The following is a 52662-nucleotide window of genomic DNA, read 5'->3' on the forward strand; positions in this document are numbered from 1 at the left end:
AGGTACCGGGATGCCTTGCGGAGGGCCATGTTGTTGCACGGGCCGACGGGGCCCGCCGACTCAGGGGCCATGGTCTCCTCCAGTGCTCACCCGTCCAGAATAGGAGCACATACTCTCATATGTGGAGCGCCTCTGTCCACGGGCAGCAGGCAGCGGACCTGCGGCTTCCGCCCGCGGGACCCGCCCCGCCCCACGGGCGGGAGCACGCACTCCCGACCGGTGAGGACGTCCTCAGCGCCGCCGGCCGGGACGGCGGCGGGCACTCACCCGTGGTCCGCAGGGCCGGAGGTCGCGACATGCCGGAGCGCGGCCGTGAGCCGGGTGAGGTCCTGGCCCCGGAAGTGGTCGACGAGGTGCCGCCGCACGTTGGAAAGGTGCACCGGCCACGCCTGCTCCAGGCGGGCGAGGCCGGCGCCGGTCAGCACGGCGTTCCATCCGCGCCCGTCCCGGGCGCACTCGGCGCGCTGGACCGACCCCTGCTTCTCGAGCCGGATGACGACGCGGGTCATGCCGCTGAGGGAGGGAGTGCAGGCGGCAGCAAGCTCATTCGAGGACTTCAGCACCTTCCAGCCCGCCGACGCGCACCGCGGCGCCCTCACCACCACCCTGGACCAAGCCGTCACCTGGGCGAACGCCCTCACCCCCCTGCGTACCGGCTGACACCGCACGAACCGCACGCGAACCGTGCGGCGGGGCGGTCCCGGGGCACCTCCCTCAGGACCGCCCCGTCGAGGGCGGCCGGCGCCACGGGCCTCGGGCCGGGGCAGCGGGCGACGCGACGAAGGCGTGGCGGGGCGGCGGAACGTCGTGAAGGTCTCCCGGTACGGCATGCGGCGGACAGGCGGCGGGCCTGCCCGGTCCGCGGAAGGCGGGATCCCGGGACCTGTGCCCCGGCCGGCTGCGGGGGCCGGCGGGCAGGCCACCCGGGCAACCGCGCCGCTCCCGAGGTGGAGGCCGAGAAGCGCGATGCGGTGGCCCCCGTGACGCGGTGGCACACCTGGTACGGGGCCGCGGGGACGGGCCTGTCGCAGCCGTCCGCCTTCCGGCGCCGCCGCGCTGCGACCTGCGGTCCCGGCGCGGCGAGCCCGTCGAGGCCCCTGCGGCTCGCCCTTCGCCGACGGCGTCCACGACACGGCCGGCCTCTCCCCGGATCACCCCCGGGCCGCCCGCCGCCGGTGCCCGGACACGGGCGGCCGTCGGCGTCGATCCGCGGCACCCGGCCGTCCGGGGCCGGTGAGGCCCGACCGGCGCGCCCCGGCGCACGTCATGCGTCCGTCACCCTCCGGTTCCGCGGCGACGGGGTCCGCCGTCCTCCTCCAGCCACTCGGAGTGGTGGCGCACGGCCCACGCGGAGTCGACGCGTCCGGTGCGCATCCCCAGCCTCGCCTCGGGATCCTCGTAGGCCTTCCGCATGTGCCCGATCAGGACGAGGGCGACCGCCCAGGCGAGGCAGTCGTGGATGAAGATCGCGCTGGTCCGGGAGATGAGCGGCAGCAGTCCCGTGAACCACATCAGCAGTCCGGTGAACATCATCACCAGCACGGCGCCGGCGATCCAGCCCGCATAGATCTTCTGGCCGGCGTTGAACTTGCCGGCGGGACGCGCGTCCGGCGTCGCCACACGCCTGCGGGCCGCGCGCAGCCACTGCCTGTCGTAGCCCGCGAAGCGGTTCAGCCGGCGGAGGTCCGCACGGAAGGCGGGTGAGAGCAGGCCGAGGAGGGAGGGGAGCGGCAGAAGCACGCCCGACCACTCGTGGACGGTGGCCACCAGATGGCGCCGGCCCACGAGCTGGGCGAGCGGCCCGAGGTACAGGCAGGCGGCGGTCAGCAGGCACAGCAGCATCAGCCACCCGGTGGCACGGTGCACCAGCCGCTCGGCACGGCCGAACCGGAGGATCCTGCCGGGCCGCTCAGGCCCCCGCGTCGCCGCGCCTGTCGGCTCCCTCGAGCCAGCCGTCGACGTCATATCCGCGCTCCTCCCAGTATCCGGGTACGACCCTGTCGGTGACCGAGATGCCGGACAGCCACTTGGCCGACTTGTAGAAGTACATCGGGGCCACGTAGAGGCGGACCGGCCCGCCGTGCTCGTGGGTGATCGGCCTGTCCTGCATGTTCAGAGCCACCAGGACGTCGGAGCGGCGTGCCTGTTCCATCGTGAGGCTCTCGGTGTAGGCGCCGTCGAAGCAGGTGAAGCGGACCGCTCTGCCCTCCGACCGCACTCCGGCGGCGTCGAGGAGGTGCGCCAGCCTCACCCCTTCGAAGGGCGTGTCCGGCACGCGCCAGCCGTCGGTGCACAGGACGTCGCGGACGACCCGCGTCTGCGGCAGCGCGCGCAGGTCGGCGAGGGTGTAGGCCCTGGGCCGGTCGACCAGGCCGTCGATCCGCAGCTCGTAGTTCGTCGCGTCCTTGCGGGGTACCGAACCGACGATGCTGTAGTAACGAAAACCGCTCGGATTGGGCAGCAGGCCGGTGAGTCCGGTCGAGTCGGCCTGGGACGCGGAGGCCAGGACCTTCTCCCATCCGTGCTGCAGGTAGGGCGCGGCGGCGAGCCCGGCGGCCCCCGCGGCGAGCATGCCCAGCATCGTCCGCCGCGCGACCGGCGCGCCGTCGGGCCTTCCCTTCGGCTGGTCTGCCATGGTCACCACTCCTTCTGGGACGGTGTTGCGCCTGGTGGCGCAGGGGTGTCGATGAGGTCGGGGGCGGGCCGGGGAGCTCGCGGACGTGTCCGGGCCTCTGCTCGCAGCGGCGGCGCGGGCGGAGGCGGCCGCCCGGCCGCCTCCGCCCCGTCCGCTCCGTCCGTCCCGCCGTGCCCTTCGGGCGGCTAGGGCGGTGCGGGCGGTCAGAAGACCTGGGCGAAGCAGCCCACGGCGATGGCGGCGGAGAGCACGGCCAGGGTCAGGGCCATGAGGGGCTTGGGGATCTGCATGGTGTTCCTCCGGGGGTGGGGGGTGCGGCTCACAGGCAGGAGCGGACGAGCCACTCGTCGGCGTTGTAGGTGTCCCGGGCCGGGTCGGGCGGCGCGGCCGCCCGCTCCTCGACCGTGTCCTCGATGCGGATGCGCTCCGGCAGCCTGCCGAAGCGGGCCCGCCGGGCCGCTTCGGCGGGGTCGGGGCTCTTCTGTGCGGATCGCATCGGATGCCTCCTGGGGGCGGTGGGGGGGGAGGGTTCGGGCTGCCGGCGGGCCGGTCCCGGCGGGGCCGGTCCCGGGCGCCTGCCGTCCTTCGGGCGTTGCTGCGGCGGAGGACGCCGGGGCCGGGTGCGGGGGTCAGGTGGTGGTCGGGGTGGGCCGCCGCCTCGGGCGGGAGCGCAGGGCGAGGAGGGCCGCCGCGAGGGTTGCCCAGGCGGCGAGTGTGATCACGGGGCCTGCCGCGTGGGCGCCGTTGAAGTAGCTCAGGTCGGTGATGGCGCGGACGGCGGCGCCGGGCGGGAGGACCGCGGAGACGGCCCGGGCGGCGGCGGGCAGCAGGTCGGCGCCGATGGTGGCGCCGCTGGTGGCGTTGCCGACGGTGAGGAGGACGAGGGTGGCGACGGGTATCCCGAGCGGGCCGAGGTAGGTCCCGAGGAGCTTGGTGGCGAAGGCGGCCGCGGCCGCCAGGAGGGTGAGGGTGAGGATCAGCGGGACGACCGGGGCGGGCACCGCCTTCAGGACGGGGCCGGCGATGACCGCCGCCACGGCGCCGACGGCCACGGAGGTGCCGGCCAGGAGCCGGAACCGGTGGCGCAGGTGCAGGAGGTTGGCCAGGCCCAGGGCGTTGGAGCCCAGGACGAAGCCGGCCAGTGTCACGCCGAAGGCCATGTAGAAGCCGGCCAGTCCCCGCGCGTCGTAGCGGGCGAGGGGGACGACGTCCTCGGTGGTGACCCCCCGGCCCGCCCCGTGGGCGTAGGCCCCGACGAGGGTCTTGACCGCCGTGGTGGTGGACGCGCCGACCGCGCCCGCGGCCTGCAGGTGCAGCCCGCCCCGGCCGTCGGTGCTGAGCGCGGCCGCGACGTCGTGGTGCTCGAGGGCGCTGCGGGCGGCTTCGGCGTCGGCGGCCGGGTGGACGGAGACGGCTCCGCCGAGGGCCTGGCGGATCTCGCCCGGCAGGTACGGTCCGGCGACGGCGAGGGGGATCCGGTGGGGCCGGGGGTCGCGCTGCAGGCCGACGTAGCAGCTGATGAAGGCCGCCACGACGACCAGGGCGATCAGCGCCGGCTGGAGCCAGGCCCTCACCGGCGGCCGGACGGCGCCTCGCGCGGGCTCGGACTGCCGGGGCGCCGCGAGGGGCGCCTGCTCCCGCTGGGGTGCGGTTCCGACGGGGGTTTCCATGACGGGACTTCCTGACGGGGTGGGAGTGGGGCTCGGGGAGGCCGGTCGGGGACGGCCGTGCCACCGCTTCAATTAGGAGCATATGCTCCCAATCCCGGGATGGCAAGGGTGAGGGGTCCCCGGTCCTCCGGGCGGGCCCGCCGCACCCAGGAGCACACGCTCCTGCCGAGGGCGCGCAGGGGCCGGGGCGCCGGCGGCCCCCGGGCCGACGGGCCCCCTGCCCGCACGGCGGACCGGCCCCGCGCGAGGCACCCGGCAGCCCGGCGCGACGTACGGCGAGCCGGCGACCCGGCCGACGGGCGACTCGGAGGCGCGTGCGCGCGTCACCGGGTCCCCGGCCCGAGCAGTGGTCGGGACGCAGACCCCGGACGGTGCGCCGGAAGCCCGCACGGCGGGCCTTCGGCACCGCCGTCGGCGGCCGCCCCCACCTCGGCCGCCGACGGCCCCGGCCACCCGGGCCGCACCGCCGGGTGCAGCCCGGGTGGCCGGGGCCGGGCGGTCAGTACCGGGCGCCGACGGGGGCGGGGATGGCGTCGAGCTCGGCGAGGTCGGCCTCGGACAGCCGGACGCCCGCGCCTCCCGCGTTGTCGGCGAGGTACTTCGGGGTCTTCGTGCCGGGGATGGGCACGACGCGCTCGCCCTGGGCGACGAGCCAGGCCAGGGCGACCTGCGCCGGAGTGGCGCCGATGCGGTCGGCGACCGCGCGGACCTTGACCGCGATGTCCAGGTTGGCGCGGAGGTCCTCCTGCTGGAAGCGGGGCAGACGCCGCCGCACGCCCGGACTGCGCCGCGAGGAGCTGGCCACCCTCGCCGGGGTCAGCATCGACTACTACACCCGTCTGGAACGCGGCAGGGAGACGCGGCCCAGCCCCGCCGTCGTCGACTCCCTCGCCCGCGCGCTGCTCCTGCACGAGGAGGAGCACGAGCATCTGCGCCGGCTGGCCGCGCGGGCCGCCCGCACCGCCCCCGAGCCGCCTGCCGCACCCAGCCGCACGGTGCGGCCCGGCATCAGGATCCTGCTGGAGCACCTGAGGCCCGGCCCCGCCCACGTCCTCAGCCGCACCCTGGACGTGCTCACCGCCAATCCCGGCGGGCTGCACCTGTACGCCGGCATCGAGGGCTGGCCGGCCAGGCAGCGCAACCTGGCCCGCTACTCCTTCCTGCACCCGGGCGCCCGCGACCTGTTCCCCGAGTGGGAGACGCACGTCCGCGGCTGTGTCGCGCGCCTGAGGGCCCTGGCCGGCACCGATCCGGACGCCCCCGACCTCGCCCGGCTCGTCGGCGAGCTTCTGCTGAAGAGCCCCGAGTTCGCCCGCCTGTGGGAGCGCTACGACGTCCGCGGGCACCGTCCCGGCACCAAGCGCTTCCGCCACCCCGGGGTCGGGGACCTCACCCTCGGCTACCAGTCCATGCAGCTCGAGGGCACCCCCGGACAGCGTCTCGTCGTCTACTGCACCGACGCCGGGGGCCCCGACCACGGCGCCATGGTCCTGCTCGACAGGCAGGGCCTCGACGCGGACGCGTTCGACGTCCCTGCCGGACCGGCAGGAGGCCGGGCCCTTCCGGCTCCCGGTCCCGGGCACGGGGCCGGGGCCCGGCAGGCGGACGGGCGCGGGCACCGGCCCGGACTTCCGACGGACAGGTGAAGTCGATCCCCCTTCCGAGCACCGCCCTCCGCGCACCGCCCTCCGCGTACAGCCCTCCACGCACCGCTCGGATCGCCGGGGGCCGGCGCCGGGCAGGGAGGCCACCCGCACGGAGGGGGACTCCGGGGGGGGCGGCAGGACCGGCGGCCGGGGAGCCCGCCGCCCGGGTGACGTGCCCGGGCTCTGCGCAGGCGGCGCCGGCGGGCCGGCCGCACCGGGCGGGGCCCGACCGTCCCGGGAGGGGGCGCACCGGCCCGCCGGGGCGGGCCCTGGTCCTGCGGGGAGATCCCGGCCTCCCCCGGGTGGGCGCGTCCGCGCCACGCGCCTGACTCCGCGCCACGCTCCTCGACGGCGGGCCCGAGCCGCTCCGTGCCGCCCCCGGACCGCCGGCCGACGGTCCCCGCGGGCGCGGGCACGAGACCGTCCACGCCCCCACCTGCGGTGGGAGCCCCTCCCTCCCGGATGGGAGGAAGCACGTCGTGGCAAGGCCCCCGTGAGCGGCGCAGGGTGAGGTCACCGGTACGGTACCGCCCGCCTCCCCGGGGCCGCGGAGCCCGCCGGCAGCGAGCGTACGGGGCACGGCGGCCGCGCCGGTGCTCCCGGGAAGGAGATCCCTGACGGCTTCACCGCTCACCGGCCTCGGGGGGGAGGCGCCGGTTCTGGCGGCACCGATGGCGGGCGGTCCGACCACGCCCGGACTGGTCGTCGCGGCGGCCGGCGCCGGCGGCCTCGGCTTCCTCGCCGGCGGGTACAGGACGGCGGAGGTCCTGGGCGAGCAGACCGCCCGCGTCCGCTCGGCGGGCGCAGGCTTCGGGGTGAACCTGTTCGTGCCGAACCGCGTGCCGGTGGATCCCGGCGCCTTCCGTGCCTTCGCCCGCGCGATCGCGCCGGAGTTCCGGGCCTACGGCCTCGACACCGCGGAAACCCGGGTCGTGGAGGACGACGACCACTGGGCGGACAAGCTCGGTCTTCTGCTCTCCTCCCCCGTGCCCGTCGTCAGCCTCACCTTCGGCCTCCCCCGGCCGTCCGTCGTCGCGGCGTTCCGGAGGGCCGGGACCCTCGTGGTCCAGACGGTCAGACCCGCCGAACGCACCCCGGACCCGTTCGGGCCGCCCGGTGACCGGCGGCCGACGGCAGGACAGGAGAGGACGACTGCGCACATGAGGACCTTCCGTGGGATCGCCCACATCGCCGTCGTGGTTCGCGACATGGCCGCCAGCACCGACTGGTACCGGCGCGTACTCGGATTCGAGCCCGTCGGCGGGGCCACGCCCGGACCGGTCGGCGCGGGGCATCCCCGGCAGATCATGCGCCACGCCGACAGCAGGCTCGTCCTGGCCGTCCACGAGCCCCTGCGGCGCAGCGGCGACATGTTCGACGCCTCCCGTACCGGGCTCGACCTCTTCTCGCTCGCCGTGGCCGACCGGGACGCCCTGGAGGGCTGGGCCCGGCACCTGGACGGTCTCGGTGTGCCCCGTTCGCCCGTGCGGGACGCGGGCTACGCGGAATTCGTCTCCGTGGCGGATCCGGACGGCATCGCCTGGGAGCTGTGGGCCGTCAAACCGGGGGACCGAGCAGGCGCCACGGCTCCGCCCGTGCTCACGTGAGGAGCTCGAGAAGCCGGTCTGCCGGCACACCTGCCGAACGGGGGTTCTGGCCGGTGACGAGGTTGCAGTCCTCCACCGTGCACGGCTCCCACATCGGCCCCCGGCTGAAGTCGATGCCGGCCTTCTCCTTCGGCTCGGTCTCCAGCAGTCACGGCGCCCTGGAAGCCAGTCCGACGGCCTCTTCCTCCTCATTGGTGAAACACGTGACCCTGCACCCCTTGAACGGCGACTCGCCGTGGATCCTGGTGGCCAGGACCGCGGCGGGGGCATGGCACACGATCGCCGGCGGCCTGCCCGAGGCGAGCTGCGCCGTCAGCAGCCGTCAGGCGTCCGCGTCGAACGCCAGGTCCGACATCGGGCCGTGGCCGCGGGGCAGGTACACCGCGTCGTGGTCCTCGAGGCGGATGTCCGACAGCTTCAGGGGCCGCCGCATGGTCTCCGCGGAACGGATGACGGCCTCCAGTTCCAGGGCCCCCTCCTCGCCGCCGGCCATCGACGGGCGCAGGCTCATCATGTCGACGTTCGGCGTCACACCGCCGGGTGTCCCCACCACGACCTCGTGACCGGCCTCCGTGACCTTCCTGGACGGCACAGCGAATTCCTCGGCCCAGTACCCGGTCGCGTACCTCGTGCCGTCCTTGAGCACCCCGTAGGTCGCCCCGCTGACGACGAAGAGCACCTTCGCCACCGCGCTCCGCCTCCTCGCCCCGTTCGAATCTTTGAGCGATCGGTCGTGCCAGCCTAAGGCTTGTCCCGTAACTGCCGGTCGCGGGGCCGCAGCGTCGTAGAAGAAGCCCTCCGGGGGGCGTCGTGCCGGGCCCGGTGCCACCCGTCTTGCCCGGCGTGGCTCCTTCGTCCGAGCCGGTCGGCGACGAACGCGGCGAGCGTCTCTTGGGACGGGTGCCCCCAGCCGATGCAGAACGGGTGTCCGGCCGGGTCGGCGTACACCTGATGGCCTTCGTCGCCGTCCAGGTCAGGAGCCGGCTGGAGCAGGCGGGCGCCGAGGGAGATTGCCTCTTCGTGCGCGGCTCGGGGGTCATCGACGTGGAGGTCGAGATGCACTTGTTGAGGGACGCCGTGCGGCCACTCGGGAGGAACGTGGTCCGGTGCCAGCTGTACGCCCATCCGCCACCCCCCATCGGCATCGACAACGCTGTGCCATGCCTCATCCTCAAGGACGTAGCCGCCGAAGATCCCGGCCCAGAACGAGCTTTCGGCAGTCAGGTCGGCTGCGTCGAACACGATCACGTTACGCACCAGCTTCATGACGTTGAGACTACGAAATGCCGCCGACCGCGTGCCCGGACATCGACCAATTCCGTGCGGCAGCCGCTGTTCACGGATGAGATGATCTTGGTGTGGCTGGTGTGATCACGGCGCCGGAACCGTCTTGGACAGCGCCGTCCACCGGGCCGGGCGCGCGCGCCTTCACGAAGCCGGTGACGCGGCTGCGGCGTGAGGGTGTCGACGCCCCGGGCAAAGGGCGACCGTGGAAGCCCGCCCTCGAAGACCGGGCGTTGCTGGTTGCTGCGTACTGGCGAACGAACCTCACGCTGCGCCGACTCGCCCCGCTGTTCGGGGTGTCGAAGTCGGCGGCCGACCGCGTTGTCGACGACCTCGGCCCGAAGCTCGCCCTCCTGCCGCGCAAGCGGTTCGCGAAGGACGCGGTGCTGATCGTGGATGGCACCCTGGTGCCCACCCGCGACCACAACGTGGCCGAGCAGTCCAAAAACTACCGGTACTCCACCAACCACCAGGTGGTCGGGCCCTGACCCCGGATGCGGCACGGTCGGCAGCGCCGCACGGCGGTCGTGCGTGCCGGGCCGCGGGTGCGCGTGACGCCGACCGCGACGTGCAGGGATGGCGCGGGGCCGGACGGCCGAAGAATAATTGCTTGTCGCCCGAACACGGCATGCACGGAAAAACCCCCCTCTCCCGACACCCACCTCTCCGCGCAGGAGGGAGTCGTCTCGTGACCAGCACCGGACCCGTGACAGGCCGGCATCACAGCGGTGGCCCTGTGATCAGCGGTGCGGATCTCGCGGGGGTGCTCCACAGCGCCGTCCGGGAGGCCATGCACCGGCTGAGGGCCGTCACGGCGGCGGTCTACCTGCTCGACGAGCGCCACGGCGAACTCCGGCTGGCCATGGCCAGCGGAAGTCCGCCGTCGCTGTTCACCTTCGCCGGACGCATGGGGCTGGACGCGCCCCGCGCCACGGCACGCGCCGTCGCATCGGGCACCACGGCCGTCCTCGTCGACCCGGACCCCGCCGACCCGGCCCAGGAGCACGTCCGGCCCTACCCGTACACGGCGCTGTCGGCGCCGGTGACCAGCGGGAACCGGCGGTTCGGCGCCCTGACCGTGCTGCGCGTGGAGGACCGCGGCTCCTTCTCGGCCGCGGAGCGGGACGGACTCGGGGAGGTCGGCGACGAGCTGGCCCGGGTGCTCGCCGGGCTCGTCGAGGACGGCGTCACGGTGGCAGCGGGCCCGATGCCGATGCTGATCCCCCCGGAAGCCGACATCGACACGAGCGTGTACACGCCCGGCTGGGGGGTCCCGGGCGTGCCGGGCTCCGCGGGGACGAGCATGATGTACCCCCTGCGGCGCCTGGCCGACCTGCTCAACCGGGCGAGGGCCATGGAGGACGTCGTCGCGGCGGGGCGGTACTGCGTCATGGCCCCGCTGGGCGCCCGGGCCCTGGTTCTCGCCTCCGCGACCGAGGGGCGTCTGTGGGTGCTGGGCCACTGCGGGGCCTCCTCGGACATCGTCCGCGGCCTCCACGGCGTCCGGATGAGCGACCGCACACCGGCGACCGAGGCGTTCCGGGGGCGCCCGCTGTTCGTGCCCCGGGACCCCTCGCCGCTCGACGACGGCCGCTCCGGCGGGCAGCCGCACACCGAGGTGTACCTCCCGCTGACGGGCGACGGACAGCTGATCGAGCTGCCCGTCGTCGGCCGGCAGCACGTCGTCGGCGTCTGCTGCCTGGCCTTCGACGGCCCTCGCGACTTCCCGCCCGAGGAGAGGGTCCTGCTCGGCATGATGGCGGGACTGCTGGGGGCAGCGGTGGACCGCGTCGAGCTGGGCGCGCGGCAGCGTGCCGCCGCCGAGTACCTCCAGAGGAGCCTGCTGCCGCCCGCGCTCCCCGACCTGCCGCGCCTGGCCACCACGGCCCGCTACCGGCCGGCCACGGTCACCTCCGGGGTCGGGGGCGACTGGTACGACGTGATCAGGCTGGCGGACGACCACGCGGTGCTGGTCGTCGGTGACGTCGAAGGCCACTCCATGGAGAGCGCCGCCGTGATGGGGCAGGTCCGCACGGCGACGGCTTCCTACGCCACCGAGGGGCACCGTCCCGCCGCGGTGATCGAGCGGACCGGCAGGCTCCTCGCGAGACTGCGCACGGATCTGACGGTGACCTGCTGCGTCGTCTCGCTGGACACCGTGGACGGCACTGCGGAGGTCGCCCTGGCCGGCCACCCTCCGCCCCTGGTGCGCGGGCCCGACGGGAGGGTCGGCGTCCTGGACGCCCCCGCCAACCTTCCCCTGGGCGTGTGCCCGGCGGGCGTCTACCGGGGACGCGAGCACCTCCTGGAGTCCGGTGCCCTCCTGATGCTGTACACCAACGGCCTCGTCGACTGGGACACGGCCGACGCCGACGCCTGCGGCCGGGCACTGCTCGGCCCGGGGGACCAGGGATCCGCCCCCGACCTCGAGCGGCTGGCGGACCTGGTCGTCTCGGAGGTGTCCGCCCCGTGGCAGCGGCGCGACGACGCCGTCCTGCTCCTGGCCCTGTACGAAGGGGCGGGGGACAGGGACGAGCCCCGGGCGGGAAGCCTGCACCTCTGTCGCCACGACCTGCGCGGGGTCAGGACGGCACGCACCTTCGTGCACGACCGACTGAGCTCATGGGGGCTGGAGGACATGTCGGACGCGCTGGAGCTGGTCGTCTCGGAGACCGTGACCAATGCGCTCGTCCACGCCGGCAGCGACGTGGACGTGCGCCTCCGGGCGTTCGCGGACCACATCCGGCTCGAGGTGCGCGACTCGGACACCAACCCGCCGGTTCCCTCACCCCTGTCACTGGCGGAGGAGGAGAACGCGGAGGCGGAGCACGGCCGTGGCCTGCTCATCGTCGAGGCTCTGGCCGGGATGTGGAACAGCTCCCCCAACGGCCTGGGCAAGACGGTGTCGCTGACCATGCCCATCGCCCCGGCCTGACCCGGGCGGGAGGGCGCACCGGACAGCGCGTACGCCCCCCGCCTGCCGGTGCCGCCGTCGCCGCGGTCGGCGGCGGCACCGGACAGCCGCCGGACGGGCCGGCATGGCGGCATGGCGGCATGGCGGCATGGCGGCATGGCGGCATGGCGGCATGGCGGCATGGCGGCATGGCGGCATGGCGGCATGGCGGCACCGGGAGGACGGATGCGGCGCGGCCGAGGTGGCCCGTCCCGGGCCGGGGTCGCCCGACGGCTTCTCCCGGCGAGGCGTCGGCGTGGGTCGCCCGCAGCGCTCGCGGCCGGCACGGCGCGGTGCCCCGCCCCTCCCCGGGTGCGCACCGGGCGGGACACCGGGGGGACCACAGGTCACTCGGCCGCCCGGGCCTCGCCGGTGCCCAGCGGGCCGGGACGGTGTCCGGGAACGGGTTCCCGGTGCGTCCCCCGGTGCCCCGGGACGGGCAGGTGGTGCGGGAACCCGATGCGGAGGACGAAGGCGGCGAGGGCTGCGGCCAGGACGGCGGCGGCGGCCAGGACGAGGGCCTGGTGGTAGCTGTGGTACAGCAGGGGGGCGACGACGAGGGGGCCCAGGATCTGGCCGCCCGAGTATGCGGCGGTCAGGAGCGCCACGGCGCGGGGGAACCGCAGGTGCGCACCCGTTCCGAGGGCCAGCGTGCTGACGCCGATGAAGGTCGCGCCGAAGAGGGCCGCGGAGATCAGTGCGGCGGCGACCCCGCCGACCAGCGCGGGCAGGGCGATGCCCACGGCCTGCACGGCCGGCAGCAGGTCCGGACGGGACCAGCGGCGCCCCAGCGCCGCCCAGAGCGCGGAGGAGGGGACGGCCGCCAGGCCCACCAGCACCCACGCGCCGCTGCCGATCCAGCCGGGTGAGGTCTGTTCGACGGCCGCGACCAGGAAGGTGCCGGCGACGATGTAGCCGACACCCTCCAGCGTGTAGGAGGCGAACAGGGCGCCGAACCAGCGGCGGGTGCGCGGAGCGGCCGCCCGGGCGACGTGGACCCACGGCGAGCGCGGCAGCCCGCCCGCGGCGTGCGGGTGGCCCTGCGACGGTGGTGCGGTCATGCGGTCTTCCTCAGCGGTGCTCGGGACGTCGGTGACGGGGCATGGGGGTGCGGCCGGTGGACCGGCGCGGCTCCGAGGCGTCGCGGGGACCGTCCGGTGCGACAGGGCCGCGGGGCGGCGCGGCGCTCCTGCACCGGTGGTCACGGCGGCCCGGTACCGGAGGGCCGCACCCCCGTCGGCGGTCCCGGGGACGGCGGGCTCGGGGACGGCGGGCTCGGGGACGGCGGGCTCGGGGACGGCGGGCTCGGGGACGGCGGGCTCGGGGACGGCGGTGCGCCTGATCACCATGTCCACAGCGTGCGCCCGCGCCCCCGGACCTTCCACGACCGGCTTTCTTCCTGCTGGGAGGACCGGCCTCCTACCGGACAGGGTCGCCGAGAGGACGAACGGAGGGCCGCCCCCTGTACGGTATAGTCGATCGGTCGTATACTGCAGGCATGGGCAGGACAAGTGACGCGAAGGAAAAGATCCTCACCGCTGCGCACGCACTGATCGAGCAGCGCGGCTACTCGGGCCTGGGCGTGGCCGAGATCTGCAAGGCGGCGGGCGTGCCGAAGGGCAGTTTCTACTACTTCTTCGAGTCGAAGGAAGCCCTCGCCCTCGCGGTGATCGAGGAGCACTGGGCCGCGGAGCAGCGCGAGTGGAGCGGCATCCTGGGCGGCGACGCCGCGCCGCTCGAGCGGCTGCGACAGCTGTTCGAGGCCATGCAGGCCAGTCAGCAGGCCGGCCAGGAGAGCTGCGGGGTGATCTCGGGCTGCCTGTTCGGCAATCTCTCCCTGGAGATGAGCAACCAGACCGAGGCCGTGCGCGAACGGCTCCAGAAGATCTTCGAAGCCCAGGCGGAAATGGTCGGCAGGGTCATCGCCGAGGCCCAGGCGCGCGGCGAGGCGACCGTGGCGGACAGGCACGCAGCCGCCCAGTCGGTCGTCGCCCAGCTCGAGGGCCAGGTGCTGTTCGCCAAGCTCTACAACAGCACCTCACCGCTCGGCAGCCTGTGGGACAACTGCCTGGCCCTGCTGGGCGCGCGGATGCCGGCCCAGGTCTGAGGGCCGCCGCCGATGCGGCCCGCCGCCGTCCGGGCGCGCCGCCCCGCGAGCCGGGACGGCCGCCACACGGGCGGGGCGGCGCTGCAGGCACGCCCGCGCGGGGGCGGCGGCCCCGGCGACACGCTCCACGGCCGGACCGGCGACGCGTCGCCCGTGCCCCGAGGGTCCGTGCGGCCGCCCTACCGGCTCGACCGCACCGGGGACGCCGCCCGCGCTTCGGTCCGCTTGCGCGCACGGTAGGCGGCCGCCTTGATCCTGTTGCCGCACGGGTCCATGGCGCACCACTCCCGGCGGCCCCCGTGCGACCGGTCGAGATAGACCTGCGTGCACTCGTCCCTGCTGCACTCCTTCAGCAGCGCCGCCTCCGGCCCGCCGAGCAGCTGCACGGCCTGCCGGGCGATCGACGACAACGCCTGCTGCGGCGTCGCCTCGGTCCGGCGGCGCCCCCGCCGGGCGAGCTGCGGAACGGCGGACGGCGTCCGCGCCGTGTCGTTGACCAGCGCCAGGGCGTCGGCGTCGTAGCCGTCACCCGCCAGCGTGGCCGCGACGAGCAGGTAGACCGCCTCACGAAGAGCAGTCGCCTGCTCCAGGTCGGACGGTCCGCACGGCGTGTCCCCGTCCACGAGGCCCGACTCACGGAACCAGGCCTCGAGGCTCTCCGGGGAGACGAGCATCTCGGTCGGCACCGGGTTGCGCCGCGCGCGCAGGGTGCCCAGGAAGTCCAGCACCGGGGCACCGCACTTGAAGGAGTGCATCATGTCACCATTTTGGCAGGTGACGAACAGTGCGGCAATCGGCGTCACAGCCGTCCGGGGCCCGCGGAGCGCGGAGCGCCGAACGCACCGAGGCGGTCGTGGGGCCCGGCGGCCGGGTCCTCGCGCAGGTTCCCCGGCCGGGGCTGCGGGCGCGGGGGGCCGCCAGGTCCCGCTACCAGGTCTGCTCGCCGGCGCGCACGAGGATTTCGTTGACGGCGACCCGGCGGCCCCGGGTCACGATGCAGGAGACGGCGTCGGCGACGTCCTCGGGCCTCAGCAGTTCCACGTTCCCGATCTGCCGCTCGACGGCCTGGCGCACGCCGTGGCGCAGGTGCGTGCTCAGCTCGGTGTCCACGATGCCGGGCTCGACCACGCTCACCCGCACGCGCCGGTGGCCGACCTCCTGCCGCAGCGCCTCGGTGAAGCCGTTGACGCCGAACTTCGCCAGGTTGTAGACGGCCGTGCCGGGGCGGGCGACCCGGCCCCCGGTGGAGCTGATGTTGACCAGGTCCGCCACGCCCCGCGGCGAGTCCTGCGCGGCGCGCAGGAGGTGCGGCAGTGCGGCGTGGGTGACGTGCAGCAGGCCCCGGACGTTGACCTCGAGCATCCGGTCCCACTCCTCCCGCGGTGAGTCCACGGCCTGTCCGACACCCATGACGCCGGCGTTGTTGACGACGGTGTCCAGGCGGCCGAACTCGGCCGCCACGCTCTCCACCGCGGCCGCGGCCTGCTGCCGGTCGGTGATGTCGGCCGCCACCACGAAGGCCGTGCCGCCGTCGGCCCGGACCCGGTCCGCGAGCGCTTCCAGCCGCCCGTGCCGCCGGCCGAGAACGGCGACGGCGGCGCCCTGGGCGGCGAGGCCGCGCGCGGTCGCCTCCCCGATGCCGCTGCTCGCGCCGGTCACCAGCGCCACGGTGTTCTTCAGACGTGCGGCCATGGGGAGCGCGCCGGGGAGCTTTCGTCCAGGGCTTCGGCCAGGGCTTCGGCGCCGCCGGAGGGCCACTGGCGGACGGGGGGCGCGCAGCCGCACGCGGAGCAGCCGCAGGCACGACGCGCTTCAACCGGAACCGGTTCCGGTTGCAAGTGCGGCAGGAGGGGGGCGGGAGCCGGCCGGCAACGAGCGGGAGGGGGCCGGCCGGCGGGGCGGTCCGCCGTGCGCCGGCGCACGGCGCAACGAGGACCGGCCGCCCGTGGCCGCGGCAGCGGCCACGGCAGCGGTCGCGCCTTTCAGTGGCCCGCGCTCATGCCTCCGTCGACGTGGAGGATCTCGCCGGTGACGAACGGGGCGTTCTCGAGGTAGATCACCGCGTCCGCGACGTCGCTCGCCTCGCCCAGCCGATCGACCGGGTGCAGGCCGGCGAGGGTCTCGTGGGTGTCCTCCGGGTGCATGGGCGTCTTGATGGTGCCCGGCGAGACGGCGTTGACGCGGATGCCGCGGGTGGCGTACTCGATGGCGAGGGACTTGGTGGCGGACTGCAGGCCGCCCTTGGTCAACGAGGCCATCACGGACGGGACCCGGGCGTCGGCGTTGTCGACGAGGCTGGTGGTGATGTTGACGACGTGCCCGCCGCCCTGGGTGAGCATCTGCTCGATGGCCAGCTGGGTGATGCGGAAGAATCCGTTGAGGTTCACGCCGACGACGGCCGCGTAGTCGTCGAGGGTGTACTCGACGAAGGGCTTGGCGACGAAGATCCCGGCGTTGTTGACCAGGGTGTCGACGCGGCCGAACCGCTCCAGGGCGGCGGCGATGACACGCTCGGCGGTGGCGGGGTCGGCGATGTCGCCCTGGACGGTGAGGATGCCGGCGTCGCCGGAGGGGGCGATGCTGCGCGAGGTGGCGACGACCGCGCGGCCGGCCTTGCGGTAGGCGTCGACGATGGCGGCACCCAGGCCCTGCGAGGCGCCGGTGACGACTGCGACCTTCTGAGAGTTCATGGTGATCTCCGTAGCGAGGGGACAGGCTCTGGGAAAAGAAGCTACTAGCCGATCGGCTACTAGTCAACCGGTCTACTACTTTATCCCGCGGCCCGGCGTCCGCTCTCCTCCGGGAACCGGCGCACCCTCCCCCGGCGGCGGACCGGGCGGGCACCCGATCACCCGCATGCCGCACCCCCGGACCGACGGCACGGGTGGCGGCGCCTCGGCGCGGAGCGCCGTCCGCCGCGCCGCCGGCCCCTGACGCGTGCGCGCCGGAGGGCTTCCTCGCCCCGCTCCGGGCCGACACCCGCAGGCCCCGTCAGGACGGCCACCGGTCGGGCGGCCCCTGCAGGCCTCGACCGGCGAGGCCCCCGGGCCGGCGGCCGAGACGTCCCACGTCCCACGCCGCCGGCCCGGGGGCCTCGCCCGCCGTCCGCCCTGTCGCACGCGACCTGCCGCACGCACTCGTCGAGCGGGCCACGGTGCCCGCCGCCGCCCGCGAGGGCGGCCGGCGCTGCACACTCCCACCCTGCCGGCGGGCGGGCCCTCGCCCGTCCGAGGACCCGGCGCATCCCCCTCAGGCCCGCCGTGCCCCGTCCCCGGGTTCACGGCTTCGGCGGCGGACGCCCCGCGGTCCGTCCGGGGCGCCTCAGAAGCGGTCGACGTCGACGACGGCCTGGGCGAAGGCGGTGGGCGCCTCCTGCGGCAGGTTGTGGCCGATGCCGGACAGCGTCCGGTGCTCGTACCTGCCGGTGAAGCGGTCGCGGTAGGCGGCCCCGTTGCCGGGAGGGGTGAACGGGTCGCGCTCGGCGTCGAGGGTGATGGTGGGCACCTCGATGACGGGGCGGGTGGCGAGGCGGCTCTCGTAGCGGTCGTAGCGGCGCTCGCCGTCGGCGGCGCCGATCCGCCAGCGGTAGTTGTGGATCACGATGGCCGCGTAGTCGGGGTTGTCGAAGGCGGCGGCCGTGCGCTCGAACGTGGCGTCGTCGAAGTGCCACGTCGGCGACACGGTGCTCCAGACGAAGCGGCACAGGTCGTGCCGGTCCTTCCTGTCCTGCATGGCGAGGCGGCCCCGCTCGGTGGCGAAGTACCACTGGTACCACCAGGTGTGCTCCGCCCCGGGAGGCTGCGGCTTCCTCTGCGCCTCGACGTTGGTGATGATGTAACCGCCCACCGACACCAGCGCCTTGACGCGCTCGGGCCACAGGGCCGCGATGATGTCGGCGGTGCGCGAACCCCAGTCGAAACCGGCGAGAAGGGCCTTGTCGATCCTGAGGGCGTCCATCAGGGCGATGATGTCGAGGGCCACCGCCGACTGCTGGGCGTTGCGGAACGTCCGGGGGGAGAGGAAGCGCGTCGTTCCGTGACCGCGCAGGTAGGGAACGATGACGCGGTAGCCCTGGGCGGCGAGGAGGGGGGCGACGTCGACGTAGCTGTGGATGTCGTAGGGCCAGCCGTGCAGGCAGAGGACGACGGGGCCGTGGGCGGGCCCCGCCTCCGCGTACCCGACGTCCAGCAGGCCCGCCTTGACGTGCTTCAGCCTGGCGAAGGACGTGTGCGTGCCGGGGGCCACCGCGGGAACGGTCGGCGCGGGGGTGCGGCCGGCCGGGCGCGGGGCGGCGGAGGCGCCCGGGATGCCCTCGATGCCGGTGAACGCGAGCGCGGCCGCGCCCAGGCCGGCGGCCTTGTTGAACGTACGCCTGTTGATCATGAGAAACCTCCGTGGTGAAGGCCGGGGTGGATGTCGTAGGAGAGCGCGCCACGCGACTGCCGCGGCCGTCGCGGCGCGGGTGCGGGTGCGGGTGCGGGCGACCGTCCCCCATCATGCGTCACCAGTCAAGCAGGTGACTATTATCGCCCGCGTTCGGCGGACCGGCACCTCGGAGCGCACGTGCGCTCGTCCGCTGCCGACCGGAGCGGATGCCTTCGCCTCACGGAACCCTTGGAGCGGCGGGCGGCGGGTGGGGCCGAAGCGTCCCGCCTCCCGCGAGGACCCCGCCCGGACCCCGTCGCGCCTCGCGCACGGCCGGGTGGACGGAGGCGGCTTCGGGGGCGGGAGCGGCCTGCGGCACGGCCGTGCGGCCGGGGTCGCGGCCCGCGCCCCACCGGGCGCCGCCGGCGAATCCCTCCCCGGGGGCGGCCCCGCCGGGCCCGCGCCCCCTCGGCCGCCCCTTCGGACCGCTCGTCATCAGCGGCCGGGGAGGCGCGTGGTGACCTCCTGGAGGACCCATCCGTTGCCGTCGGGGTCGCTGAAGGCGGCGAAGGAGCCGTAGCTGGCGCGCTCGGGATGGGGGCCGCCCACCCGGCCTTCCCGGGTGCCGCGGTGGAAGACGCCGCCGGCGTCGTGAAAGATCTCGCCCACGCCGACGCCTCGGGCGACGAGGTCGGCGCGGGCGGCCTTGATGTCGGTGACGACGAGGTGCAGGCCCTGCACGGAGCCCGGTGCGGCCGTGGTGACTCCGGTGCCGAAGAGGACGGAGCACGAGGATCCGGGGGGCGTCAGGTGCACGACCCGGTAGGTGTCGTCGGCGACGTGGTCCACGTCCAGGCGGAATCCCAGGGCCTCGTAGAAGGCCTTCGCGCGGTCGACGTCGGAGACGGGCAGCACCACGACTTCGAGTTTCAGGTCCATCTGCGCTCTCGCTTTCACGGACGGAGGCTCCGCACCACCAGTGCGTCACCTGCTGAAGTGGTGACGAAATGCTGGCAGCCCCATTCGTCACCTGTCAAGGCGGTGATGACATTGGCTCACCGCCGGACGGCTCCGGCGGACGGCTCGCTGCCGCACGGCCGTGGGCACGTCGATGCCGCGGACGTCCCCCACGAGGCGCGTACGCGGTTCGACGGTCCGCACGCGGCCGCGCCGCGCGCCGACCACCGCTTCGATGCCGCCGTGCGCACGACTCCGGAGGGCGCGGGGCCGCACCGGGGGGAAGCGCCGGTCGACGGCCGTGACCGTCGCGCACATCGTCGGATCCCGGCAGGGCGCAGGCCGGCCGGCACCCCGGCCGGCGGGCGCGGGCCCGGCCGGGGCGGGGCGGGGCAGGGCCGGGTGGGGCGGCGCGATGGAACTGCGGCGGTCGAGCATGCGGAACCCGTCCGCGTCGAGCTGCAGCGACGGCACGCCCGTGCACCGCGCCGCCCGGGCATGCCGGCCGGCGGCGTCAGGCCGCCGCCCACTCGCTCCAGGCCTGCTCGAGTGCCCGGGTGAACGCCTCCACCGGTTGGACGCCGCTGACCCCGTAGCGCCGGTTCAGCACGAAGAAGGGGACGCCGCCCGCCCCCAGTTCCGCGGCGCGGCGCTCGTCGGCCCGCACCTGTGCGGCCCAGGCTTCCGGATCGTCGATCACCTGCCGCGCCTCGTCGGCGTCCAGCCCGGCCTCGACGGCCACGTCCAGCAGGGTCTGCCGGTCGTAGATCGAGCGCTCCTCCGCGAAGTTCGCGCGGAAGGCGAGATTCAGCAGCCGGTCCTGGACGCCGCGGGTCCCGGCGAAGTGGCTCAGGCGGTGGACGTCGAAGGTGTTGCCGAGAACGCGCCCTCCGACGCGGAAGTCCAGCCCCACCGACGCCGCCATGGAGGCGGCCTGCTCCTCCCTGGCGACCTGCTGCTCGCGGGTGCGCCCGTACTGGGCCGCGACCGCGTCGATGATCGGCACATTGCCGTTCTCGGCCTGCGGGTTGAGTTCGTAGGACCGGTGGACCACCTCCACCCGGTCGCGGTGCGCGAAGGCGGCGAGCCCTCGGCCGAAGCGCGCTCGTCCGACGTAGCACCACGGACAGGCGATGTCGGTCCAGATCTCGACCTGCATATCGGTATCTCCCTGCGTGAGAGCCGTGCGGGGCGAGACCCGCAGCACGGCGACGGGACGTCCGGCCCGCCATCCGCACGGACGGGCGGGACCGGGCAGAGTGAGTCGACCGCTCAATAGACGACCGGTCGACAACACTAGTTGCCGAGCGTCCGGGCGTCCACCCGCCAGGTGCCGCACCGCCTGCACCGGTCATGCGCCCGGCCGCGAGGAACAGCCGGCCGCGGGGGATGATCGGTAGAGGACGGCACCGCAGCCCGATTGACGAGGAAGCCCATGTCGCAGACCACGGATCCGGCCGCCACCACACCCGTCGACTTCTGGTTCGACCCGGTGTGCCCATGGGCCTGGATGGCATCCCGATGGGTGCTGGAAGTACAGAAAGTGCGGGACGTCGAGGTCCGCTGGCACATCATGAGCCTGGCGGTGCTCAACGAGTCACGCCTGGACCAGCTGCCCGAGAGGTACCAGGAGCTCATGGGCAGGGCCTGGGCCCCGGTCCAGGTGGCGACCGCCGCCTGGCAGAAGCACGGCGCCGACGTCCTCGGCGGCCTCTACACCGCACTCGGCACCCGCATCCACAACCGGGACGAGGGCCCGACCCGCGAGGTCATCGCCGCCGCGCTGGAGGAGGCGGGCCTGCCCGCGGAGCTGATCGAGTACGCCGACCAGGAGCAGTTCGCGTTCGAGGCCCAGCTGCGCGCCTCCCACCAGGAGGGCATCGACAAGGTCGGCCAGGACGTCGGCACCCCGGTCATCGCCCTCCCGGGCCCGGACGGCGGGCAGATCGCCTTCTTCGGCCCCGTCGTCACCCCCACGCCCAAGGGCGAGGACGCGGTGCGGCTGTGGGACAGCGTTGTCGCCATCGCCTCGACCCCCGGCTTCTACGAGCTGAAGCGCACCCGCACGGTCGGCCCCGACTTCGGCAACCTGCCGTAGCCGCACACCGGGTCTGCCGCCGAGGCGCGAGCCCTCGGCGGCAGGCCCGCGCGTGCGGGTCCGCACGGGAGGTGGCGCGCGGGTCCGGGACGGTGGTGCGGTGCCTGCGCCCGTGATGCCGGCCCGCCGGGCGGGGCGGCCCGCATCAGGCGGGCGGCGCGGCGCCGGCCGCAGGCGGCGCCCCGGCGGCCGGAGGCGGCGTGGACACGGGGGCGCCGCAGGTGCCGCAGGGGCGCGTCCCATCGTCCCCGCGCTCCGCCGACGCGGCGTCAACATGTCTCGTCTTCAAGGTGGTTGAGGCGGGGACGAGGTCCATCCGGCGCCCGCCCACGGGCGGGGAGCCCGCTGGACACGGACGGCCCACGCAGACGTCGGCCGCGGCCGTCCGGACTGTGCGGACGGCCGCGGCCGACGTGGTGCCCGAGGCCCGCGCCCCCTCGACGGCGCCTTCGCCCCCGTGCGGGGAGACGCCGGCCATGCCCGGCCCGTGCGGGGAAGCACCGTCCGCGCCGTGGAACGGCCGTCGGGCATGCGGGGCGGACCGCATGTCGGGCCCTTCCGGATCCCGGCCTCCCCCGAGCGCACCGGTGCCGCGCGCCCGGGCCGCGCGCCGCGCTTCCGTGCCACCGCCGCCGGGCAGGACCGCCTTCGGCCGCGGCCCGTTCGCGGAACCCGTCAGCCCAGCTTGGACACCTGGTAGTGGGCGATGTGCCACTGGTCGCCGAGACGCCTCAGCACGACGCTGAGGGTGGCCTGGACGGCCGGCCTGTCGGTGAAGGAGAAGTCGACACCCAGGTAGCCGAGCAGGACGTCCTGCGCGAGCCCGCGCGTCTCCAGCACCCGGTAGTCGGCCGTCAGCCCGATCGGCTGGGAGTCGTAGTAGTCGGCGACCCCCTGGCGGCCGACGCTGTAGGGGTGGAGTCCCTGGAAGACGGCGTCCTCGGTGAAGATCGAGGCGACCTGCTCCGGCTGGTGCGCGTCGACCGCGGCCTTCCACCGGTCCATGACGCCTCGCACGACGGCTTCCTGTGCTGCTGTGCCGTTCATCGGTTGCCTCCTGGCTGCGTACGGCATGAAAGGGGTGGGTCAGCCGGTGGTGCCCGGGTCGTTGGGGTGCGGCTGCAGCGCGGTGATCTCGGCGGTCATCCACGGCCACAGGGGCAGGGTGCCGAGGACGTTCTCGCGCAGGTCGGCCTCGTCGCCGGCGCGCCACAGGCCGATGCTGCGCAGCTCGCCGACCGGCCGCCACAGCCGGCCCAGGAGGCCGGCGGCGGCCAGTTCCCCGGCGCGGACGGCTTCGGCGGCGCGGCGCCGCGCGACCTCCTCCGGGTCGGTTCCCTCGGGGACGGTCGTGGTGAGCACGACCAGGAATTCCTTCATCGTCTTGGTCCTCTCTCGGTTCTGTCCGCGTGCTGCGTGGCAGCGCCGTCCCTGGCCGCGGGGGCGGGGGAAGCGCCCCCTCGCGCGGCCGGGGACGCCCGCCGGTGCGCGGCGGGAGTACCGCCGGCCGGCCGCCCTCCGGGGAGAAGCACGGCAGCTCCTGCGGAAGTGCCACGCCGGGTACGGCCGCCCGTCACGGCCAGGGGCGGGCGGCCGCGGGTCCGGCGGGTGGTGCGGTCAGGCGGCCGCCTTGAGCGTGGTGGCGATCCTGACGACGCGCTCGGCCTGGATGCGGGCGGCGGTGCGGGTGACCTCGTCGACGGGGTTGGTGCCCTGGCCGTCGGCGTGGGAGGTGCCGTAGGGGTTGCCGTCGACGAACTTCGCGGGGGCGGTGAAGCCCGGCGAGACGATGATGCCGCCGAAGTGGTGGACGGAGTTGTACAGGGCCAGGAGGGTGGACTCGTGGCCGGCGTGAGCGGTGGCGGTGGAGACGAAGCCGCTGTAGGCCTTGTCGGTGAGCTTGCCCTCGGCCCAGAGTCCGCCGAGCGTGTCGATGAACTGCTTGAGCTGCGAGGAGACGTTGCCGAAGCGGGTGGGGGTGCCGAAGATGACGGCGTCGGCCCACTCGATGTCCTGCGGCGCGGCCTCGGGGATGCCGGCGGTGGCCGCCTGGTTGGCGGCCCAGGCGGGGTTGGAGTCGACGGCGGCCTGGGGGGCGAGCTCGGCGACCTTGAGCAGACGGACCTCGGCACCGGCCTTGACGCCGGCGTCGTGGAGCTCCTTGGCGATCTCCGCGATGGTGCCGGTGGACGAGTAGTAGACGATGGCGAGCTTGACGGGGGTGGTCATCACGAGGCTCCGCTTCATGAGGTGTGATCGTCGAAGGATCCGATCGGCCGTCCGGGCGCGCCGGTCGACCGGCCACCCAAACTAGACGACCGGTCTACTTCCGTCAAGCGCCCCTTTCCGACCCTCGCCGCCCGCGAACGGGCGGCCGGTTCATCGGCGGACACCTCAGGGGTCGGCGGCGGCCGCAGCCCGGCCCGGAGGGAGGCAAGGACCGGCGCGCGGTCCAGTGCGGCATCGACCCGCCTCGGGGGACGTCAAGCCGCGGCCACCGGGTACACGACGCGCTCGCGGCCCGCCCCGGGGCCACCGTCCTCGGCGCCGCCGTCAGCGAGCGGTGGCGGCGTACCGGTCCGACGACAGCTCGAACACCCGCACGCGCCGACCGCAGGTGGGATTGACGGTCTCACGGACCGGACGCATCCCCAGCTTGGCCATGACCCGCTCGGAGGCGTGGTTGCCCACTTGGGCGATGCTGACGATCCGCTCCAGCCCTCGCTCCTCGAACCCGAACCGCACAGCGGCCGCAGCGGCCTCGGTGGCCAGGCCACGCCCCCAGTGGGAACGTCCCAGCCGCCAGCCGACCTCGACCGCCGGCAGCACCTCCGGCAGGAAGCGGGGCACCGAGAGGCCGGTGAACCCGGCCAGCTCGCCGGTGGACCGGATCTCCACGGCGAAGAGGCCGAAGCCCTGCGACTCCCACTCGCTCTCCCACGCCCGGATCCCGTCGCGCGTCTGCCGTTCGTCACGGACGCCGCCGTCACGGATCCACCGCATGACCTCGGGGTCGGCATGGACGGCGGCCATGGGCGCGACGTCCTCCTCGCGCCAGCGGCGCAGGACCAGACGGGAGGTCTCGAGCGCGATCATCCGGTGATTCTGGATCAGCAAATGACTCCCCGTCACCCCCGTCGGGCGGTTCCGACACACGCGGCGGGCGGCCTAGCGCAGGACGACGTCGAAGACGATGCGGAAGAACGCCTCCACCGGCGCCCCGGACTTCTCGGCACGGGTCGCGATCAGCGTCCCCTCCCAGGCGCTCAGGATGAACTGCGCGGCAGCCGCCGTGTCGAGAGCGCCATCGAGGTCGCCTGCCTCCTGGGCCTCGACGAGCACCCGCCGGATGTGCGAGGCCCAATGGTCGAAACCGAGCCGGACGGCGGAGCGGATCTCCTCGCTGTGGTCCGCCATCTCCGCGCCCAGGTTCCCGACGAGGCAGCCGCGGACGAACCGGCTGCCGAGGGATTCCCTGCCGAGGTGCTCGAAGTGCGCCCGGAGCCGCTCCAGCGGGGGGCGCCCCGGCTCGGCGAGCATGTCGAAGCGCAGGGTGCCGGCATACCGGCCCAGCGCCTCCAGGGCACTCTCCTCCTTGCTGGAGAAGTGGTTGTAGAACGAGCCCTTGGGCACGCCGGCCGCTTGGGTGATGTCGTTGATGCCGGTGGCGTTGAAGCCGCGCTCGCGGAACTGCTGCAGGGCGGCCTCTGCGATGTCCTCACGCTTGGACGCACGTCCCATCCTGGATCACCTCCGATTCAATATGGCCGGTCGCCTCGCTGCGCGTCAACCTGCGCAGCCTCCAGGAGGGGCGGTTCGGCACTCCGATGCCCACACTCCCCCGCAGGGGCCGCACCGGTGACGGCTCGGCCTATTGACGAAGTGAGCCGGACCAGGTTTAAGTAGACCGGTCATATTCAATCCGGCGCCCCGCCTCCGTCCGCGGCCGAGTCCGCGGGTACGGGCGGGCGGCCCACGGCCGGAGCAGCCCTCAAGGCCTGCTCCCCGCCGCACGCGGGCTTCGCCACAACACCCAGGAGCGAGAGCATGTCCACCTATCGAGCCTTCGAGGCCACCGGAGTCCACACCCTGCGGCTGGTCGAGCGTGAGCTGGTCGACCCCGCACCGGGGCACGTCCGGCTGCGGGTCCAGGCCTGCGGTGTCTGCCACACCGACGTGCTGGCCGTGGAGGGCCTGCGGCCCGACCCCTCGCAGCCCGTCGTCCCGGGGCACGAGATCGTCGGCGTCGTCGACGCCGTCGGAGCCGGCGTCACCGCCTGGCAGCCCGGTGACCGCGTCGGCGTCGGCTTCCTCAACGGGCACTGCGGGGAGTGCGAGCCCTGCCGCCGGGGCGACTTCGTCAACTGCCTGGACCAGGCCCAGACGGGAACGACGACCGACGGCGGGTACGCGGAGGTGGCTTACGCCCGGGCCAGCGGACTGGTACGCGTTCCCGAGGGCATCTCGGCGCTCGACGCCGCTCCGCTCCTGTGCGCCGGGCTGACCACCTTCGCCGCGCTGCAGCAGGGTCACGCACGGGCGGGGTCCCTGGTCGCCGTGCAGGGCATCGGCGGACTCGGCCACCTGGCCCTGCAGTACGCACGCAGCCTCGGCTACCGGGTCGCGGCTGTGGCACGGGGCCGGGAGAAGGAGGCGCTCGCCCGCGAGCTGGGCGCGCACGAGTACATCGACAGCACCGCCGCCGACCCCGGGGCCGCACTGCGCGACCTGGGCGGCGCCTCGGTCATCGTCGCCACCGCGTCCAGCGGCGCCTCCATGAGTCCGCTGGTCCGAGGGCTGGCCCCGAACGGCCGGCTGATCGTGGTCGGTGCCGCGCCCGACCCGCTGACGGTCTCGACCCCCGACCTGATCTTCGGCACCCACTCCGTCGTCGGCAGCCTGACCGGCTCCTCCGTCGAGAACGAGGACAACCTCGCCTTCAGCCTCGCCCACGGCATTCGCCCCAGCGTGGAGGTCCTGCCCTTCGAGCGGGCCATGGAGGGGTACGAGCGGATGCTCTCGGGCAAGGCCCGTTTCCGCGTCGTGCTCGACGCGGCGGCCTGAGACACCGGCCGCCGGACAGGGCAGTGCCCCGCGGTGCCGTGCAGGCGGACTCCGACGACCCCGCCTGCACGGCACACGGGCCACGACCGCCCGCTCGGCACTTCCCCCTCGCGCCCGGCCTCGGCGCCCCGGGACGGGGCAGCCGGCCCGTTCTCGCCCGCGGGCGGAGGTCCCGGCGGGAACCCGGGCCGGCTGGACCGGTCAGGCGTCGATGATCACCGGGATGATCATGGGCTTGCGGCGGTGGGTGCGCCAGGCCCAGGCGCCGACGGCGCGGGTGATGAGCTGCTCCAGCTGGTGCACCTCGCCGATGCCCTCCTGGGCGGCCTTGGCCAGCGCCTTCTCGATGACGGGGATCACCGGCTCGAAGGTGGTGCCGTCGTGGACGAAGCCGCGGGCGAGGAAGTCCGGCGGCTCGGCGAGCTCGCCGGTGTCGGCGTCGACGATGGCGACGACGGTGACGACGCCCTCCTCGGCGAGGGTGCGCCGGTCCTTCAGGGAGCCCTCGGTGGCGCCGCCGACCGTCATGCCGTCGACGTACACGTAGCCGGCCGGGACCTTGCCCGTGATCCTGGCCCGCCCGTCGACCAGGTCGACGACGACGCCGTCCTCGACGACGAGGGTGCGGTCGGGAGCGACCCCGGTGCGCATCGCGATCTCGGCGTTGGCCTGCAGGTGGCGCCACTCGCCGTGCACGGGCATGGCGTTCGCAGGCTTGATGATGTTGTAGCAGTAGGCGAGCTCGCCGGCGCTGGCGTGGCCGGAGACGTGCACCTTGGCGTTGCCCTTGTGGACGACGTTGGCACCCCAGCGGGCGAGGCCGTTGATCACCCGGTAGATCGCACTCTCGTTGCCGGGGATCAGGGAGCTGGCGAGCAGGACGGTGTCGCCCTTGCCGATGCGGATCTCGTGCTCCCGGTTGGCCATCCGGGACAGGGCGGCCATCGGCTCGCCCTGGGAGCCGGTGCAGACCAGGCAGACCTTGTCGCCGGGCATGCCGTCGAGCTCCCGGGGCTGCACCAGCAGGCCGGGCGGCACGTTGAGGTAGCCCAGGTCGCGGGCGATGCCCATGTTGCGCACCATGGAGCGGCCGACGAAGGCGACCTTGCGGCCGTGGGCGTGGGCGGCGTCGAGCACCTGCTGGATGCGGTGCACATGGCTGGCGAAGCTGGAGACGATCACCCGCCGGGGCGCGGTGCGGAAGACCTGCTCGATGGCCGGGTTGAGGTCGCGCTCGGAGATGGTGAACCCGGGCACCTCGGCGTTGGTGGAATCGGCCAGGAAGAGGTCGACCCCCTCCTCGCCGAGCCTGGCGAAGGCCCGCAGGTCGGTGATGCGCTCGTCGAGCGGGAACTGGTCCATCTTGAAGTCCCCGGTGTGGAGGACCAGCCCGGCGCGGGTGCGCAGGGCGACGGCCAGGCCGTCGGGGATGGAGTGGTTGACCGCGACGAACTCGCACTCGAACGGTCCGAAGCTGCGGCGGTCGCCCTCCTTGACCCGCACCGACTTCGGGGTGATGCGGTGCTCCTTGAGCTTGGCCTCCAGGAAGGCCAGCGTCAGCCGCGACCCGACGACGGGGATGTCGCTGCGCTCGCGCAGCAGGTAGGGCACACCGCCGATGTGGTCCTCGTGGCCGTGGGTGAGGACGATGGCCTCGATGTCGTCCAGGCGGTGACGGATCGAGGTGAAGTCCGGGAGGATCACGTCCACACCGGGCTGGTTCTCCTCGGGGAAGAGCACGCCGCAGTCGATCACGAGCAGCCGTCCGGCGTGCTCGAAGACGGTCATGTTGCGGCCGATCTCCCCCAGTCCGCCCAGGGGGACGACCCGCAGTGCGCCGTCGGGGAGCGGCGGCGGCGGCCCCAGTTCCGGGTGTGGGTGACTCATGGCCCTCACGTTACCGGAGAATTTTCGAGAAGATCCACACGACGGGGCCTGCGCCCCTTCGGGGCCGGGACCCGGCGGAAGCCGTCCCGGACACGGGCGGAGGCGGCTGCGCACGACGCCCCGCCACCGGCTGCGCGTGCCCGGCACGGCGCGCGGGCAGGGGGAACCGGGGGCGCGGGCGCGGACCGCTCCGGAAGGCGTCGGGGCGTCCGGGGCGGCCCGCCCGTGTCGCGGGGTGCGGGGTGCGGGGTGGTCGGTGGGCGCCGGCGAGTGCACCGCTGAGATCGCCGTGCACGGTCGCGCCGGATTGGTCGGGGACGACGCTCTCGGCGGTCCTGCCGCGCACCGCGTACGCGGTGGTGACGGCGTCGGGGGCGGCGACTGCGGAGGCGTCCCGGAGGTGGCTCCGGACGGCCCGGGCACGAGGATGATGCGGTTCCCTTCAGGGAGCGGGCCCCGGGACCGGCGGGCACCGGCTGCTGCATGTCCCGCGGGTGGTCGTCAACGCGGGGCGTCCGCCGGTCGGGCGTCACGGCCCGGAAGGTTCTCGGACCGCACCGGGCAGCCCGGTGGGGCCGCCCGGCCGGTGCTCCGGCGACCGCCGGGCCGCCGAACGGTGCCCTCTCCGGCCTGACGCGGGGGAAGATCAAGACCTTGGTGGGTGCGGCTCCTCCCAGGATGCGAAGACCGTCCCGGTGGATGTGTCGGAGGCGGCGCATAGGGTCGCTGCATGGTTGATCAGGATTGGTCCGGGGTGCGGAAGCGCATCGTGGAGCTGAGCGCGCTCCCGGCGAGCCAGGAGGTGTTCGGGGCCCTCGGGCACCGCTGGACGCTCGAGGACCCTCTTGGCGAGGACGAGCTAGCGGAGTTGGAAGCCCAAATAGGCGTGCGACTTCCTTCGGAGTACCGGGCCTTCCTCGCGCGAGTCGCCGCGGGGGGCGCGGGACCGTCCTACGGCCTCTTCCCGGTGCGGCGCGTTCAGGGCCGCTGGCGCTGGGAGGGAGACGGCGCCGGCCTGGCCGACCTGTCCAGGCTCGCCGAACCGTTCCCCGGCAGGGGCCCGGACCCCGAGGTCCTCGACCGACTGCTGGCCGAGCGTCCCGAGGAGGAGGACTTCGAGGAGATCGAGGAGTTCGACACCGCCTTCGAGGCGTGGGACGAACGGTGGGAAGCCGTCATGTTCGCCCCCGAACGCACTGCCGGCGCCGTCGTGGTCTGCCACCACGGCTGTGCCCAGCGTGAATGGCTCGTCCTCAGCGGCCCCCACCGCGGCACCATGTGGTCCGACCCCCGAGCCGACGACGCGGACCTTGCACCCCTCCTCGACACGGAGGGCAAGCCCATCACCTTCGCCCGTTGGTTCACCGGCTGGCTGGACAAGGCCGAGCAGGCCGTCCGGCAGTCGTCCGCCGGCTCCTGAACGCACGTGCTTCCGCACCGGGGCCGTCCCTTCCGTCGCGACGTTCGCGGCAGACTGCTTCGGGCGTCCGGGCTGCGCCTTGACCCGCTCCGGACACACGCCTTCGACGGGGAAGGCCGCGGCAGTGCTGCTGGGTGGTCAGGCGGGCAGCGGGCGACACTCCGGGGCGGGGTACGGCGGACTCGCGGTCCGTGGCCTCCGGGCCACGACGGGCTCGCGGCGCCCGACCGGCCGACCGGTCGACCGGTCGACCGGTCGACCGCGCTCGAACCTGCTCGGCGGACCATCGGGCACTCACCCGGGAAGGTGCGCCCCTCGGGCGGATCCACGGGTCCTGGGCATTCCTCGCACCACCGGCGCGCATGCCGGGCGGACGGACAGGTGACAGACTGAGGACCGAGCCGGCGGACCGCACCAGAGGGGCCGGGTTCCGCCCACGTCGGCCACTCCGCCGCGCATCCCCGCAGCGATCGATCCGTTCACCGGCCGGACGGGAACTGCTCATGACTTCTGAAGCGCCGTACTCCCCGGACGAAACCGCTCTTCTGATCGTCGACCCGTACAACGACTTCCTTTCCGAAGGCGGCAAGCTCTGGCCCCGGGGCAAGGAGGTGGCGGAAGGCGTCGGCCTGCTCGACCACATGCGCACCATGCTCGCCACGGCCCGCCGTCGGGGCTTCCGCGTCCTCGTCGTGCCCCACCACCGGACGAAGCCGGACGACTACGTCACGTGGAGCCACCTGTCCCCGACCCAGCAGCGCATCATGGCCCAGCAGACCTTCGCCGAGGGCAGCTGGGGAGCCGAGTGGCACCCCGACCTCCACCCTCGCGAGGACGAACTCGTCGTACGCCAGCACTGGGCGTCGAGCGGTTTCGCGAACACCGACCTCGACCTCATGCTCAAGCAGCACCGGATCCGGAAGATCGTGCTGATCGGCATGCGCGCCAACACCTGCGTGGACACCACCGCACGCTTCGGTCAGGAGCTGGGCTACCACGTGACCCTCATCCGCGACGCCATCGGCTCCTTCAGCTGGGCGGAGATGACGGCGACGTTCGAGCTCAACGCACCCTTGTACGCCCATGCCATCCTCACCACGGACGAGTTCGTCGACATCGTGGACAGCGAGGCCGACGAGGGCTCCCCGTGATGCCGGACCCCCGGCAACCAGGCATGGACGGCCGGACGCCGGGCCGGCCGGTCCGAACAGCCCGCCCGCGGATCCTGCACGTCCCCTGCTGCGCGGGGGCGCGGCACGAGGAGTGCTCAGCCGCGAGGCTCGGGGCCGCCGCCGGTGGGGGCGGGAGCCCCCGGCTTCGCCGCCGATCTTCGGCCGCTTGCCGTGGAGGCGCTCGACCGGGTGGTCGCCGAGGCGTCCGAGCTCGCCGAGCTGTGGGACGAGACATCCCAGGGCCCGAAGCGGCGGCGGAGCATCAACCGCATCCGCGCCGCCGCCAGCCGCGGTGCACGCCGAATCGGGCAGGCCGAGGCCGATGGCCCTGATCTCCTGGGCCACGGCCTCTCCCGTGCGGCAGTGGCCGAAGGCGCAGATCTCGCGCCACCCCTTCACGGCCCCGGGCAGAGCCTTCTCAGCAGGAAACACATCCGTGGACACGACCATGCGGTCGCCGCTGCACCTGCCCTCGTTGGCCGCATGCGCGCGACCCGCGCCGGGGATGACGCCCTTGGCGCACACATCATCTGATGCCGTTCCCGTGGACATGGCCGTCGCGATCGGGAAGTTGCGGTGGACGCGGGACAGGCGGGCGCCTCCGACGGGTGGGAGGTGTCACGGGAGTTTCGGCTGCAGGGTGGCGGAGACCATGTCGAAGACGCCCCAGTAGCCCTCGATCCAGCTGCCGTCGGGCAGGCCGGTGGTGGTCCTCACGTGGGTGAAGCCCTCCACGCCGACCCAGCCGCGGAAGACGCCGGCGTCGTCGACGACCTGGAGCATCGGGCGGGGGTGGGAGTTGTGGACGTAGCAGGGCTTGCCCTGGGCCAGGGAGCGGCACCAGTACTCCTCGGTGGTGCGCCGTCCGCCGCCGATCTCGGCGAGGTAGCGCACCCTCGCCTTGTCGGTGCCGCCGCAGCTGGTGCCGGGCTGGACCCATCCGGCGCACAGGCCGCTGCTGCACAGGCGCCAGGGGTTGGCGGGGTCGGCCGTGGTCCAGGAGCCGCCGGCGCCCTCACGGGCCACGATGCCGGTGCGGGTGGCGGGGTCGGAGGAGGAGGCCTTGGCGACGACGTAGGCGCCCTTGTAGGGCTGGGCGTCGTAGCGCGGGTCCTTGAGCAGGGCCGCCATGGTGGCCCGGCTCTCGCGGCCCAGGGAGGCGTTGCTGCCGTAGCCGACGCCGAAGGTGGCGCCGTAGTCGGTGAAGGCGCCGGCGGCGGGGACGGTCACGCCGGCGCCGTAGGCGCCGTAGAAGCCGGGGCTGGTGATGCGGGCGACGCCGCCGGAGGCCAGGCCGCTCTGGACGGTCCAGTACTCGTGGAAGGGGCCGGTGGCGGCGCCGGTGCCGGTGCGGTTCCAGGTGACCGCGAGCCTGCCGTCGGCGGTGGAGGTGTAGGTGCCCTTCAGGGAGCCGGTGGGGTTGCCGGCGAAGCCGGGCAGGGTGCGCACGGAGCAGGTCGGCACGGCGCCGCCGCAGTCGGCGGTCAGGGCGGCGACCCGGGTGGGCTGGTCCTGCTGGTTCCACCGCCAGTGGCTCGCGCTGGCCGTGCCGTCGGCCGCGAAGGTGTAGTAGCCCAGCCGGACCCAGTTGCGGTAGCCGCTTCGGGCCGACGGGTTCAGCGACCCGACGGACACCACCCAGTTGGCCTTCCCCCCGGGCAGCGCGGGTGCGGCGTGGGCGGGGCGTGCCCAGGCCAGGGCGGAGGCGATCAGGACGAGCGCCGCCGCCAGGACCGCTGCGAGCCGGTGTGCGGGCCGCCGCGGGGTGGAGATGTTCACTTGTGGCTTTTCCTCACTGTCTGCCGGGTCCGGACGCCGCGCGCCCGGACGTGCCCGCGCACGCCGCAGGGGGCCGTGCCGGGTGGGGCCCGCGCGGCCGCCCACCGGGCCCTCCTGCGGTCCGCAGGGGCGCGATGGCCTGCCGGACCTGGCCGTGCCGCGCGGCGGAGCTGCGCGCAGGCGGAGGAGCGGGCCGAAGAAATGTACACGAAGAGAACGGGATTTCCAGCAGCCGGCCCATTCTGATGTGAACTCACATCACAGGGAGATCACGAACTCTTGGAGGTGCGCTCAGGAATGAACCTCGACGGCCCGGGCCCCGTGCCGCCCTCTCCTCTATTTGGCATATGCCAAAAGCACATGCACGAGCAGCCTGCTGACGCGCCCTGCATGTCGAGCGGACCGCGAATCGTTGAGAAGTGAGAAGCCCAGCGGGGGAACGCATCGCTGCCGCGGTCCGGGCGGGGTGCCTCGGCAGGGAGGCGGCCGGTCCCTGCGGTCCCGTCAGCGACGCTGCCCGGGCCAGCAGGGCGTCGGGCACGTCCTCAGGGGGCGGGCGCGACGGCTCCGCACCCGCCCCCTTCTTCTCCTCCTGCGCCCACTACGCGAGCCGGAACATGTTCCGGGCCAGGGCCTCGACCCGCACGTGGTCGCGCGCCACGGCCGGCGCGTCGGCGTGGGCCATGTGGACGGTCAGCGGACTGGACGGGAGGTCGACGGTGGGGCGGATCCGGTCGCCCGGGCCGGGCTTCACCGTGACCGCCCGCGCCGGGGGGACGTCCTCGATCTCCGCGAGCACCGCCGTGTCGACGGCCGCCACGACCCTCGAGAGGTCCGTCGCGACGTGGTACACGTACGCCGCCCGGAGCCGGCGATAGGTGCGGCCCGCGAAGTCCGCGAGGAACTCCTCGGGGCGCAGCCACGCCAGTGCGCCGGTCCGCGCCTGGTCGGCACCGCAGCACCCGGCGTCGAACGCAGGGTGCATGGCCCCGTTCATCCGGGCGCCGATCTCGACGAGCGCTGGCCCGTCCGCGGTCATCATCACCTCGGCGTGCGCCGGGCCGAAGTCGATGCCGAGCACCTCCAGGACCTCGTGGGTGCAGGCGGTGAGCGCGGCCACCACCGCCGCCGGGCGCGGTGCGGCGAGGAGCCGCGCGGTCGCGGCCGGATCGGTGCCGGTCAGCGCCGCCGCCGCGTGAGGTCCGTGCGGGCGGCGGCGCGGGGCCGGGGGTTGGGAGCCGGGGCCGGGACCGGGGCGGGCGGCGTTCGTCCGCGGCCTCGCCGGCCGGTCCACCGCCGGAACGGGGGCCGCGCGCACCGCGGCCCCCTCCCCCTCCCCCAGGCCCTGTCGTCCGACCTCACGGCCGGCCTCGCGGGCCGGCCGACGGCGTACCGGCGGGGCCCCTCGTGTCACCTGCGCCAGAAGAGGTGGTGCGTCACGCCGCTCGGGCTGGGCACGACCTCGAGGTGGAACCGGTCGAGCAGCTCGTCGGGCGACTCCCAGAGCCGCAGCCCGGTCCCGAGCTTCACCTGCGTGACCACCACGTGCAGGGTGTCGACGAGGTCGGCGTCGAGGAACTGCCGGAGGGTGGTGACCCCGCCGCCGAGCCGGACGTCCCTGCCCTGCGCCGCCTCCCGCGCCTGCCCGAGGACCGTGGCCGGGGCGCCGTCGACGAAGTGGAACGTGGTGTCGGAGAGCGTGAACGACGGACGCCGGTGGTGGGTCATGACGAACACCGGGGTGCGGAACGGGGGCTCGTCACCCCACCAGCCGCGCCACTCGTGGTCGCGCCAGGGCCCGCGCTGGGGCCCGAACTTGTTGCGGCCCATGATCTCGGCGCCGATGCCGTGCGCGAAGTCCCGGGTGAAGTAGTCGTCGAGGCCCCTGCTGCCCCCGGGGTCGGTGCGCATGGGCCAGCCGGCCGTGGCCCCGGCCCAGGCGAACAGCCTCGCGGGATCGGCGTGGCCGAACGGACGCTCGAGGCTCTGCTCCTCACCCGCGCCGATCCCGTCGCTCGAGACGGTGAAGTTCTGGACTCTCAGGAGCTGGGCCATGGGTTCCTCCCGTGGTGTCGGCAACAGGGGTGGGACTCTCCGGGCCGGGAGAACTCATCGCTGCGTCCCTCCCCGGGGTGTCCCGGACGCGGACCCCGGCATGCCCGCCGCCGTCCCGCACACGGACACCGCGGGGGACGACGGCCCTCCCGTCGGCCCCGCCGCCGTGCGGCCGGTGCGGCGCCTCCGGCGCCGCACGCCGGAACAGCCCCCGCAACGGCTCGCGCGGCGGGGACCGGTCCGGGCCGCTTCCCGCCGCCGGCCCCGCCTGCCCTGCGGAGGGCCGGACGGCCGTCGCCGGGAGGACGAGCGGCCATGGCCGCCGGGGCGCCCGGAGGGCAGGCTCGCACGATGGGCCGCGGATGCGGACCGTGTCCGGGCGGGCACCGCGGTCCGCCGACAGGGGCCCGTCGTGAGTGCAGATGCCGACGTCGCGCAGCGGCCGGTCCGGGACGGTTCCGGGCCGGCGGTGGACGTCCACGGGCCGGCCAAGCGGTACGGGGAGGTCGCCGCCGTCGCCGGTGTCGACTTCTCGGTCGCCCAGGGCGAGGTCTTCGCCCTCCTCGGCCCCAACGGCGCCGGCAAGTCGACGACCATCAAGATGCTCTGCACCCTGGCCCGGCCGACGTCGGGGCGGGCCGCGGCGGCCGGCTACGACGTGCTCTCGGCGGCCCGGGAGGTCCGCCGCCGCATCGGGCTCGCCTTCCAGGAGCAGACGCTCGACGACCAGCTCACGGCCGAGGAGAACCTGCGCTTCCACGCCGTGCTCTACGGCGTCCCGCACGACCGGGCCGAGCCGCGCATCGCCCGGGTCCTCGATCTCGTCGCGCTGTCGGACCGCCGCAGGCACCTGGTGTCGACGTACTCGGGCGGCATGGCCCGGCGCCTGGAGGTCGGCCGCGGCATGCTCCACACCCCCAGGATCCTCGTCCTCGACGAGCCCGCCCTCGGCCTGGACCCCCCCAGACCCGTGCCCTCATGTGGGACGACGTGCTGCGTCTGCGGGAGGAGGAAGGCGTGACGATCTTCCTGACCACCCACTGCATGGACGAGGCCGAGTACGCCGACCGCATCGCGATCATCGACCACGGCTCGATCATCGCCCTCGGCACCCCGAGCGCCCCGATGGCCTCCGTCGGGGCGGACACCGTCACCCTGGGGACCGACGACGACGAGGCGGCGCTGGCCTCGTTGAAACGGGTCGGCTGCACGGCCGTGCACACCGAGGGCGGCATCACCGTCTTCGTCGACGACGAGGAGTCCGCCGTCGGCCCCATCGTGTCCGCCGCGGAGGTGCCGGTGCGGACCGTCCGGGCCCGCCGCCCCACCCTGGACGACGTGTTCCTCCACTTCACCGGCCGCGAGATCCGGGAGCAGCAGGGCGAGGCCGTCCCCATGTTCGCCCGGGCGCACGGCGCCCGGAGACGCTGGGGAGGAGGGATGACCGGCGTCTCCACGCGTACTCCCGCCGTCGCGGCCGCGGGCACCGGCACGTCGGTTCCCGGCGAGCTCCGGGTCGTCGCGATGGTGTGGGAGCGGGAGCTGATCCGGTACACCCGGACCCGGACGCGGATCGTGAGCGGATTCGCGCAGCCCGTCCTCTTCCTGTTCGTCCTCGGCTACGGCATGAGCGGGCTGGTGGGGGCGGCCGGCGGGTTCACCTTCCGCCAGTTCGTGCATCCCGGGGTGGTCGCCATGAGCGTGGTCATGACCGCCATGTTCTCGGCCATGTCGATCGTCTGGGACCGCGAGTTCGGCTTCCTGCGCGAGATGCTGGTCGCCCCGGTCAGCCGGGCGTCCCTCGTGCTGGGCAGGACGGCCGGCGGGGCGACGGTGGCCGCCGCCCAGGGGACGATCATGCTGGTGCTCGCCCCCCCTGGCCGGCATCCGCCTCACACCCCTGCTCGTCGTGGAGGTGATCGGGATCGAACTGCTGATGGCCGTGGCCATGACCACGTTCGGGGTCTTCCGTCGCCAGCCGCATCCAGCGGATGAAGCCCTTCCAGGTCGTCATGCAGATGCTGCTCATGCCCATGCTGTTCCTGTCGGGGGCGCTCTTCCCGCTCAACGGGCTCCCCACCTGGCTGGCGGTGGTCACCCGGCTCAACCCGCTGACCTACGCGGCCGCCCCGCTCCGGCAGGTGGTCTTCTCGGCGCAGGACGTGTCCGCCGCCGCCCGGGCCCGCTTCCCGACCAACGTCACGGTCCTCGGCCGCACCCTGCCGATCTGGTGGGAACTGGCCGTCGTGGCCGTCTTCGCGCTGGTGTTCCTCGTCCTCGCGCACCGGGGCCTCTCCCGGACCGAGTAGGCGCCGCCGTCCCGGCCGCCGCCGTCCCCGGGGCCGGAGGGCGTGGGCGACGGGCCCGGGTCCGTCACCCGGTGCGCCCGCCGGCCGCGGCACGGCGGTCCGCGCGTCGCGCACCGAGGGTCAGGCCGAGCCAGCACGCCCAGCCGAGGGGCTGCAGCGCCCAGTAGCCCACGATGCGGTAGAGCAGCGTGAGGGCGATCGCCCGGTCGGCGGGCAGCCCGTACAGCACGAGCAGCGCCGTCAGCCCGGCCTCCACCACGCCGAGGCCGCCCGGCGTCAGCCGCAGGCTCCCCGTCATCTGGGTGAGCGCGTACACCACGAGGATCCCGCGCCAGGGGACGGCGATGCCCAGCGCCCAGGCGCAGGCGAGGAGGCAGGCCGCGTCGCACACCCAGTTGAGCAGCGCGAACGTGAAGGGCAGCCACCACGGGCGCAGCCCCGGCCGCACGGCACGGACGTGCCGGACCAGGGCGCGCAGGCCGTCCTCGACGTCCCGCAGCCGCCGGGAACGCGCCCCGAGCCGCCGCAGGAGGCGCCGGAAGAGGCGGCGCACCGGCCTGAAACGGGAGACACCGGCCGCGGCACCCGCCGCCACAGCGAGGAACGCCGCGGTCCCGAGGACCACCGGCCGCAGCGCGCCGGGCCCCGCGGAGCCGCCGGCCAGCGCACCGGCCACGAGCAGCACGAGGAGCGCGACCGCCGACAGCGCGCCCGAGACGGCGAGCACTGCTCCCGCGAGCACCTGCCCCACACCCCTGCGCCGCCACTGCGCGAACACCCACGCGGTCGCGACCGCCGCCCCGCCCGGCACCGCGCCGGCGACGGCGTTGGCCGCCGGCACGGCCGTCCCGACGACCCGGAGGCGCAGCCGCGCCCCGCCCGTCCGCAGCAGCCACTGCTGCAGCGCGACCAGAGCAGCGAGGGACGCCGCCTCGAACCCGGCGGCCAGGACCAGCCGGGGCGGCCGGACCGCGGCGATCAGGTGGGAGGCGGCAGCCAGGTCCTGCCGGCGGTCCACCGCGACGACCGCCGCGATCGCCACCAGGGCGACGGAGCCGATCCACCACAGCCGGCGGGGCGCCCCGAGGGGTGCGGCGGCGAGGCCCTCGCCGCGTCCGACGCCCTCGTCCTCGCCCTCGCCCTCGCCCTCGCCCTCCATGCGGGCCACCGTACGGCGGCGCACCGCCCGGCGGCATGATCCGCGGACGGAGCCGCCCTGCAGGGGGCCCGCCGGCGGCCCGTCCCCCCGTCCCGGGGCGCGCCGGGTCCGGGGTCCCCGCCGGAGGGGCCCGGGCCAGGTCCGGCCAGGGACGGTAGCCGCGCGCCTGCAGGTCGAAGAGCGACGCGTACCGTCCGCCGAGCGCCATCAGGTCGGCATGGGTCCCCTGCTCGGCGACGGCACCGTCCTCGAGCACCACGATCCGGTCGGCCATGCTGACCGTGGAGAACCGGTGCGAGACGAACAGGGCCACGGCGCCGCGTGCGCGGGCCGCCTCGCGTGCGTTCGCCAGGTGGCGTTCGAACAGCAGGTGCTCCGACTGCGCATCGAGGGCGGCGGCCGGTTCGTCGAGCACCAGGAGCAGCGTGCTCCGGCGCATCATCGCCCGGCCCAGGGCCAGTTTCTGCCACTGGCCGCCGGACAGGTCGCGGCCGTCGGGGAAGCTGGTGCCGATGCGGGTCGCCAGGCCGTCCGGCAGGCCGGACAGGACGCCGTCGGCTCCGGCGTCGCGCAGCGCCCGGCGGACGGCGTCCGCGTCGTCGGCACGGGGCAGGTCGCCGACCCCGACGACCTGCTGCGCCGGGAACTCGAAACGGACGAAGTCCTGGAAGGCGGCGGAGACGGCCTCCCGCCACGCGTGCACGTCCAGGTCCGCCAGGTCCCTGCCGTCGACGAGGATGCGGCCCGCGCTCGGCCGGTACAGTCCGCACAGCAGTTTCACCAGGGTGCTCTTGCCCGCGCCGTTCTCCCCCACGAGGGCGACCACCGAGCCGGCGGGCAACGTCAGGTCGACGCCGCGGACGACGTCCCTGCCGGCGCCCCGGTAGCGGAAGCGGACCCCCTCCAGCCGTATGCCGTCGCGCAGGGCGGGCGGGGCGGCGCCCGTGCCGCAGGCCGTGTCCGCGTCCTCCGCGGCGGCGGCCAGCACCCGCCGCATCCGGGCGCCGACCAGCCCGGCGCGCTGCATGTCCAGGGTGAGGCCGAGGATCTGGGTGACGCCCATGGCGACCTGCTGGGCCGGCACGATCGCGAGGACCACGTCGCCGACCCCGGCGTGCCCGGCGACCGCGTCGCGCACCACCAGCAGCAGCGCCAGGCCGTAGGCCACCCCGAAGACCGCCTGTCCGGCGGTGCGGACCAGCGCCGCCGCGGTCTCGGCGCGGCGGGTCCGGTCGGCGGCCGGGGCGATCAGCTCCTCCTGGCGGCGGGCCAGTTCCGGGCTGAGCCCGGCCAGGCGGATCTCCATCATCGGACCCGGCTGCTGGGCGAGCACCAGCAGGTCGTGGGCGCGGCGGCGCTCCGGCTCGACGGCCCTGCGGGTGCGCTCGGCCAGTTCCGCGGCGTGGCGTCCCGCGGCGCAGGGGGCGAGCGCCGCGAGCGGCAGGAGCACGAGCAGCGGCTGGATCCTCCCCAGCAGGGCGACGGTCACGAGCAGCCGGACGGTGACCGCCAGCGTCTCCAGCAGGCCGCGCACCACGTTGTTCAGCTGGAGGACGCCCTGCTGGAGCAGGGACAGCTCGTCGGCGAAACCGGGGTCCTCCTGCCGGTCCAGCGTCGCGCCGTCCTGCGTGGCGCGCACGAGGCGCGCCGTGGTGGCCAGGACGGCCCGCTCCCCCAGGACGCCGAACACCATCGACGTGAAGTGCACCATGGTCAGCTGGACCACGGCCAGCACGGCGAGGCGCTCCGGGTCGGCGGCGTCCCCGGTGCGGGCCTCGGTGCGGTGCCCGGGCGCCAGGTGGTCCCGGACGATCGGCTCGACCGCGTCCTGCGGGCTCCTGGTGCCGGCCGGCAGCACGACCTCGATCGCGAGGTCGCTGTCCAGGCTGATGGCGACCTTCGCCATGGCACCCCCCGAAAGGCTCTCCTGACGCCCTGCCCGGGACGGGCGGCCGGCGGTCCGCGACGGGCACGTCGCCGCACCGGGGACGGGCGGATCACGGCCCGCCCGCCGTCAGGGCAGGACGAGGGCGTCCTTGACGTAGATGGTCGCCTGCCGGGCCCCGGGGTCGCCCGAGGCGAAGCCCATGCACAGGCGGAAGGTGGCGGGGTCCGCCGCACTGGGCACCTGGACGGCCAGTCCCTCCGGCTCGCGGTAGGTGAGGCTGTAGGCGGCCCTGGTCGGCCGCGTCTCGAGGATCGCGCCGGTGCCCAGGTCGACGGAGGTGAGGAAGGTGTTGCCCTCGCCGTCGGGGGAGACGACGACGGTCTCCGCGGTGCCGTCGCCGTCCAGGTCGATCTGCTGGGTGGTGCCGTAGGCGTTGCCGTGCATCAGGTACAGGTACCGGCCGGCGACGGCGTAGCCCTGGAAGTCGGGCGTGCCGTACTGGGCGGGGACGGTGACGGCGGGCTCGGCGATGTCGGCGAGGGGCGCGTTCCAGATGCCCAGCCGGGCCAGGTCCAGGTCGTGCACGGCGTACCGCATGCCGCCGTCGGTGCCGTAGCGGTGGACCAGGCGCCCGTACACGGGGTCGACGGAGGCGGTGTTGGCCGTGCTGCCGGGGACGGGGGTGTGCTTGACCAGCGCGGAGGAGCTGCTGTCGACCACGGCGCCGTCGACGAACCTGAAGCGGGCCAGGCGCCGGCCCCGGCTGGACTTCCCGTCCGAGGTCGGAACCGCGTCGGCCTCGGTCCACAGGTAGGCCCCCGAGCCGAAGGGCTCCACGCCGAAGCTCACGCCGTGGCCGAGGCCACGGGCGTACATGGAGCCCAGCTGGTTGCCGGACAGGTCCCACCGGGTGATGCACAGGTCGCCGCGGATGCTGCGGTCGGTGCCGCTGACCGGCGCCGGCTCGCCGGAGAGCTGGATGCCGCCCTCCATCACCTGGGCCAGGTAGATGCGGCCGTTGACGTTGTCGAAGCCGAAGGACTGCAGGACGGTCGAGTCGTGCAGCGGCTTCTCGCGGATGAACGGGTCCGAGCCGTCGTCGAGGTCCACGACCGGGGAGTCGAGCAGCAGTCCGGACCCCGGGGTGGCGGGCGCACCGGCGGCGTGCGCCGCGGCCGTGCCGAGCAGGGTGGTGCCCGATGCCGCCGCGGCGGCCGCGCTCCAGCCGAGGAGCGAGCGCCGGCTGAGGCGCGGTCCCCTGCGCGGACCGGGTGTCGCGTGGGTGTCCATGCTTTCCCTCCTTCGCCGGCGGGCCGTCGGGAGGGTCGCCGGCCGGCGACGTGATCGTGCCAGCTGGACGGGGACATGACCAATCGTGGAGGGCGGGGTCCGCGCCGGGCGAGGAGGGGATCGCGGGCATCCCGCCGGACGGCGTCGCCGACCACAGCCCGCTCGGCACGGGGGCCCAACCGGGGAGATCACCACCGACCTGCGCGGGGCGATGTCCGGGGTGGACACCCGCGTCGGCCCGGCCGCCGGCACCACGCCCGTGCTCTGGAGCCTCGTCCGTGCGGTCCGCTCCGCCGTCCGGCGCGTCGAGGCGGGCCGGGCCGTCCTGCAGGGCCGAGGGAGGTGTGGGGACCCGGCCGGAGACCCGACCACCCGGCCGACGGCATGTCACGGGTTCGACACGTGGACATGGCCGTTCCCGTCGAACACGTTGACGATGGAGACGGGGCCGTCGCCGTGGATGTGGTTCTCGACCCGCGTCGGGTGCTGCCCGTCGATCTGCACGGGATGCCGGCGTGGCGGGTTCAACCGGTTTCGGCCCGGGGCGGTCGCCGCGCCGACGAGGGGCCGGGCGGCCCTGCCGGGGCCCCGCGCCCGTCGGCGGGCGACCGCGGCCACCGGCGGCGACGTGCCGCCGGGCGAGGTTCCCGCAGGAACGCGACGGCGGCGGCAGCGCCCCCGTCCCGGACGGGCGGAGGGTGTCGGGCCCGGGGGGCGGGGCAGGCGAGGGGCATGTGGCTGTTGCGGCCCCCGGGTGTCTACCGGGCCCAGGCGGACACCGAGCTGCTCGTGGCCTGTGTGCGGCGTGAGGCGCCGCATGCGGGCACCGAGGTGCTGGACCTGGGGACGGGCACGGGGGCGGTCGCCCTCGCGGCCGCCGCCCACGGGGCCCGGGTGACCGCCGTCGACGTGTCACGCCGCGCGCTGGCGGCCGCCTGGCTGAACGGCGCGGTACGGCGGCGCCGGATCCGGGTGCGGCACGGCGACCTGACGGGGCCGGTGCGCCACCGCCTGTTCGACCTGGTGGTGTCCAACCCGCCGTACGTGCCCGCGACGGGCACCGCTCCCCCGGCCCGCGGGAGCGCACGGGCCTGGGACGCCGGACCGGACGGGCGGGCGCTGCTCGACCGCATCTGCCGGCTGGCGCCCGCGGTGCTGGCGCCGGGCGGCGTCCTGCTGCTGGTGCACTCCGCGGTGTCCGGGGTCGGCGCCACGTGCCGGGCCCTGGAGCGGGCCGGGCTCGCCGTCGAGGTGGCCGCCCGCCGGGCCGAGCCCTTCGGCCCGGTGATGACGGGACGGGCGGCCTGGCTGGAGGGCCGGGGGCTGGTGGCGCCCGGCGAGCGGCACGAGGAGCTGGTGGTGGTCCGCGGTGTCCGGACCGGATAGGCCGGAGAGGGTCGAGGCCGCCGGGGGCGGGCCGGACGGTCCGGGCGGGTCGGGCGGTACGGGCGGTCCGGGCGGTCCGGGCGACTCAGGCGGTCCGGGCGGGTCGGACGCGCCGGGCGGCGGTCGCCCTGCCGGGCGCCGGGCGGACCGGGCCGCGGTGCGGGTGACCCTGCCGGACGGGGTCGGCCCGGCCCTGGTGGAGGGTCCGGTGGAGGTGGTGCTGCCCGACGGCTCGGTGCGGGAGAGCGGGCGTCCCGTCGTGGCGCTGTGCCTGTGCCGCCGCAGCAGGCGCTACCCGTTCTGCGACACCAGCCACCGCCGCCGCTCGCTCCCCCCGGCGGAGGGCCGGGGGGAGCGCGGCGCGGTCCCCCCGGACGGGGACGGCGGGACGTCGGGCGGGGACGGGTCAGGCGGGGACGGAGGGGTGCCGGGCGGGGACACCGGGGCCGAGGGCGGGGACGGTGTCGAGGGGCGCGCGCAGTGAGGTGCGGCCCTGCTCCCAGCAGTCGAGGAGGTGGCGGGCGAGCCGGCCGTCGACCAGGTCGGCCGCGGCGAGCCCGAGGGCGACGTCGTCCTCCAGTCCCGGCTCGTCCGCGAGCAGCGCCTCCACCACGCCGTGGCGCACGAGCTGCTCGTGCACGGCGTCGGCCTCGACGTGCTCCCGGTAGAAGCCGGTTCCCGCCGGTCCGGCGCCCAGCCGCTCCAGGGCGGCGGCGAGCCGCGCCGACCCGGGCGATGAGGTGATCTCCGCGTGGGCGAACTGGCCCACCAGGGCGCCGCGGTGCGCCCGGTGCAGGGCGAACAGCGACATGAGGTTGACCACCGCCAGGGTCGGCGCAGGGGCGAGGTCCAGGTAGCGGCCGTAGGACGGGTCCAGGCCCAGGTCCTCCATCATCGCCGCGAACAGCCGGGCGTGGACCCGCTCGGGGCGGCCCCCGCCGTACTCGTCGTACTCGACGCCCACCAGGACCGCCTGCGCGGCGCCGTGCAGGCGGGGGATCGCCCACGCCTGGGGGTCCCCCTCCTTGAGGTGGTAGAGGGAGCGGTGCACCAGGTACTCGCGCGCCTGCCACCGCTCGCCGCCGCGCAGCAGGTGGTGGGAGGGCCCGCCGCCGTCGGCGGGCTCGACCAGCAGCTCGCGCAGCTGCCGCTCCAGCGGCGGCACCGGCGCCACGGCGGTGCGGACCGCCGCGAGGAAGGCCTCCTCCAGGCGGCGGCGGAACGCCAGGAGCCCCGGGTCCCACTCCCAGGACGCGTCCACGCCGGCGAAGCCGCGGTAGTGCAGCTCGTAGCAGGTGTACAGGGCCAGCTGGCAGTCCTCGCCCCAGGGGTCCCCCACCGGGACGGCGGGGAGCGGGGCCGGACCGGGCGGCGGGCCGGCCGCGAGCGCGGCGGCCAGGGCCTCGGACAGCGGCCCGCGGGGGGCGGGGAGCGCGGGGCCGGGCCCTGCGGCTGTGACGCCCATGGGAGCGCCTCCTCTCCGGGACGGCGTGCGTGCGTCCCCCTCCGCCTACCCGCCGCCGCGGCTGCCGACCCGGCCCGCCGGGCACGGGGTGGCGCTCCCCCGGCGCCGGAGGGAGGGTGGCGGGGTGGACGAGTTCGACCTCGACGTCATGCTCCAGCGGGCACTGGACCGCCTGGCGCTGCTCGCCGAGGCGTCCGAGGTGCTCGTGAGCACCCTGGACGCGGACGAGGCCCTGCGCCGGGTGTGCCGGATCCTGGTCCCGCAGCTGGCGGACTGGTGCAGCGTCGAGCTGCTCGGGGACGACGGCCGGGTGAGGCGCGCCGCCACGGCCCACCGCCGCCCCGCGGGGGCCTCGGCCCGCCTGCGGGAGGGGCCCGTCCCGCCGCCGCCGCCCGACGCCGGCGGCCCGCTGGCCCGGGCCCTGCGCGGCGCGGGCCCCCTGCTGGTCGGCGGCCGGGGCGGAGCGGCCCCGGCCCCGGGCGGCTGCACGGGCGGGGCGTGGGAGGGAGAGCTGCTGGGCGCCGAGGAGGCGGCCTCGGCGATCGTGGCGCCGCTGCGCGCGCGGCGCCGGGTGCTGGGCGCCCTCACGGTGGCCCGCACCGCCGGAGGGCCGGTCCTCGGAGCGGACGAGGCGGCGCTCGTGGAGGACCTGGCGCACCGGATCGCCCTGGCCGTGGACAACGCCCGGCTGCACGCCGAGGTGCAGCGCACCGCCGAGCAGTTCCAGCACGCGCTGCTGCCCGGCCTGCCCGACGTGGCCCCCGTGGAACTGGCCGCCCGCTACCGCCCGGCCCGGGTGGGGGCGGCGGAGGTGGGAGGTGACTGGTACGACGCGTTCCGGCTGCCCGGGGACGGCACCGCGCTCATCATCGGCGACGTGACCGGGCACGACGTGCGGGCCGCGGTCGCGATGAGCCAGCTGCGGAACATGCTGCGCGGCATCGCCTGCGACCGCACCGAGCCCCCGGGGATGATCCTGCGCCGGCTGGACCTCGCCCACCACGCCCTGTCGGACACGACGGCCACCTGCCTGTACGGCATCCTGCGCCCGCTGCCGGACGGCAGGTGGCAGCTGTCCCACGCGAGCGCCGGCCACCCGCCGCCGCTGCTGGCCACCGGCCGGGGCGACACCTGCTACCTCGACGAGGGGCGCGGGCTGATGCTGGGCGTCGACCCGCACGGCGCCCGGCCGAGCGCCACCGCGGTGCTGACCGCGGGCTGCACCCTGCTGCTCTACACCGACGGACTCGTCGAGCGCCGGGGCGAGGACCTGGAGACCGGCTTCACCCGGCTGCGCCACCACACGGCGGCCCTCGCCCGCCGCCCGCTGGCGGAGCTGTGCGACGAACTCCTCTCGGGGCTCCTCGGCGACCACCACCCCGACGACACCGCGCTGCTCGCCCTGCGGCTGCCGCCCGCGACGCAGGGGTGAGCGACGCAGGGATGAGGGATGCAGGGATGAGGGGTGCAGGGATGAGGGGTGCAGGGATGAGGGGTGCAGGGGTGAGGGGTGCAGGGGTGAGGGGTGCAGGGGTGAGCGCCGGGACGGGCCCTCGGACGCCCCGTCGGCGGCCGGCGCGCGACGCCCGGCGCCGCCGTGACGCCCGCGACGACGGCCGGTCCGGGCCGTCCTCGGACCAGGGGCCGGTCCGGCCGGGAGACGCACGGCCCCGTGTCCCGCCGGGGGCGGCGGGTAGGCGCGGGGCGGACACCGCGAGCTTCCGAGGAGGTCGTCGACATGCCCAGGGGTTCGAGCCCGAAGCGCGAACGGCAGTACGAGCACATCAAGGAGAGCGCGCGGCAGCGCGGCGAGGGCGAGGAGCGGGCCGAGGAGATCGCCGCCCGCACGGTGAACAAGGAGCGCGCCCGCTCCGGCGAGGCCCGCACGGCGAGCGGCTCCTCGCTGCGCGGCCCCTCCCCCTCCCGGCGCGGCGGACAGCGGTCCCACGGCGGAGGCGGCGGATCCCGCGGCGGGTCCGGCGGCCCCACGAAGGAGCAGCTGTACGCGGAGGCGCGCAAGCGCGACATCAAGGGCCGCTCGACCATGACCAAGGACGAGCTGCGGCACGCCCTGCACAGGTGACCGGGCGGCCGCGCGGGCGCCGCCCGCCCGGTCCGGGCGGGCGGCGCCGCTGTCTCCGGCGGCTGCGGGGTCCACCGGAGGCACGGGCCTCCTCCGGCACCCGGACGGCCGCACCGGCCCGCCGGCCTCCCCGTCCTCGCCGGCCGGGTGAGGTCCGTGGACGGCAGCCCCGCGGCACCCCGCCCGTGGACGACCGGGGCGCCGGTCCCGTCGGCGGCGCGACCGGCGGCACGGCCCGCAGCACGACCCGCGAAGCCGCCCGCGTCCGGACCGGGCCCCTCGTGGGGGTCGCGTCCCTCGGCCGGGGCCGTCCGGGCACGGGCCCTCCGGCTCCGCCGAGCGGATCGCCCGGTCAGACCCCACACTCGCAGGGGGCGGGACGACCGGGCCGGAAGGCAGGACGCGCATGAACACCCCGGCAGTACGCGAAGGCGTCGTGCGCGACGTCATGGACCGCTGGAAGGCCGCCCTCGACGCCCACGAGCCCGAGCGGATCGCGACGTGCTTCACGCAGGACGCGGTCTTCCAGGGGCTGCACCCCTACACCGTCGGCCGCGAGGGCATCGCCGAGTACTACGCCTCCCAGCCGCCGGGCCTGAAGGCGGAGTACCGGATCCTGGAGACCCGGCAGGTGGCGGAGGACGCCGTGCTCGCCTACCTGGGCGTCGACTTCTCGTTCACCGACCGGGCGACGCTGGACGTGCGGCTCGGCGTGGTGCTCGTGCGCACACCGTCCGGCTGGGCCATCGGCCACTACCAGGTCTCCAGGCTCGACTGACGATCGGCAGCGACACCCGAGGAGAGAGCCATGAGGAAGTTCCTGGTCGAACTGAGGACCGCGTTCCCCGACGGCACGGACCAGGCCGAGATCGACCGGCTGCGCGCGGCCGAGGCCGTCCGCGCCGGGGAGCTCGCCGCCGCCGGCCACCTGGTGCGGCTGTGGCGCCCGGTCGGCGAGATGCGCAGCATCGGCCTGTGGCGCGCGGCGGACGAGGCGGAACTGCACGAGAAGGTGCTGGGCACGCTCCCGCTGCACCCGTTCATGACCGCTCACGTGACCGCCGTCGCGTCCCACCCCAACGACCCGGGCGGCCCGGGCAGGGCCGGGCGGGAGGCCTGACCCGGGCCGCCGGCGGCCGCCCGGCACCGTCGCCCGCGGCGGTGCCGGGCAGGGCTCAGCGCCCGGGCAGGCGGGTGGTGATCTCCTGCAGCACCCAGCCGTTGCCGTCCGGGTCCTCGAACGAGGCGAACGAGGCGTAGCTGCCGCGCCCCGGGTCGGGCCCGGGCACGCGGGCCTCGGTGCCGGCGTGGTGGAAGAACCCGCCCGCGTCGTGGAAGACCTCGCTGATGCCGACCCCACGTCCGGCCAGCTCCTCGCGGGCGGCCACGATGTCGTCGACGACCAGGTGGAGGCCCTGCAGGCTTCCGGGGTCGGCGGTGGTGACGCGCCCCCCGAACAGGATGGAGCAGGGCGACCCCGGAGGAGTGACGTGCACGACCCGGAAGCCGTCGTCGCCGGAGCGGTCGACGTCGGTCCTCCAGCCCAGCGTCGTCTCGTAGAAGTCCTTGGCCCGGTCGACGTCCGCGACGGGCAGCACGACGACCTCGATCTTCATGTCCATGACTGTCTCACTTCTCCGATGTCGGCGTGACTGCTCGTCGTCGGTGGCCAGCCCGGTGCGGACAGGCCCCGTCGTCGTGCGCACAAGGGGGCATCCGGCCACCGGGGGCCGGTCGGCACGGACGGGTACGGCTGCTCGGGCCACCCGGGAGGGGAGGCCGACGATTCCCGCCGGGATGTCCGACCGTCCGGCACCATCAGTCTTGCATCGCCGTATTCCGCCGCAACCCAGGACGGACCGGCCCCGGCGCCGGGTGCTCCGGCCGCAGACCCCTGACCGTCCCCGTCCCCGCCCCGGGCGGGGCGCTTCCGGTCGCAGGCCGGATCCGCCGGGAGGGGCGGTCCGACCCTCCCGCCGTCGGGGATCCGCACCGAACGCGCTCCGGCGTCCCGGGCCGACCGCCCTGCGGGCCGGGACGGGCCCGCCGGCCGGGCCGTCGGTCCCGGCCGGCGGGAACCGCTCCACGCCCTGGCGGCCCCGCGCCGGACGAGCGCCGCACCCTGGCAACCGGAATCAGTTCCGGTCCGGGGTGCACGGAACCGGTCGGCGGACGGAGCGGCGGGAGGGGACCGGCCTTGGCGGGCACGACGGCGGGCACGGAGCCGCGGCGGCTGCGCGCGGACGCGCAGCGGAACGAGGACCGGCTGCTGGAGGCGGCGGTGTTCGCCCGGGACGGGGCCGGTGCCTCGGTGAAGGACGTCGCCCGCGAGGCCGGCGTCGGGGTCGGCACGCTCTACCGCCGGTTCCCCTCCAAGGAACTGCTCGTCGAGGCCACCTACCGCCACGAGGTGGAGCGCCTGTGCCGGGCGGCGCCCGAACTCGCCGCGTCCCTGCCGCCCGTCGAGGCCCTGCGGACCTGGATGGAGCGGTTCGTGGTCTTCATGGCCGCCAAGCAGGGGATGGCCGACGCCCTGCGCGTGGTGCTCACCGACGACAGCCGGCGGTTGCACACCCGCGCCCTCCTGGCCGAGGCGATCGACCACCTGCTTACCGCCGGGGCGCAGCAGGGCGTGTTCCGCTCCGGGACCGGCGCCCACGACGTCCTGATGGCACTGGGCGGCATCTGCCTCATCACCGACCACGACCAGCGGCCCGAACTCGCCCACCGCCTGATCGGCCTGATGCTCCACGGCGTGGTGGCCGGAACCTGAGCCGGCCCGTGGCGCACGGACAGCCGTCGGCAGGGCCGCTCGGGCAGGACCGCCCGACCGGGCACGCACGGAGCGGGCCCGTACGGGTGCCGCTCCCCGGGCGGCCGGGCGGGCGGCGCCGGACGGTCCGACCGCCCGGGGGGTGAGGGGCGGAGCCCGCCCTCCCTGCCGGCCGTCCCGGAACCGCAGGTCACAGCCGTCGTCCCGGCCCTCCGGCAGAGCCGGAGCGGTTCCCTGCCCCCGATGGCCCTCCCCCGGGGACGGGTGTAGCGTTCGATTCGAGCACGGCGTGCGATCCCTCCCGCTCGCCCTCCGGGCTGTGGGCGAAGGAGTCATCCGGCCCTTCGACGGCGTGCCCGGCCCTGCTGCCGACTCCGGCGGTCGGCTCCGCAGGGTCGAGCCTCGTCGGGGACCAGGGTGCCCCCTGCGTCCCGCCGCACGGCCGCCGTCGACGGTCGACGGGCGCTCCTCCGGGATGCGGGTTCCGCCGGGGCCCCGGTCACCCTGCTGCCGCGCCGCCCTCCGAGCGGCTCCCGGGCATCCCTCCTCCGTCCTCCCTGTCACGTCGGCCGCCCGTCAGGACCTCGCGACCGACCCGGTCACGTCAGCCGCGAGCGGTGCCCCGCCCCGGGGCCCACGAGCCCGACGGCGCCTTCGCCGGGGGCGCCGGGACCACAGCCGAACGGGTCGGCAGCCCGAGCGGGGAGTGCTTCCCGACCCACGTCCGCACCTACAGCGCCCCTGCCGGCCGGCGGCCGGAGTCCAGGACCGGGAAGGAGGCCGTCACCGTGGTCGCGACCTTGATCGCAGTCAATGTCGGAATGCCCCAGGACGTCCCGTGGCACGGGAAGACGGTGCACACGGGGATCTACAAGCAGACCGTGTCCGGGCCCCGGACGGTGAGGCGGCTCAACATCGACGGGGACGGCCAGGGCGACCTGGGCGGGCACGGCGGGGAGCAGCGGGCCGTGCTGGTCTACCAGCTGGACTCCTACCGGTTCTGGGCCGACCAGCTGGGGCGCGACGACCTGGAGCCGGGGAACTTCGGCGAGAACTTCACGGTGGACGGGCTCCCGGACGACGAGGTGTGCATCGGCGACCGGTACCGGATCGGCAGTGCGCTGTTCGAGGTCACGCAACCGCGGGTCACGTGCTACCGGGTGGGCCTGCGCATGGGTGAGCCCCGGATGGCGGCGCTGCTGGTCTCCCACCGCCGACCGGGTTTCTACCTGCGGGTCATCGAGGAGGGCGAGGTGGAGGCCGGGCAGGAGATCGTCAAGGTCTCCAGCGGCCCGGAGGCGATGACCGTCGAGGAGATCGACGGAGTCCTCTACCTCCCGGGGCACACCCGCGCCCAGGTGGAGCGGGCGCTGCGCATACCGGCGCTGAGCCCGGGCTGGCAGGGGTCCATGCGCACCCTCCTGGAGCAGGCCGACGCCGCTCCGGGGACGTCCTCGGGCAGCGCCGGCCTCACGGCGGCGGCGGGCGCCCCGCCGCCCGCGTGGACCGGCTTCCGCCCCCTGGTCGTCACGGACATCCGGCCCGAGAGCCGGAGCGTCTTCTCGGTGTTCCTGGCCTCGGCCGACGGTGCCGCGCTGCCGCCGGCCCTGCCCGGGCAGTTCCTCACCGTGAGGGTGCGGCGCGAGGGGGGCGCACCTCCGCTGATCCGCAGCTACTCCCTGTCCGGCGAACCCGGGACGGGCGTGTACCGGATCAGCGTGAAGGTCGAACCGCACGGTGTCGCCAGCAACCACCTGCGCACCCACCTCAGGGTCGGTGACAGCCTCGACGTCGCGGCACCCCGCGGCACCTTCCGCCTGACCGAGGGCGGGACCCCCGTGGTGCTGCTGTCGGCCGGAGTGGGGGTGACCCCCGTGCTGGCCATGCTGCACGCCCTCGCCCGCGGCCGCTCCGGCCGCCAGGTGTGGTGGCTGCACGTGGCCCGCAACGGCGCCGAGCACCCCTTCGCCCAGGAGGTCCACGACCTCGTCGCGAGCCTCGCGGACGCCCGGTCGCACGTCTACTACAGCAGGCCGGGCGCCGCGGACCGCGAGGGGAGCGACTACACCGAGGCCGGCCGCCTCTCGGCCGACCGGATCCTCGGCCTGGGACTCCCGGCCGACGCCGACGCCTACGTCTGCGGACCGGCGCCCTTCATGGAGAGCGCCAGCGCCGCGCTCGTCAGGGCCGGCCTGGAGGCGTCCCGCGTGCACGGCGAGATCTTCAACGCCGGCCCGTCGCTCACGCCGGGGATCAGCGGCGCAGCGGCCGCGCGCGCCCCTCACCAGCCCCCGGGGCCCCCGGCACCGGGCCTTCCGTCTCGTTCGCCCGCAGCGGCCTCACCGTCCCCTGGGACGACAGCCGGGACTCGCTCCTGGAACTGGCCGAGGCGTGCGACGTACCGGTCCAGTGGTCGTGCCGCACCGGTGTGTGCCACACCTGCGAACTCGCCCTGATGTCCGGTTCGGTCGACTACGCGCCGGATCCGGTCGAACCGCCCGCCGAGGGCAACATCCTCATCTGCTGCTCCAAGCCCACCCAGGACCTGGTCGTGGACCTCTAGACGGCGTCCTGACGGGCGGCGGCCCGTCGCCCCCGCGCGCCGACCCTGCGGCAGGACCCGTTCCCTGCGGGTCCGGTCGGCCCCGGGGCGGCGCGGCCGGCCACGGCGAGGCCTCCGCCGGAGCCGGCGGAGGCCGGGACCGCACGGCGGGCCGCGCCTGTCCACGGATCTCAATCTTGACCGTAAAGTCAAGAACTGGTACGCTGCAGGGATGGCACGACCCCGCAACTTCGACGAGCGACAGGTCCTCGGTTCCGTGCGCGAGCAGTTCTGGGACCGGGGGTACACCGCCACATCCGTGAGCGACCTCATGGAGGTCACCGGCCTCGGCAAGGGAAGCCTCTACGGCGCGTTCGGGGACAAGCGGCAGCTCTTCCTCCGGACCCTCGACGAGTACCGCGCCGAGCAGCTCGACGCCGTCCGGGGGGCGCTGGAGGGACCGGGCACGGCGCTGGAGCGCCTGACCGGCCTCCTCGAAGGGGTGTCGGACGGCTACCGCAACGACGCGCAGCGCCGCGGCTGCCTGCTCGCCAACAGCACCTCGGAGCTGCACGGCCAGGACCCCGACGTCGTCTCCCGGGCCAGGTCGACCTACCAGGCCGTCGAGGACCTCCTGGTGGCGTGCGTCGAGGAGGCCCAGCGGGACGGCGACCTCGACCGGGGGACCGGGGCGCGGGAGCTCGGCCGCCTGCTGCTGTCGGTCCTGCAGGGCATCGAGTTCCTCGCCAAGACCGGCATGGACGGCGCCGCGCTGAAGGGGATCGGGAACACCGCCCTCGCCCTCCTGCCGCGCCCCTGAGCGCGCTCCCGGACCGCCCGCCCGCACCCGGGCAGGCCGGGGCGCGCACCTCGGCGGCGGGGCCTGACGTCCTCCGCAGGCCCCGCCGCCGGCCCGGCGGTGACGGCGGGCCGGGTGCGGGCGGCGCCGATCACCCCGCGCCCGGCCGTGCCGCCGGGCGGTCAGACCTGGTTGATGCCGCCGTCGACGTAGAGCTCGATGCCGGTGACGAAGCTGCTCTGGTCCGAGGCGAGGAAGAGCGCCGCGGC

At 75.1% G+C, this 52662-nt stretch carries 51 protein-coding genes and 4 pseudogenes; 25 read left to right on the forward strand and 30 right to left on the reverse strand.

What is annotated here, in order from left to right; translation table 11 throughout:
* Window positions 1-263: 263 nt before the first annotated feature.
* Window positions 264-509 (reverse strand): hypothetical protein, encoded by a 246-nt coding sequence (locus ACFY07_RS26045; RefSeq protein WP_390871989.1) that lies wholly within the window; start codon window positions 507-509, stop codon window positions 264-266.
* Between ACFY07_RS26045 and ACFY07_RS26050 the strand changes: the two genes are divergently transcribed.
* On the forward strand, window positions 508-660 hold the full coding sequence (locus ACFY07_RS26050; protein WP_390871990.1) for a hypothetical protein: 153 nt from the start codon (window positions 508-510) through the stop codon (window positions 658-660). The two genes, ACFY07_RS26045 and ACFY07_RS26050, sit on opposite strands and share 2 nt — an antisense overlap.
* A gap of 615 nt (window positions 661-1275) precedes the next feature.
* On the opposite strand, the gene ACFY07_RS26055 is transcribed toward ACFY07_RS26050, so the two are convergent.
* From ACFY07_RS26055 to ACFY07_RS26075, 5 genes are all read right to left on the reverse strand, one after another.
* Complete coding sequence (locus ACFY07_RS26055) at window positions 1276-1965, reverse strand: cytochrome b/b6 domain-containing protein (protein WP_390871991.1); 690 nt, start codon at window positions 1963-1965, stop codon at window positions 1276-1278.
* Entirely contained in the window at window positions 1910-2635 is a 726-nt protein-coding gene (locus ACFY07_RS26060; RefSeq protein WP_390871992.1) for a molybdopterin-dependent oxidoreductase, read from the reverse strand. The genes ACFY07_RS26055 and ACFY07_RS26060 overlap by 56 nt, the downstream gene beginning before the upstream one ends.
* Window positions 2636-2954: 319 nt before the next feature.
* Window positions 2955-3131, reverse strand: coding sequence for a hypothetical protein (locus ACFY07_RS26065; protein WP_390871993.1), 177 nt, complete (start codon window positions 3129-3131; stop codon window positions 2955-2957).
* Window positions 3132-3264: 133 nt separating this feature from the next.
* Entirely contained in the window at window positions 3265-4305 is a 1041-nt protein-coding gene (locus ACFY07_RS26070; RefSeq protein ID WP_390871994.1) for a hypothetical protein, read from the reverse strand.
* A gap of 499 nt (window positions 4306-4804) precedes the next feature.
* Entirely contained in the window at window positions 4805-5080 is a 276-nt protein-coding gene (locus ACFY07_RS26075) for an aldo/keto reductase (RefSeq protein WP_390871995.1), read from the reverse strand.
* On the opposite strand from ACFY07_RS26075, the gene ACFY07_RS26080 reads away from it, so the two are divergent.
* Both ACFY07_RS26080 and ACFY07_RS26085 read left to right on the forward strand, forming a co-directional pair.
* Complete coding sequence (locus ACFY07_RS26080; RefSeq protein WP_390871996.1) at window positions 5025-5951, forward strand: helix-turn-helix domain-containing protein; 927 nt, start codon at window positions 5025-5027, stop codon at window positions 5949-5951. The two genes, ACFY07_RS26075 and ACFY07_RS26080, sit on opposite strands and share 56 nt — an antisense overlap.
* Before the next feature lie 593 nt (window positions 5952-6544).
* Window positions 6545-7558, forward strand: coding sequence for a nitronate monooxygenase (locus ACFY07_RS26085; RefSeq protein ID WP_390871997.1), 1014 nt, complete (start codon window positions 6545-6547; stop codon window positions 7556-7558).
* Here the strand turns inward: ACFY07_RS26085 and ACFY07_RS26090 are convergent.
* Together ACFY07_RS26090 and ACFY07_RS26095 are read right to left on the reverse strand one after the other, a co-directional pair.
* Window positions 7551-8246: pseudogene (locus ACFY07_RS26090) on the reverse strand (type 1 glutamine amidotransferase domain-containing protein). The gene ACFY07_RS26085 and the pseudogene ACFY07_RS26090 sit on opposite strands and share 8 nt — an antisense overlap.
* Window positions 8247-8299: 53 nt before the next feature.
* Window positions 8300-8824, reverse strand: a complete 525-nt coding sequence (locus ACFY07_RS26095; RefSeq protein ID WP_390871998.1) for a VOC family protein — start codon at window positions 8822-8824, stop codon at window positions 8300-8302.
* A gap of 92 nt (window positions 8825-8916) precedes the next feature.
* On the opposite strand from ACFY07_RS26095, the pseudogene ACFY07_RS26100 reads away from it, so the two are divergent.
* Window positions 8917-9321 (forward strand): annotated as a pseudogene (locus ACFY07_RS26100) (transposase family protein); the annotation flags it as partial.
* Between the two features lie 257 nt (window positions 9322-9578).
* A complete protein-coding gene (locus ACFY07_RS26105; protein WP_390871999.1) occupies window positions 9579-11777 on the forward strand; it encodes a SpoIIE family protein phosphatase in 2199 nt (732 codons plus the stop codon).
* A 365-nt stretch (window positions 11778-12142) separates the two neighbouring features.
* Here the strand turns inward: ACFY07_RS26105 and ACFY07_RS26110 are convergent.
* A pseudogene (locus tag ACFY07_RS26110) lies at window positions 12143-12781 on the reverse strand (YbfB/YjiJ family MFS transporter); the annotation flags it as partial.
* A gap of 512 nt (window positions 12782-13293) precedes the next feature.
* Between ACFY07_RS26110 and ACFY07_RS26115 the strand changes: the two are divergent.
* Window positions 13294-13902: a TetR/AcrR family transcriptional regulator gene (locus ACFY07_RS26115; protein ID WP_390872000.1), complete on the forward strand. Its 609-nt coding sequence runs from the start codon at window positions 13294-13296 to the stop codon at window positions 13900-13902.
* 179 nt (window positions 13903-14081) lie between these two features.
* On the opposite strand, the gene ACFY07_RS26120 is transcribed toward ACFY07_RS26115, so the two are convergent.
* The 6 genes from ACFY07_RS26120 to ACFY07_RS26145 form a co-directional block, all read right to left on the reverse strand.
* Window positions 14082-14657, reverse strand: coding sequence for a CGNR zinc finger domain-containing protein (locus tag ACFY07_RS26120; protein ID WP_390872035.1), 576 nt, complete (start codon window positions 14655-14657; stop codon window positions 14082-14084).
* 172 nt (window positions 14658-14829) lie between these two features.
* Entirely contained in the window at window positions 14830-15594 is a 765-nt protein-coding gene (locus ACFY07_RS26125) for an SDR family NAD(P)-dependent oxidoreductase (protein ID WP_390872001.1), read from the reverse strand.
* Window positions 15595-15884: 290 nt separating this feature from the next.
* The gene (locus ACFY07_RS26130) at window positions 15885-16592 is read right to left on the reverse strand and encodes an SDR family NAD(P)-dependent oxidoreductase (RefSeq protein ID WP_390872002.1); all 708 of its coding nucleotides are present in this window, start codon (window positions 16590-16592) and stop codon (window positions 15885-15887) included.
* A 631-nt stretch (window positions 16593-17223) separates the two neighbouring features.
* Entirely contained in the window at window positions 17224-18285 is a 1062-nt protein-coding gene (locus ACFY07_RS26135; RefSeq protein ID WP_390872003.1) for an alpha/beta fold hydrolase, read from the reverse strand.
* A 477-nt stretch (window positions 18286-18762) separates the two neighbouring features.
* On the reverse strand, window positions 18763-19206 hold the full coding sequence (locus tag ACFY07_RS26140; RefSeq protein ID WP_390872036.1) for a VOC family protein: 444 nt from the start codon (window positions 19204-19206) through the stop codon (window positions 18763-18765).
* Window positions 19207-19738: 532 nt separating this feature from the next.
* Entirely contained in the window at window positions 19739-20383 is a 645-nt protein-coding gene (locus tag ACFY07_RS26145; RefSeq protein ID WP_390872004.1) for a DsbA family oxidoreductase, read from the reverse strand.
* A gap of 276 nt (window positions 20384-20659) precedes the next feature.
* On the opposite strand from ACFY07_RS26145, the gene ACFY07_RS26150 reads away from it, so the two are divergent.
* Window positions 20660-21322 (forward strand): DsbA family protein, encoded by a 663-nt coding sequence (locus ACFY07_RS26150; RefSeq protein ID WP_390872005.1) that lies wholly within the window; start codon window positions 20660-20662, stop codon window positions 21320-21322.
* A 675-nt stretch (window positions 21323-21997) separates the two neighbouring features.
* On the opposite strand, the gene ACFY07_RS26155 is transcribed toward ACFY07_RS26150, so the two are convergent.
* From ACFY07_RS26155 to ACFY07_RS26175, 5 genes are all read right to left on the reverse strand, one after another.
* The gene (locus ACFY07_RS26155; RefSeq protein WP_390872006.1) at window positions 21998-22369 is read right to left on the reverse strand and encodes an SgcJ/EcaC family oxidoreductase; all 372 of its coding nucleotides are present in this window, start codon (window positions 22367-22369) and stop codon (window positions 21998-22000) included.
* Window positions 22370-22408: 39 nt separating this feature from the next.
* Window positions 22409-22702 carry a muconolactone Delta-isomerase family protein gene (locus ACFY07_RS26160; protein WP_390872007.1) on the reverse strand — a complete coding sequence of 98 codons (294 nt, stop codon included), beginning with the start codon at window positions 22700-22702 and terminating at the stop codon, window positions 22409-22411.
* A 237-nt stretch (window positions 22703-22939) separates the two neighbouring features.
* A complete protein-coding gene (gene wrbA / locus ACFY07_RS26165; RefSeq protein ID WP_390872037.1) occupies window positions 22940-23551 on the reverse strand; it encodes an NAD(P)H:quinone oxidoreductase in 612 nt (203 codons plus the stop codon).
* A gap of 324 nt (window positions 23552-23875) precedes the next feature.
* Window positions 23876-24418 (reverse strand): GNAT family N-acetyltransferase, encoded by a 543-nt coding sequence (locus ACFY07_RS26170; RefSeq protein WP_390872008.1) that lies wholly within the window; start codon window positions 24416-24418, stop codon window positions 23876-23878.
* A gap of 72 nt (window positions 24419-24490) precedes the next feature.
* Complete coding sequence (locus tag ACFY07_RS26175; protein ID WP_390872009.1) at window positions 24491-25063, reverse strand: TetR family transcriptional regulator C-terminal domain-containing protein; 573 nt, start codon at window positions 25061-25063, stop codon at window positions 24491-24493.
* A 306-nt stretch (window positions 25064-25369) separates the two neighbouring features.
* Between ACFY07_RS26175 and ACFY07_RS26180 the strand changes: the two genes are divergently transcribed.
* Complete coding sequence (locus ACFY07_RS26180) at window positions 25370-26386, forward strand: alcohol dehydrogenase catalytic domain-containing protein (RefSeq protein ID WP_390872010.1); 1017 nt, start codon at window positions 25370-25372, stop codon at window positions 26384-26386.
* A gap of 201 nt (window positions 26387-26587) precedes the next feature.
* Here ACFY07_RS26180 and ACFY07_RS26185 read toward each other — a convergent pair whose 3' ends face one another.
* Window positions 26588-28273: a ribonuclease J gene (locus tag ACFY07_RS26185; protein WP_390872011.1), complete on the reverse strand. Its 1686-nt coding sequence runs from the start codon at window positions 28271-28273 to the stop codon at window positions 26588-26590.
* 730 nt (window positions 28274-29003) lie between these two features.
* Here ACFY07_RS26185 and ACFY07_RS26190 point away from each other — a divergent pair.
* From ACFY07_RS26190 to ACFY07_RS26200, 3 genes are all read left to right on the forward strand, one after another.
* A complete protein-coding gene (locus tag ACFY07_RS26190; RefSeq protein ID WP_390872012.1) occupies window positions 29004-29693 on the forward strand; it encodes an SMI1/KNR4 family protein in 690 nt (229 codons plus the stop codon).
* Between the two features lie 503 nt (window positions 29694-30196).
* The gene (locus ACFY07_RS26195; protein WP_390872013.1) at window positions 30197-30844 is read left to right on the forward strand and encodes an isochorismatase family cysteine hydrolase; all 648 of its coding nucleotides are present in this window, start codon (window positions 30197-30199) and stop codon (window positions 30842-30844) included.
* A 144-nt stretch (window positions 30845-30988) separates the two neighbouring features.
* A complete protein-coding gene (locus ACFY07_RS26200) occupies window positions 30989-31399 on the forward strand; it encodes a DUF4259 domain-containing protein (protein ID WP_390872014.1) in 411 nt (136 codons plus the stop codon).
* Window positions 31400-31483: 84 nt separating this feature from the next.
* On the opposite strand, the gene ACFY07_RS26205 is transcribed toward ACFY07_RS26200, so the two are convergent.
* The 3 genes from ACFY07_RS26205 to ACFY07_RS26215 form a co-directional block, all read right to left on the reverse strand.
* Window positions 31484-32644 carry a hypothetical protein gene (locus tag ACFY07_RS26205; RefSeq protein ID WP_390872015.1) on the reverse strand — a complete coding sequence of 387 codons (1161 nt, stop codon included), beginning with the start codon at window positions 32642-32644 and terminating at the stop codon, window positions 31484-31486.
* A gap of 601 nt (window positions 32645-33245) precedes the next feature.
* The gene (locus tag ACFY07_RS26210; protein ID WP_390872016.1) at window positions 33246-33764 is read right to left on the reverse strand and encodes a hypothetical protein; all 519 of its coding nucleotides are present in this window, start codon (window positions 33762-33764) and stop codon (window positions 33246-33248) included.
* 290 nt (window positions 33765-34054) lie between these two features.
* On the reverse strand, window positions 34055-34699 hold the full coding sequence (locus ACFY07_RS26215; protein ID WP_390872017.1) for a dihydrofolate reductase family protein: 645 nt from the start codon (window positions 34697-34699) through the stop codon (window positions 34055-34057).
* A 412-nt stretch (window positions 34700-35111) separates the two neighbouring features.
* On the opposite strand from ACFY07_RS26215, the gene ACFY07_RS26220 reads away from it, so the two are divergent.
* The 3 genes from ACFY07_RS26220 to ACFY07_RS26230 are packed head-to-tail and all read left to right on the forward strand — an operon-like array spanning window position 35112 to window position 37008.
* A complete protein-coding gene (locus tag ACFY07_RS26220; protein ID WP_390872018.1) occupies window positions 35112-35720 on the forward strand; it encodes an ATP-binding cassette domain-containing protein in 609 nt (202 codons plus the stop codon).
* Window positions 35717-36694, forward strand: coding sequence for an ABC transporter permease (locus ACFY07_RS26225; RefSeq protein ID WP_390872019.1), 978 nt, complete (start codon window positions 35717-35719; stop codon window positions 36692-36694). Before ACFY07_RS26220 ends, ACFY07_RS26225 begins: the two co-directional genes overlap by 4 nt.
* A complete protein-coding gene (locus tag ACFY07_RS26230) occupies window positions 36691-37008 on the forward strand; it encodes an ABC transporter permease (protein ID WP_390872020.1) in 318 nt (105 codons plus the stop codon). Before ACFY07_RS26225 ends, ACFY07_RS26230 begins: the two co-directional genes overlap by 4 nt.
* A 64-nt stretch (window positions 37009-37072) precedes the next feature.
* Here the strand turns inward: ACFY07_RS26230 and ACFY07_RS26235 are convergent, their stop codons facing one another.
* Both ACFY07_RS26235 and ACFY07_RS26240 read right to left on the reverse strand, forming a co-directional pair.
* Window positions 37073-38167 (reverse strand): YbhN family protein, encoded by a 1095-nt coding sequence (locus ACFY07_RS26235; protein ID WP_390872021.1) that lies wholly within the window; start codon window positions 38165-38167, stop codon window positions 37073-37075.
* A 409-nt stretch (window positions 38168-38576) separates the two neighbouring features.
* Window positions 38577-39476 (reverse strand): annotated as a pseudogene (locus ACFY07_RS26240) (ATP-binding cassette domain-containing protein); the annotation flags it as partial.
* Between ACFY07_RS26240 and ACFY07_RS26245 the strand changes: the two are divergent.
* A complete protein-coding gene (locus ACFY07_RS26245) occupies window positions 39358-40098 on the forward strand; it encodes a hypothetical protein (RefSeq protein WP_390872022.1) in 741 nt (246 codons plus the stop codon). The pseudogene ACFY07_RS26240 and the gene ACFY07_RS26245 sit on opposite strands and share 119 nt — an antisense overlap.
* An 83-nt stretch (window positions 40099-40181) precedes the next feature.
* On the opposite strand, the gene ACFY07_RS26250 is transcribed toward ACFY07_RS26245, so the two are convergent.
* Window positions 40182-41345 carry a teichoic acid biosynthesis protein C gene (locus tag ACFY07_RS26250; RefSeq protein WP_390872023.1) on the reverse strand — a complete coding sequence of 388 codons (1164 nt, stop codon included), beginning with the start codon at window positions 41343-41345 and terminating at the stop codon, window positions 40182-40184.
* 732 nt (window positions 41346-42077) lie between these two features.
* Here ACFY07_RS26250 and ACFY07_RS26255 point away from each other — a divergent pair.
* Both ACFY07_RS26255 and ACFY07_RS26260 read left to right on the forward strand, forming a co-directional pair.
* Window positions 42078-42731, forward strand: a complete 654-nt coding sequence (locus ACFY07_RS26255; RefSeq protein WP_390872024.1) for a HemK2/MTQ2 family protein methyltransferase — start codon at window positions 42078-42080, stop codon at window positions 42729-42731.
* Between the two features lie 235 nt (window positions 42732-42966).
* Complete coding sequence (locus tag ACFY07_RS26260) at window positions 42967-43215, forward strand: CDGSH iron-sulfur domain-containing protein (protein ID WP_390872039.1); 249 nt, start codon at window positions 42967-42969, stop codon at window positions 43213-43215.
* On the opposite strand, the gene ACFY07_RS26265 is transcribed toward ACFY07_RS26260, so the two are convergent.
* Entirely contained in the window at window positions 43138-44196 is a 1059-nt protein-coding gene (locus ACFY07_RS26265; protein WP_390872026.1) for an iron-containing redox enzyme family protein, read from the reverse strand. The genes ACFY07_RS26260 and ACFY07_RS26265 overlap by 78 nt on opposite strands.
* Window positions 44197-44320: 124 nt before the next feature.
* Here ACFY07_RS26265 and ACFY07_RS26270 point away from each other — a divergent pair, with 124 nt between their 5' ends.
* The 4 genes from ACFY07_RS26270 to ACFY07_RS26285 all read left to right on the forward strand — a co-directional run bounded on the left by ACFY07_RS26270 (window position 44321) and on the right by ACFY07_RS26285 (window position 47399).
* The gene (locus tag ACFY07_RS26270) at window positions 44321-45628 is read left to right on the forward strand and encodes a PP2C family protein-serine/threonine phosphatase (protein WP_390872027.1); all 1308 of its coding nucleotides are present in this window, start codon (window positions 44321-44323) and stop codon (window positions 45626-45628) included.
* Between the two features lie 306 nt (window positions 45629-45934).
* The gene (locus ACFY07_RS26275) at window positions 45935-46279 is read left to right on the forward strand and encodes a plasmid stabilization protein (RefSeq protein ID WP_390872028.1); all 345 of its coding nucleotides are present in this window, start codon (window positions 45935-45937) and stop codon (window positions 46277-46279) included.
* Between the two features lie 406 nt (window positions 46280-46685).
* Window positions 46686-47057 (forward strand): SgcJ/EcaC family oxidoreductase, encoded by a 372-nt coding sequence (locus tag ACFY07_RS26280; RefSeq protein WP_390872029.1) that lies wholly within the window; start codon window positions 46686-46688, stop codon window positions 47055-47057.
* Between the two features lie 30 nt (window positions 47058-47087).
* Window positions 47088-47399 carry a muconolactone Delta-isomerase family protein gene (locus tag ACFY07_RS26285; protein WP_390872030.1) on the forward strand — a complete coding sequence of 104 codons (312 nt, stop codon included), beginning with the start codon at window positions 47088-47090 and terminating at the stop codon, window positions 47397-47399.
* Window positions 47400-47454: 55 nt separating this feature from the next.
* On the opposite strand, the gene ACFY07_RS26290 is transcribed toward ACFY07_RS26285, so the two are convergent.
* Entirely contained in the window at window positions 47455-47901 is a 447-nt protein-coding gene (locus ACFY07_RS26290) for a VOC family protein (RefSeq protein ID WP_390872031.1), read from the reverse strand.
* A 575-nt stretch (window positions 47902-48476) separates the two neighbouring features.
* Here ACFY07_RS26290 and ACFY07_RS26295 point away from each other — a divergent pair.
* The 4 genes from ACFY07_RS26295 to ACFY07_RS26310 all read left to right on the forward strand — a co-directional run bounded on the left by ACFY07_RS26295 (window position 48477) and on the right by ACFY07_RS26310 (window position 52414).
* Entirely contained in the window at window positions 48477-49052 is a 576-nt protein-coding gene (locus ACFY07_RS26295; protein WP_390872032.1) for a TetR/AcrR family transcriptional regulator, read from the forward strand.
* Window positions 49053-49873: 821 nt separating this feature from the next.
* Window positions 49874-51508: an MOSC domain-containing protein gene (locus ACFY07_RS26300; protein ID WP_390872033.1), complete on the forward strand. Its 1635-nt coding sequence runs from the start codon at window positions 49874-49876 to the stop codon at window positions 51506-51508.
* Complete coding sequence (locus tag ACFY07_RS26305; RefSeq protein ID WP_390872040.1) at window positions 51433-51615, forward strand: 2Fe-2S iron-sulfur cluster-binding protein; 183 nt, start codon at window positions 51433-51435, stop codon at window positions 51613-51615. The genes ACFY07_RS26300 and ACFY07_RS26305 overlap by 76 nt, the downstream gene beginning before the upstream one ends.
* A 211-nt stretch (window positions 51616-51826) precedes the next feature.
* Entirely contained in the window at window positions 51827-52414 is a 588-nt protein-coding gene (locus ACFY07_RS26310) for a TetR/AcrR family transcriptional regulator (protein ID WP_390872034.1), read from the forward strand.
* Between the two features lie 161 nt (window positions 52415-52575).
* On the opposite strand, the gene ACFY07_RS26315 is transcribed toward ACFY07_RS26310, so the two are convergent.
* Window positions 52576-52662 (reverse strand): SDR family oxidoreductase (locus ACFY07_RS26315; RefSeq protein ID WP_390872041.1); only part of this gene is annotated, 87 nt, incomplete at its 5' end.

The organism is Streptomyces sp. NPDC001380 (assembly GCF_042895785.1).
Classification (GTDB): Bacteria; Actinomycetota; Actinomycetes; order Streptomycetales; family Streptomycetaceae; genus Peterkaempfera.

Excerpts from the sequence above, each read along its gene's own strand:
- ACFY07_RS26050 (WP_390871990.1), top strand. The coding sequence starts at position 508 with ATGCCGCTGAGGGAGGGAGTGCAGGCGGCAGCAAGCTCATTCGAGGAC.
- ACFY07_RS26045 (WP_390871989.1), bottom strand. The coding sequence starts at position 509 with ATGACCCGCGTCGTCATCCGGCTCGAGAAGCAGGGGTCGGTCCAGCGC.
- ACFY07_RS26055 (WP_390871991.1), bottom strand. The coding sequence starts at position 1,965 with ATGACGTCGACGGCTGGCTCGAGGGAGCCGACAGGCGCGGCGACGCGG.
- ACFY07_RS26060 (WP_390871992.1), bottom strand. The coding sequence starts at position 2,635 with ATGGCAGACCAGCCGAAGGGAAGGCCCGACGGCGCGCCGGTCGCGCGG.
- ACFY07_RS26065 (WP_390871993.1), bottom strand. The coding sequence starts at position 3,131 with ATGCGATCCGCACAGAAGAGCCCCGACCCCGCCGAAGCGGCCCGGCGG.
- ACFY07_RS26070 (WP_390871994.1), bottom strand. The coding sequence starts at position 4,305 with ATGGAAACCCCCGTCGGAACCGCACCCCAGCGGGAGCAGGCGCCCCTC.
- ACFY07_RS26080 (WP_390871996.1), top strand. The coding sequence starts at position 5,025 with ATGTCCAGGTTGGCGCGGAGGTCCTCCTGCTGGAAGCGGGGCAGACGC.
- ACFY07_RS26095 (WP_390871998.1), bottom strand. The coding sequence starts at position 8,824 with ATGAAGCTGGTGCGTAACGTGATCGTGTTCGACGCAGCCGACCTGACT.
- ACFY07_RS26115 (WP_390872000.1), top strand. The coding sequence starts at position 13,294 with ATGGGCAGGACAAGTGACGCGAAGGAAAAGATCCTCACCGCTGCGCAC.
- ACFY07_RS26120 (WP_390872035.1), bottom strand. The coding sequence starts at position 14,657 with ATGCACTCCTTCAAGTGCGGTGCCCCGGTGCTGGACTTCCTGGGCACC.
- ACFY07_RS26125 (WP_390872001.1), bottom strand. The coding sequence starts at position 15,594 with ATGGCCGCACGTCTGAAGAACACCGTGGCGCTGGTGACCGGCGCGAGC.
- ACFY07_RS26130 (WP_390872002.1), bottom strand. The coding sequence starts at position 16,592 with ATGAACTCTCAGAAGGTCGCAGTCGTCACCGGCGCCTCGCAGGGCCTG.
- ACFY07_RS26135 (WP_390872003.1), bottom strand. The coding sequence starts at position 18,285 with ATGATCAACAGGCGTACGTTCAACAAGGCCGCCGGCCTGGGCGCGGCC.
- ACFY07_RS26140 (WP_390872036.1), bottom strand. The coding sequence starts at position 19,206 with ATGGACCTGAAACTCGAAGTCGTGGTGCTGCCCGTCTCCGACGTCGAC.
- ACFY07_RS26145 (WP_390872004.1), bottom strand. The coding sequence starts at position 20,383 with ATGCAGGTCGAGATCTGGACCGACATCGCCTGTCCGTGGTGCTACGTC.
- ACFY07_RS26150 (WP_390872005.1), top strand. The coding sequence starts at position 20,660 with ATGTCGCAGACCACGGATCCGGCCGCCACCACACCCGTCGACTTCTGG.
- ACFY07_RS26155 (WP_390872006.1), bottom strand. The coding sequence starts at position 22,369 with ATGAACGGCACAGCAGCACAGGAAGCCGTCGTGCGAGGCGTCATGGAC.
- ACFY07_RS26160 (WP_390872007.1), bottom strand. The coding sequence starts at position 22,702 with ATGAAGGAATTCCTGGTCGTGCTCACCACGACCGTCCCCGAGGGAACC.
- wrbA (WP_390872037.1), bottom strand. The coding sequence starts at position 23,551 with ATGACCACCCCCGTCAAGCTCGCCATCGTCTACTACTCGTCCACCGGC.
- ACFY07_RS26170 (WP_390872008.1), bottom strand. The coding sequence starts at position 24,418 with ATGATCGCGCTCGAGACCTCCCGTCTGGTCCTGCGCCGCTGGCGCGAG.
- ACFY07_RS26175 (WP_390872009.1), bottom strand. The coding sequence starts at position 25,063 with ATGGGACGTGCGTCCAAGCGTGAGGACATCGCAGAGGCCGCCCTGCAG.
- ACFY07_RS26180 (WP_390872010.1), top strand. The coding sequence starts at position 25,370 with ATGTCCACCTATCGAGCCTTCGAGGCCACCGGAGTCCACACCCTGCGG.
- ACFY07_RS26185 (WP_390872011.1), bottom strand. The coding sequence starts at position 28,273 with ATGAGTCACCCACACCCGGAACTGGGGCCGCCGCCGCCGCTCCCCGAC.
- ACFY07_RS26190 (WP_390872012.1), top strand. The coding sequence starts at position 29,004 with ATGGTTGATCAGGATTGGTCCGGGGTGCGGAAGCGCATCGTGGAGCTG.
- ACFY07_RS26195 (WP_390872013.1), top strand. The coding sequence starts at position 30,197 with ATGACTTCTGAAGCGCCGTACTCCCCGGACGAAACCGCTCTTCTGATC.
- ACFY07_RS26215 (WP_390872017.1), bottom strand. The coding sequence starts at position 34,699 with ATGGCCCAGCTCCTGAGAGTCCAGAACTTCACCGTCTCGAGCGACGGG.
- ACFY07_RS26230 (WP_390872020.1), top strand. The coding sequence starts at position 36,691 with ATGAAGCCCTTCCAGGTCGTCATGCAGATGCTGCTCATGCCCATGCTG.
- ACFY07_RS26235 (WP_390872021.1), bottom strand. The coding sequence starts at position 38,167 with ATGGAGGGCGAGGGCGAGGGCGAGGGCGAGGACGAGGGCGTCGGACGC.
- ACFY07_RS26250 (WP_390872023.1), bottom strand. The coding sequence starts at position 41,345 with ATGGACACCCACGCGACACCCGGTCCGCGCAGGGGACCGCGCCTCAGC.
- ACFY07_RS26255 (WP_390872024.1), top strand. The coding sequence starts at position 42,078 with ATGTGGCTGTTGCGGCCCCCGGGTGTCTACCGGGCCCAGGCGGACACC.
- ACFY07_RS26265 (WP_390872026.1), bottom strand. The coding sequence starts at position 44,196 with ATGGGCGTCACAGCCGCAGGGCCCGGCCCCGCGCTCCCCGCCCCCCGC.
- ACFY07_RS26275 (WP_390872028.1), top strand. The coding sequence starts at position 45,935 with ATGCCCAGGGGTTCGAGCCCGAAGCGCGAACGGCAGTACGAGCACATC.
- ACFY07_RS26280 (WP_390872029.1), top strand. The coding sequence starts at position 46,686 with ATGAACACCCCGGCAGTACGCGAAGGCGTCGTGCGCGACGTCATGGAC.
- ACFY07_RS26285 (WP_390872030.1), top strand. The coding sequence starts at position 47,088 with ATGAGGAAGTTCCTGGTCGAACTGAGGACCGCGTTCCCCGACGGCACG.
- ACFY07_RS26290 (WP_390872031.1), bottom strand. The coding sequence starts at position 47,901 with ATGGACATGAAGATCGAGGTCGTCGTGCTGCCCGTCGCGGACGTCGAC.
- ACFY07_RS26300 (WP_390872033.1), top strand. The coding sequence starts at position 49,874 with ATGCCCCAGGACGTCCCGTGGCACGGGAAGACGGTGCACACGGGGATC.
- ACFY07_RS26310 (WP_390872034.1), top strand. The coding sequence starts at position 51,827 with ATGGCACGACCCCGCAACTTCGACGAGCGACAGGTCCTCGGTTCCGTG.